Raw genomic sequence first — 57,371 nt, 5'->3', positions numbered from 1 at the left:
GTTTGAGTACGAGGGGGCTTATTTCGATGTGTCGCTTAGGAAGTTCGGATTCACGGTGACGACGCAGGTTGAGCATCCAGAGGGGTCGCCGTTGGTTAGAGAGGTTTTGGGAAAGATCGAGAAGTCGGTTCGGATTGTTGAGAAGTTTCTTGAGCCGTTCGTCCAGGAACAGGCGCGCGATGGCAGGGTGACAATTGCCAATAGGTTTCATCACTTCGAGCGGACATATCGATTCTTCCGCGAAAAAGCTGCTGAAATGTATGGACCGCCTGAACTGCTGCCGGCAGGCAATGGGCAAGGTGCTGAGAAAGGGGGGGCTATTGATTTTTTTGCTCCGTGGGCGAGGGCATCGGAGAGGGCAATGGAGGGAGGGCACTATGCGGAGGCTATGATGAATGCCTACTTCAGTAGAGCCGAGCATGTGTTGGTGCTTTCGTTGCCTTTCTTGGGCTTCGAACCAGGGAGCGGGCAGCTCATGGATTTTATTGCTGAGAAGTGGTCGAAGAAGGTTCGTCGCCTCTTTGAGTCTGGGGCGGATCCGGTTGCGAAGTCGCTCTACGAACGGATTAAGCACATTCGAGATGCCTTGCGAAACCCGTTGGCGCATGGAGGATTTGAGCCAGGTATTGGTTCTCTGTACTTTCATCTGCCAGGCGTGGGGGCTCTTCCTGCTCGGATGACTCGGCATGGTGATGGTTTTTCTTTTGTCTTTAATCCCATTGGGCATGCTTCGTTTTGGGAGATATGCGCGGCTCTTGATGAGTTTGATGAATATTTGCGCAAGAAGCTGGGTGGGGGCTGGCGTTGGGCCGAGGCGGGGCTCGATGTTGCTTATGACGAGCAAAGCCGTAGGGAGTATTTTGCTGCGGCGCAGTCCGTCGAGAAGCTTGAGCGTCTCATTGAACGGGCTTCGTTGAGGGGCGACTATCATAATAACTTTGAATATTGACGGACTGTTGAGGGTGGCATGGACAGCGTTCCGTCTTGTTTCGGAATAAGGCGCGCGCCAGACGCACGACATGAGTAAGGCACTCGAACAGTGGGTGCAGATGTCCAGTTGGAGGTCGCCGGGCGAGTGCGTGCGGAAGGAGTGCTCGCTGCGCGGGTGGTAGCCATAATCTAAGTGCCGCCAGCCGCATGAGGCTCTGTTCAGACGACAAGCTAGAAGTGCCAGGCGTCGGCTGCGGCGAAGCGGATGGCCACATGAAGCGCTCGGCGCAGTCGTTGCCTGCAGGGACTCCGGACGATGGACGGGGGAATGCGCCCCGGCGATGCCGCGATGCCGCACGAGTGGGAGGGACGCTGCCGAGTCTTGGGGCTCTCAGAGTCTCTCGGACAGGGCGCCGGCCGCCTTGCGAGGAAGGGCGAGTGCCCTCGCGAAGCGGTGGCAGAGCCGGCTGATCCGAGGCGGCTGAAGGCGCCTTCACTTCGAGTGTTTGTTTGGAGGGCCCTGCCAGCCTGGCGTTGCCCTCGCCGGGACCAGCAAAGCAGGTGAAAGACGCAACCAAAAACCAGAGAGAGACGCCCTCCCAGAAACCTCAGAGCGGAAAGAGCGGGTCTCCGGGGGAGTGTTGTTAACCACCGCCCCAAAAGTTAACAGCACCTGTTAACCACTCTCGGCCTCTCTCTCCCCAAAACGGGTGAAAGAGCGGTCCAGGGGGCCCACTCGGCGGCGGAGGAGAGGGGGCATCTCGCTCTGCGGGATAGAGCGCCGAGAGCGCCCTCTTCGTCACCGCGAGCCAGAATCCCTTGTGATTCAAGGGCTTAAGCACGAAGGCCCCGCGATATCATCGCGAGGCCCTTGTTAAACAAAAAGGGCCCTACCGGTTGGTAGGGCCCTTCAAGTAGCTCCCCGACGTGGACTCGAACCACGGACATGGTGATTAACAGTCACCCGCTCTACCAGCTGAGCTATCGGGGAATATGTCCCGTCGCGGCGGTGCGCTGCCGTGACGGACGCGATTTCTAGAGAACCGAGCCTGCCGTGTCAACTGTCCCGTTCAATCCGCTCTTCCGACTCTCCTCGCAGCCCTGGTCCGCCCTCGACGGTCTGGGCCCGGTCGCCGCAGAGGCGCTTGCCCGGATCCTCTCGGGGGAGCCCGCCGAGCGCGTCCTCGACCGGACTCTGCGCGCCCACCGGGAGCTGTCCCGCGAGGGTCGTCAGGCCCTGAAGGAGGCCGTCTTCAACGTGGGCCTCTGGCGCCGCCGCCTCGCGTTCCTCCTCGGCTCGGAGGAGGTGTCGCCTCGCGCGCTCCTGTTCGCGCTCCTTCATGGCCTGGGCGGTGTCCCCGCTGCGGACGCCGCGTCCTGGGCGGGTCTGGAGGCCCCGGTGCCGCTTCGCACCGGGGAGCCCCCATCGCTGGCGCTCCGGGCCTCGCTGCCGGACTGGCTCGCGGACCACCTCTCCCGGGAACTGGGGCCCGAGGCCGAGGACTTCTGCGCCCACCTCAACGTCCCGGGTCCCATCACCCTCCGGGTGAATCCCGCCCGCATGTCCCGTGAAGCCCTGGCCGCGCGCCTTGCCTCGGAGGGCGTCGCCACCCGTCCCGGCTCCTGGAGCCCCCTGGCGCTCCAGGTGGAGGGACCCCGGCCGAACCTCTACGGACTGGCCTCCCTGCGCGAGGGACTGTTCGAGGTCCAGGACGAGGGCAGCCAACTCCTGGGCCTCCTCGTGGAGGCCCGCCCTGGAGAGACGGTGCTGGACCTGTGCGCGGGGGCAGGGGGGAAGACGCTCCAACTGGGGGCGGCGATGGCAGATTCGGGCCGCCTGCTGGCCTATGACCCGGATCCGGAGCGGTTGGACCGGCTCCAGCAACGTGCATCCCGCGCCGGACTCACCCGTGTCCACGTGCTCCGGACGCCTCCCGCGCCTGGCCTGGGGGCGGACCGCGTCCTCGCGGACGTGCCCTGCTCCGAACTGGGGTCGCTCCGCAGGGGCCCGGACCTGCGCTTCCGGCTCACCCCGGACGTGCTCTCCCGGTTCATCCCCACCCAGCGCGACATCCTGGCCCAGGCCGCGGACGCCGTGCGCCCCGGCGGCCGGGTCGTCTACGCGACCTGTACCGTCAACCGCGCGGAGAACCAGGACGTCGTCGCGGACTTCCTCCGCGCCCGCCCGGACTTCCGCCTCGTCCCTCCTGGTTCCGGATGGCTGCCCGCGGCGTGCGTCCAGGACGGCTTCCTCTTCGTCACCCCACACCGGCACGGCACGGATGGCTTCTTCGCCGCCGTGCTCGAACGCGCGAATGCAGCGGGGTAGGGCGCCCGCTTCCGGATCCCAGGGGAGCAGCCGGCCGAGCGCTCCACGGGGTAGCGTTCCTCCATCCAGCGGTACTCAACGCTTCGGGCCGGTCCCTCCCTGAATCACCGTGTCGCCTCCGCCCCCGGTGCTATGAAGCGCAGCGTGCGTTGGCTCAAGCCTCTCCCACTCCGCCCCCGCGACACGGTTCATGTCGTCGCTCCCGCTGGCCCCTTCGAGCAGGCCCCTTTCGAGGCCGGCCTCCGGATCCTCTCCGAGCGCTACTCGCCGGTGCTTCGGCCCGACCTGGGCGCCTCGCACCGCTACCTCGCCGGTGACGACGCCCGCCGCCAGGAGGAGCTGTCCCACGCGTTCCTCGACCGAGCCTCCCGCGCCATCTTCTGCGCCCGGGGCGGCTACGGCAGCTCGCGGCTGCTCCCCGAACTGCCGCTCGACAAGGCCGGGTCCGTCGCCTTCACCGGCTTCTCCGACCTGACGTCCATCCACTGCGCGCTCCAGGCGCTGGGCCGCGTCTCCTTCCACGCGCCCGTCCTCACCCAGCTCGGGCGGCAGTCGTCCCAGGTCCACGATTACCTCTTCCGCCTCCTCGAATCCTCGGAGGCCCCGCCGCCCCTCCACGGCAATGCCACCTATGTCCCCGGCACCGCCGAGGGCGTCCTCGTGGGCGGCAACCTGTCCGTCTTCTCCCGGCTGCTGGGCACGCCGTACATGCCGCCGCTCGACGGCGCCGTGCTCCTGCTGGAGGACGTCACCGAGCGCCCCTACCGCATCGACCGCATGTGGACCCACCTGCGCCTCGCCGGCGTCTTCGCCCGCGTGCGCGGCATCGTCCTGGGCGACTTCACCGCCTGCGAGGAGAAGGACGGCGGGTACTCCAGCGCGGACGTGCTGCGCGAGCTGGCCCGGGACGCGAAGCTGCCCTGCGCCGCGGGCTTCCCCATCGGCCACGGGGCCATCAACTACCCCGTGGCGTTCGGCACGCGCGTGCGCCTGGAGGCCGACGCCGCCCGCCTCACCTTCCTCGAAGGCGCGGTGAGCCCCGGATGAACCCGCACCCCGTCGCCAACCTCCAGGCCGTGCTGGATGACGGCGTGGAGCTGGGCATCTTCCCCGCCGCCCAGGCGGTGGTGCTCCACAAGGGGATGCAGGTCTTCGGCGGCGTCGCGGGCAACGCGACCGGCGACACGCGCTTCGACCTGGCGTCCCTCACCAAGGTCCTCTCCACCACCGCGCTCTTCCTGCGCCTGTGGACCGAGGGCAAGGTGGGCCCCAACACGCTCGTGTCGCGCTACCACCCCGGCTCCCCGGCCGGCGACGCGGGCGTCACCGTCGCGGACCTGCTCTACCACCGCTCCGGCCTGCCCCCCTTCGTCCCGTTCTTCGCGGACGCCCTCAAGGCCCGGCCGGAGCTGCTCGACGCCGGCTGCTCCGCGAACGTGCGCACCCAGGCCCGCGAGGACGTGCTGCGCGCCGCCGCCGCCACGCCGCTGGAGGCCCCCGTGCGCACGCGCACCGCGTACAGTGACGTGGGCTTCATCCTCCTGGGCGACATCCTCTCCCGCGCCGCGGACGCCCCGCTGGACACGCTGTTCTCCCGCCACGTCGCGGAGCCCCTGGGCCTCAACGCCCGCTTCCACCGCCTCATCGACTTCCCCGTGGACGGCACCACCGCGCACACCGGCGCGATGCGCCCCCGCGAGCCCGCTCCCGGCCAGGAGTCGCTGTGGAAGGACGTGCCCTCGCGGCCTTCACGCCCCGGCGAGGTGGACGACGACAACGCCTGGGTGCTGGATGGCGTCGCGGGCCACGCGGGCCTCTTCGGCACCGCCGTGGACGTGGCGCGCTTCGGCCAGGCCGTGCTGGAGGGCTGCGCGGGCACCCATGCCGCGCTGGCACCCGCGCCCCTGTGGCACCGCCTGCTCGCCACGGATCCGCTCCTGGAGGGCAGCACCCGCTCCATGGGCTTCGACTCGCCTTCGCGCGGGCACTCCAGCGCGGGCCGCTTCATTGGCGACACGCCCCCGGGCGCCGTGGGCCACCTGGGCTTCACCGGCACCAGCCTCTGGGTGGACCTGCGGCGCTCGCTCGTCGTCGCCCTCATCACCAACCGCGTGGCCCAGGGTCGCCAGGACCTGCGCATCCGCGACTTCCGCCCCGCCTTCCACGAACTGGTCGTGGAGGCGCTCGACCTCACCGCACTCCCTTAAGGGACAGCATGGCTGACGACAACGGCAACGTCCTCGACACCCTCGACCCGAAGTCCGTGCGCCGCATCCACCTGGTGGGCGTGGCCGGCACCGGCATGGGCTCCTTCGCCGGCATGCTCAAGGCCGCCGGCTACGACGTCACCGGCAGCGACGAGAACGTCTACCCGCCCATGAGCGACATGCTCCAGGCGTGGGGCATCCCCGTGCGCACCCCGTACGCGCCCGCCAACCTGGACGCGGCGAACCCGGACCTGGTCATCATCGGCAACGTCATCCGCCGCGTGAACCCGGAAGCCACCGCCGTGCGCGAGCGCGGCCTCAAGCAGATGAGCTTCCCCGCCGCCCTGGGCACGCTCTTCCTGGACCGCTCGCACTCCGTCGTCGTCGCCGGCACCCACGGCAAGACGACGACGTCCTCGCTCATGGCCCACGTGCTGGTGGCCGCCGGCAAGGACCCGTCCTTCCTCGTGGGCGGCGTCACCCAGAACTACGCGGGCAACTACCGCGTAGGAAAGGGCCCGCACTTCGTCGTCGAAGGCGACGAGTACGACACCGCCTACTGGGACAAGGGCTCCAAGTTCCTCCACTACCGCCCGCGCACCGCCATCGTCACCAGCGTGGAGTTCGACCACGCGGACATCTTCCGCGACCTGCCCCACTACGAGGCCACGTTCGAGAAGTTCGTGCGCCTGGTCCCGAAGGACGGCCAGCTCGTCGTCTGCGCCGCGTACCCCAACGCCGTGCGCATCGCGCGGGACGGCGGCACCGCCCCCGTCATCACCTACGTGGCCAAGGAGGGCGCGGACGCGGACTTCACGCCGAAGGGCGTCTCCTTTGGCCCGGACGGCGCCCGCTTCGACGTGGTGGAGCGCGGCCAGGTGCTGGGCACCGTGACGCTGCCGATGTCCGGCGCGCACAACGTGGAGAACGCGCTGGCCGTCATCGCCGCCGCGCGCGGCCTGGGCCTCTCCTTCGCGGAAATCCAGCAGGGCCTGTCCACCTTCCAGGGCGTGAAGCGCCGGCAGGAGGTGCGCGGGGACGTGGGCGGCGTGCTGGTGGTGGACGACTTCGCGCACCACCCCACGGCCGTGCGGGAGACCATCGCCGCCATCCACCACCGCTACCCGGACCGGCACCTGTGGGCCATCTTCGAGCCGCGCTCCAACACCAGCCGCCGCAACATCCACCAGGAGGACTACGCGCACGCCTTCCCCGGCGCCACGCGCGCCAGCCTCAAGGTGCCCGAGCGCCACGACAAGGTGCCCGAGGGCGAGGAGCTCAACGTCCCGAAGCTCATCGAGGCGCTGAAGGCCCAGGGCATCGCCGCGGACGGCGCCACGGACGTGCCCACGCTGGTGGAGCGCGTGGCCTCCGAAGCGAAGCCCGGGGACGTGCTGCTCGTCATGAGCAACGGCGCCTTCGGTGGCTTCATCGACAAGCTGCTCGCCGCCCTGAAGGCCCGGGCCGGGAAGGGGACCTGAGCCCATGCGCCACCCGCTCATCGCCTCGCTGGGGCTGCTGACGCTCGTCGCCGGCTGCTCCGCCGCGCCCAGGCCGCTGCCGCCGCTCACCGACTCGCAGGGCGCGGGCGGCCCCCGCACCAGCGCGTCCGCCCTGGAGTCGGAGCGCGGTCCGAACACGCCGCTCGACTTCCAGGTGAAGCGCTACCCGGACAACAGCCCGTATGACTTGAAGAGCGACCGGGGCCAGGTCGTCCTCCTGGACGTGTGGGCCACGTGGTGCGAGCCCTGCAAGGACGCGCTGCCCATGTACGGCCAGCTCCAGCGCGAGTACGGCAAGCGGGGCTTCAAGGCCTACGCCCTCAACGTGGACGAGGACGTGCGGGCCATTCCGCCCTTCCTGGAGGAGTCGAAGGTGGAGGTGCCCATCCTCCTGGACGCCAATGCGCTGGTGTCCGAGCGCCTGCTGAAGGTCCGGCTGATGCCCACCACCTTCCTGATTGACCGGCGGGGCGTCGTGCGGCACGTGCACGAGGGCTTCGCGGAGGAGTTCCTCCAGATGTTCCAGACGGAAATCGAAGCGCTGCTCGCCGAGCCCGCGCCCTGATGGCCCGCGCGGCCGCTTGAGCCTCACCTCGAAGGGGAATGCACCCATGGCCCAGGACTCCGACACACCCGCCGCCCTGCGCCGCACCGCGGAGGAGGGCGCCCGGCTGGCCGGCCGCATCCTCCGGGAGCGCTTCCCCCTGCACCGCACCATCGAGTTCAAGGGCGGCATCGACCTGGTGACGGACGCGGACCGGGCCTCCGAGGCCGCGCTCCTGGACTTCCTCCGGGCGCGTCACCCGCACCACGCCATCCTCGCTGAGGAGAGCGGCGAGAGCGGCGCCTGGCAGGGGACGGACACCTTCCGCTGGCTGGTGGATCCGCTGGACGGCACCACCAACTACGCCCACCAGGTGCCGCACTTCTGCGTCAGCGTGGCGGTGGAGGGGCCGGACGGGGTGGTGGCCGGCGCCGTCTATGATCCGATGCTGGACGAGCTGTTCTCCGCCGCGAAGGGGGAGGGCGCCACCCTCAACGGCCACCCCCTGAAGGCCAGCCCCGCGGACCGCCTGGAGCGGGCGCTCCTGTGCACGGGCTTCCCCTACGACGTGCGCGAGCGCCCGGACCTGCCCGTGGGCCTCTTCACCCAGCTCATCCTCCTGGCGCAGGGCATGCGCCGCACCGGCAGCGCCGCGCTGGACCTGGCGTACGTCGCGGCGGGCCGCTTCGACGGCTACTTCGAGTTCGGGTTGAAGCCCTGGGACATCGCCGCGGGCAGCCTGCTGGTGTCGGAGGCGGGCGGCGTCATCGTGCACATCGACGGGGGGCCCTTCGACGTGCTCAAGGGCGACGTGCTCGCGAGCGGCGCCGCGCTGCACCCGCTGCTCCAGGCGCAGGCGAAGCGCTTCCTGGCGGAGCTGGGCTGGAAGTCGCGCGACTAGAAGAAGCTCTCCGGCACGAAGACGATGTCGCCGGCCTGGAGCAGGAAGTTGCGCTCGCGGCCCACGCCGATGTCCTCCACGGGCACGCGAATCTTGCGCTCCTGCCCGTCCACCACGCGCGTGACGAGCGTGTTGTTCTTCGCCGCCAGCTTGGTGAAGCCGCCCGCCAGGGTGATGGCCTGGATGATGGACACCTCGCCGTCCACCGGGAACGTGCCGGGCTTCTGCACCTCCCCGAAGACGAAGATCTTCTGCGAGTTGTACTCCCGCACCAGCACCGACACCTGCGGCCGGCGCAGGTAGCGCGTCAGGCAGTCGCTCAGCACGTCCGCCGCGGAGCTGGCGGTGCGCCCCGACAGCGGCACCTTGCCGCACAGCGGATAGTCGATGGTGCCCTCCGGCGACACGCGCCAGGTGCCGGAGTGCTCAGGCTCCTGGAAGACGCGCACCTCCACCACGTCACCAGGGCCCAGGCTCCCGCCGGACGTCTTCGCGCGCTCCGTGGCCGAGGCGGGCGTGGGAGGCGGCGGGGGCGGGCGCGTCTGCGCGTGGCACGCCACGAGGAGGGCCAGCAGGCCCGGGACCCGGAGGCGTGAGGCGGCAGGGGCGACGCGCCTGCGCGCGGCCTCAGTACGTGGCGGACAGCCGCGCATAGCCTTCGTTGCGGGTGAAGTTGAGGCCCCTGGCGTCCAGGGAGGAGGAGCGGGTGTTCAGCCGGTAGCCCACCGCGCCCAGCAGCCACGGGCGGATCTGGTACTCCGGGCCCAGGTCCAGCGTCACCAGCGTGTCGCTCCGGTCACCGGAGAACGAGAGGAAGTCCAGCGCGCCCGCCGCGTGGAGCGCCAGCCGCGTGCCCATCAGCGAGCGCGCCTCCGCGTAGAAGCGATCATCGCGGAAGGTGCCGTAGGCGGCCACGGGCTCGAAGGAGCGCATGTAGCCACCCTTCAAGGTGAGCGACGGGCCCCACAGGTACGTGCCCTCCGCCAGCGCCACCAGGGAGCCGCCGCCGCCCGAGGCCAGGTTCTGGCTCCAGCCCGCCTTCGCCGCCAGCGTGATGCGCGGCGACACGAGCCCCGCGACGCCCGCCATCGCGTGCAGCAGGGCCGCGCCAGGCGTCGTCGTGTCGTTGAAGTAGCCGCGGTACGTGAGCCCCGTGTCCGCCACCAGCGCCGTCTTCGGCAGGAAGCGCCAGCGGCCCTCCACGCCCAGCCGCAGGTTGCCGTAGTTGAACTGGCTGGCGGCGAGCGGATCACACTCCGCCTCCGTGCAGCCCACCGCGGGCAGGCCGCCCAGGGGCTCGAAGAACTCCATCGCGTACGCCAGCGCGGGCGTCAGCTCCAGCGCGCCGCCGCCGGGCTTCCACTGCGCCCGGATGCGCGCCTCGTTGTAGAGCGACAGGATGCCCGCGCCCAGCGCCACCGAGCGCGTGCGGTCCGAGCGCGTGAGCTGGTCGCCGACCTCCACGGACAGCGTGCCCTCCGGGTCGAAGCGCAGCGCCAGGTCCGCCATGCCGCCGAGGTAGGACGCCGCGCTGGAGTTCGGCGTCAGCAGCCCGGTGTAGGCGACGTATTCCAGGTTGCCGCGCAGCGAGAGCGCCACCTTGCGCGACGGCACGTCCAGCATCAGCCCGGGGCGCACGTGCAGGGCCAGCTCGCCGGACAGGTCCGGGGACAGCGGGCCCGTGCCCTGGTCGAGGAAGTAGCCGACGCCGCTGTCCAGCCGCGTCTCCAAATCCAGCGTCGGGTGCAGCCGCCCGCTGCCCACTTTGAAACCGTTGCCGCCCGGCGGACGTCCCCCCAGGACCTGGGCCGCCGCGCTCCACGGCAGCAGCGCCGTGAGCATCAGGGCCGTGAGGGCCAGACGGAATGTCCCAGGCTGCGTCATGGATTCAGGGGCGTTGCGCAAGAGGAGGCGGTCGGCATAGCACGCGATTTTCCCCGCCGGGAACAAACGCTCTTCGGCCGGGAAGCGGCGCGGGGGGAGGGGCCGGGCACTCAGTCGATGGGGCTGGCGGGCGGAGGCCGCACCACCAGGTCCGGCGGCGGCGCGGGGCGAGTGGGGTCGCCACCGGGGAGGTTGTCGGGCTCCTCCACTTCCACGAAGAGGTTCTCGTCGGTGCGGAAGGCGAGCTGTCCGATGCACTCCTCCGCCTCCGAGCGCAGCTGTCCCACCTTCTGCTGGGCGATCATCACCTTGGTGAATTCGTGCTCGCCGGGCGCCGCCTCCTGCTTGCTGACGGCCTCCTGGAGCGCCACGTCCGCCTGCTCGGAGATGCGCAAGAGGCCTTTAATCTGCGTGAGCTTCTCGTTGGCGCAGTTGAGCTTCACCACGTCCTTGGTGCCGCGCGCCTCCTCCACCTTCTCCAGCACCTGGCGCAGGGCTTCGCGCATGGTGCCCAGGGCCTGGGTGCTGCGCGCCACCTTCTCGCTGTCCGGCACGTCACCGGCCCTGTCCAGCACGGGGGACGGCGGGCGGGCCGGGGTGGGAGCGGGCGCGGGTGCTTGCGCGAACGCCATCCCGGTGGTCATCACCACGACGAGCATTCCAAGGGTGCGCATGCGCCTCACGAGTCCTTCCGGCCCCTAACGTTACGGGAATCGAGCGTAGGAGCGGGGGGGTGGGGTGTCAACGCAATGCCCCATCGTCCTGGCGTCCGTTGCCCCACGGCGCCTCACTCCGGCGGGGCCAGCCGGGCGTTGGCGTCCCGCAGCCGCGCGGAGAGGCTGCGCGCGATGTTCACGACGATGAAGGTGAACCCCTCCGCGTGAGCAAGTCGGAAGGTGCGCAAATCCTGTGCGGTGAGCTGGAGCAGCTCCACCTCGCCCAGGGCGCGCACGGTGGCGGAGCGGTGGTCCTTGTCGATGAGGCCCATCTCCCCGAAGAACTCCGGGGGCCCCAGCACGGTGAGCGGCTTCGTCCCGTTGCCCGGGCCGCGGCGCACCACCTCCACCTGGCCGCGCACGATGACGAAGAGGCTGTCGCCCAGGTCGCCTTCCTCGAACACGACCTCCCCGTCCGCGTACCGGTACAGCCGTGCCAGCTCCGCCAGCCGCGCCAGCTCCGGGGGCGCGAGCATCTCGAAGAGGGGGGATGTGGCGATGACGGCCAGCTTCTCCATGTGCTCCCCGCGGGTCCGGCGCATCCGGAGGGTCCGGACAGTCGAGCCTAATCTCCTGACGAGAAGATGAACGGGTACGAGACGGGGACGTCGTCACTCGGTCTGAAATGGGACGTCCAGCCGCGGATGGTGGTGATGATGCAACTGCTGACGCCCTCGGAGCGCAGGGTGCTCTGCTCCACCTCGATGTTCTCCATGCGACCGTTGGGCTTGAGGTTGAAGCGGACCATGACCCTGCCCTTGAGGGTGGGGTCCCGCTTGAGCTCCTTCTCGTAGCAGCGCTGGATTTGCGCCTTTCGGCCCTGGATGAAGCGCGCCATGTCCTTGGGGCTGACCTCCGAGCTGTCCACCTCCGCCGCCGCGTCCGCCACCTGGGGCGCCCGGACGGTCTGCCGTGTGCCGGTGTCCACCTTGCCCGCACCCGTGGTGCCCTGTACGCCGATGGCCGCCACCTTGCCGCCGGTGTCGCCCTGGGGGTTGGCGATGCCGTTGCCGCCGGAGCCCACCGCGAGCGCGCCGTCGCCGGACTTCGCGCCGGAGAGAGCGTCCGCCACGCTGGTGCCGCCCATGTCGGAGCCGAGCACGTTCTCCAGGGCTCCGCCTTCGCCCTTGCTGCCCAGGATCTTGAGCAGGCCCGTGCCGGCCACCCTCGACGCCAGCTGCTGACGCTGCTCCGCGGGGTTGCCCGCGGGCGCGGCGGTCGCGGTGGCGGTCTTCTTCGGCGGGGCCTTGGGTTCGTCCGTCTTCTTGTCCGGGCTGGTGCCGGTGTCCTTCGGCTGCTCCTTCACGGGGGCCTGGGGCGGGATGAAGGCGCGCACGAAGCGGTCTTCCAACTGCTCCAGTTCGACCTCCGCCTCCACCGCCGGGGGCCGGGTGACGATGAGCGCGATGCTGAGCACGTAGAGCACCAGCATCGCCGCGAGGATGACGAAGAAGAGCTGGTCCAACGTGCGCCAGGAGCTGGACTTCAGCTCCGGCGGGAGCACGGGCTTGGAGCCCTCCGGGGGCGCGGGGACGAAGTGGAAGAAGAGCGTGGCGTCGGCGAGCTCCACCTTGCCGCGCGCGCTCTCCTGGAGGGGCAGGTCGAAGGTGGCGTCCTCGCGGCGCGTGGCGAGGCCCTGCGAGCGCAGCGCGTCGAAGTCCACGTCGGACGAGCCCAGGTTGACGCGGCCCTGCATGTGCTCGTCGATGATGAGGTGGAACTGGTTGGAGCGGTTCTCCAGCACCTTGAAGCGCCCGGGGCGCTCCTGGGCCGCGGGCAGGACGATGGTGTTGCGGGCGTCATCGCCGATGGTGACGGAGTCGTGGAGGACGTGATGCTCCTCGACGATGCGGCCATCCTGGATGACGCCGACGCGCAGCAGCTTGTGGGCGGTTTGAAGGGCCATGGCGCTAGAAGGGATCCTGATCCACGCTCTGGACCACCTTGGGCACGAAGCTCTCGGTGCGGTTCAGGTCGTCGAAGCTCGGCTTGGAGCGGTCGAGAAAGTAGAAGGCTTCCGGTTTCTGGATGCGGCCCTCGACGGTGATGGCATCCAACTGGATGGCCTTGGGCGCCTTCTTCGTCGCGGCGGGGGTCGCGCTGGCCTCGGACTTCGGGGCGGGCGCGGGGTCCTCCGCCCGGGACGGACGGGCGGCGACGAGCAGGAGCAGGAGGAGGGCGGGGCGCATGGGCGTGGGCAGGGCTACCGGACTTCGGAGGGAACCTTAGCCGAGGCCGCGGGCCGGGCGGCAGGGGGCCCCGGGGAGGGGGCAGGGGTCGTGGCGGCCTCGGGGGCCTTGGCCGGGGACGCGGCGGGCTTCGGCTCCCCGGAAGGCGTCGAGGGCTCGGGGGTTTTCGCGGTGGCGCCCGCAGGCTTGACGGAGGCGTCAGGCGGAGGGGCGGGCTTCGCGGCGGCTTCGGTGGGCTTCGCGGCGGCTTCGGTGGGCTTCGCGGGGGCTTCGGCGGCCTTGCGCAGGCCTTCCTTGCGTTCGCGCTCGCGGCGGCGGGTCTCCCGGTCGATGCCCTTGTTCGCGTCCTTCACGTACTGGGCGGTGCGCTCGTCGTCGCCGCCCCGGGCCTGGTACTCGGCCAGGTAGGACACGGCCTTCTGGAGGCGCTCCAGCGTGTCCATGCCGGCGGGCTCCAGGTCCAGGTGGAGGATGGCCAGGTTGAAGTACGGGTCCTTGCCGTCGGGCTGGAGCTGGAGCACGCGCTCGTACTCCGCCAGGGCGCGGGCGAAGTCGCCTTCCCCGCGCAGGGCGTTGCCCAGGTTGAGGTGGGCGGAGGCGAAGTCCGGCGCGGCGCGCACGGCGGCCTCCAGCTCCACGCGGGCGGCGGCGTAGTCCTCGCCCTCGTTGAGCAGGGCGCCCAGGTTGTTGCGCGCCTCGGCGAAGTCCGGGCGCAGGGCGATGGCCTGACGGAAGCGCTCCAGCGCCAGCGGGCGCTCCTTGAGGCCCAGGTGCACGAGCCCCAGCGCGTTGAGCGTGGCCGCGTCTTGCGCGTCGATGGCGAGCGCGTTGCCCAGCACCATGGACGCCAGCTCGTACTTGCCCTCGCGGGCGTACACCTGCGCGAGCACCTGCATCGCGGGCACGTGCTGCTCGTGGGCCTGGAGCGCGCGGCGGGCCTCGGTGACGGCGGGCGCGTGCTTCTTCTGCAGGAGGAGCGCGAGCGCGAGCGCCGTGCGCCGCGCCACCGAGTCCTCCCTGGCCAGCGACTCGCGCAGCTCCGCTTCCAGCGAGGCCACGCGGCCGGTGCGCGCGGACAGCCGCACCAGGCAGTCCCAGGCGCTCTCCAGAGAGGAGTCCAGCACGAGCGCCTGCCGGTAGGAGCGCTCCGCGTCGGGCAGGCGGCCCTGGCGCTCCTGCACGATGCCCAGGTTCGTCCACGCGGGCGCGAGCTTCGGCGACCGCTCCAGCAGGGCCTTGAGCGCCGTCTCCGCGATGCTCAGCTCCCCGCGCCGGGCGATCTCCACCGCGCGGGTGAAGTCCTTCTCCTGGCCGGAGGTGGACCTGGGCGAAGGGGCTGCCTCCTTCGCCTCGGGGGCGGACTTGGCGGCCGTGCTCGGGCTCGCGATGGCGCCCGTCGTGGGGCCGGTGAGCGCCGGGTCCGTGCGCGTCGCGGGAGCGGAGGCGCAGGCGGACAGCCAGAGCGTCAGGCCCGTGAGCGCGAATCGCTGGAGGTGGCTCATCGCGCGCCTTCTTCCGTCAGCCGGGGCGCCGGGCCGGTTTCGATGCGCGCGGGGGCCACGTGCGGGGTGAGGCTGCCCACGAGGCCATCCGGGTACACGGTCTCCTGCGCGATGGCGCCCTTGGCCGCCTTGAGGACGGGGTACTCCTTGGGGCGGAAGCGGTTGAGCGCTTCGAGCGTGCGGTGCGTCCACGCGTTGGAGACGCGGTGCTTGCGCGCCTCCTTGAGCGTGTCGGCGTAGCTCTGCACGGCGCGCTCCTCCAGCTCGACGGTGCGCTGGGTGAGCATGTCCTGGTACGTCAGCACCGCGTCGTCACCCAGGCGCTTCACCTCGGGCGGCACGGGGGCCTCCAGCAGCGTGTTGCCGAAGCGCTCCAGCGCGTACCCGCGCCGGTAGAACGAGGCCAGCGACCACTCCAGCTGCTTGTACGGCAGCACCTTCCCGTACGCCTCGTTCACCGCCTTCAGCGCCTCCGTCTTCTTCGTGAAGCTCTTCTCCAGGGACTTGCCGGAGCCGGTGATCTTCAGCGCGTCGAAGCGCTGGAACACGGCCTCCGCCTGCTGGAAGCGGCTGTAGGCGGCGGCCTCGGCGGCGCGCAACTGCGTGTCGGGCTTCAGCCGGCGCCGGTCGAACTCGTCGGCCGCGGCGGCGTACGCGCGCTGGGCCTCCTTCGCGTTGCCCCGCTTCGCCCACGCGTCGCCCATGCGCCGCTTCGCGTCCACCACCAGCTCCGCCTGGTCCGCCTTGCTCGCGAACTTGCGGACGAACGCCTCCAGCGCCTTGATTTCGCCCTTCGTGTCGCCCTGCTTCTCCAGGATGCGGGCCGCGCGGTACTGGTTCTCCGGCGCGTTCTTGCCGTGGGGGAACAGCTCCACGCAGCGCTGGAAGGCGGCCGCGGCCTCCGCGTAGCGCTGCTGGCCTTCGAGCAGGCCGCCGCGTTGTAGAGCGCCGCCTCGCGCTCCTCCGCCGCAGGGTAGTCCTTCACCAGCTTCTGGTAGCTGGTGACGGCCTTGTCGAAGTCGTAGGACTTGTGCGCGTTGATGGCCACGCGGAACAGGGCGGTGTGCGCCCACTGCGACTTCGGATAGTCGCGGTACACGCGCTCGTAGAGCTTCATCGCCGAGTCGAACCGGCGCAGCTCCTCGTAGGACACCGCCGCGTTGTTGAGCGCCTTGTCGGCGAACTCGTGGCGCGGGGCCTCGTCCACCAGCTGGAGGTACTTCTTCGCCGCCTCGTCGTAGCGCTTCTGCGCCGCCAGCTGTTCGGCCAGGTTGAAGCGTCCGGCCAGCTTGAAGCGCATCAGCTCGCGGTGCTGCTCGCTGCCCGGGGCTACCACCTGCGTGTTGCTGGCCAGCCGCGCGCTGACCTCCTCCACGCTCTTCCAGTCCTGGTCGACGAGGAACGACTCGATGATGAGGTTGGTGGCGTAGCCCGCCACCGCGTGCCCCGGGTAGGCCTGCACCACGCGCTCGAAGCGCGGCCGGGCCTGGGCGAAGTCGTCGTGCGTGTAGAACAGCTCCGCGGCCTGGTAGGCGATGGCGGGCGCGGCCTCCTCCTTCGGGAGCATGGCGACGTAGGCGTCGGACGCCTTCACCAGCCGTGCCTCCGTCTCCGCCAGGGCCACGGGCGCGTGCGCGCTGTCCTTCGGGCGCTCGGTGGCGCGCAGCGGCTTGCGCTCCGGCACGCGGCCCTCCTTCACGTCCCGGTCGAGCTGGGCCTTCCACGCGAGCACCGCGTTGTGCGCGGACACGTGGCGGTAGGCGTCGTCCTGGTTGGAGTCACGCACCAGCTCGTAGGAGCGCGCCGCCGCGTCGAACTGGTCCGAATTGAAGAGGCTCTCCGCGTGGAAGAAGCGCATGGCGTACGCGCTCTTGCTGCGGGGGAAGCGCTCCAGGTAGGTGCCGTACGCGCGGGCGGCGGACGCGTAGGTGGTCCGGGCCTGGTCGCCCTTGCCCTCCTTCTGGAACACCTGCGCCTGCTGGTGCTGGTACGAGGCGGCGGAGAACAGGCTCTGTTCGGCGAGCGTCTGCGCGTTGGACAGCGCGTTCGGGTCGCCCTTGTTCTTCTCGTACCAGGCGCCGCCGGGCAGGTAGTCGTTGGAGAGCTTCTCGGACTCCAGCGCGTACAGGTCCATGCGCCGGTCGCGCTCGTAGGCCTGGACGATGCGCTGCTGGAGGCGCGGCGCGTCCGGGGCCAGCGGCTCCCTGGCCAGCACCTGCTGGTACGCGGCGATGGCGTCCGGGTAGCGCAGCTGCTCGAAGTAGACGTTGCCCAGGCGCCGGTAGACCTCCGCCTCGTAGGGGCGTCCGCCCCGCTTCGCGAAGACTTCACGGGCGCGGGCCATGCCGCCCCAGGACTCGTCGGCCAGCGACAGCGCGATGTACTGGAGCGCTTCGATGCGCAGGTCGCCCTCGTCCGCCTTGTCGCCGGACTGCTGGTGCGACTGGTAGTGGTCCAGCAGCAGCACGAAGCTGTCCACGGACTCCTCGAACCAGTCCATCCGGTAGTACGTCCAGGCGAGCTTGTAGCGGGCCTTGTCGTAGAACCGGTGGGACGTGTCGCGCGTGGCGGCGGTGTACGCGTCGGCGGCGTTGCGCAGCGCCGCGGGGTCCGTCTCGTCCTCGAACCAGTACTCGCCGATGCGCGTCCACGCGTCGGTGGCGAAGCGGCTCTTCGGGTAGCGCGTGGTGAGCTGCTGGTAGGTGGCGAGGCTCTCCTCGTCCTTGTGCTGTTCGGAGAGGCAGTAGGCCAGCAGGTACAGCGAGCCGTCGTTGAGCTTGTAGTCGGGGAACTGCGCGAGCAGCTTGCGGTACAGCGCGATGGACGGGGTGAAGTCCACCTCCGGCTCCGGCGGCAGGTCCGCCATGGCCTCGTCGGACAGCGTCCGCACGCGCTCCGTGTAGTCCTTGCGCGCGAGCTGGTTCTCGTCCGCCGAGCGCTCGTAGTACAGCTCCGCCAGCCGGAACATCACGTCCGGCGTGGCGCGAGGCTCGTTCGGGTAGCGGCGCAGGAAGTCCTCGAAGCGGGAGATGGCATCCAGCCGGTTCGTGCGCTCCTGCGACTCCAGCGCGGTGAGGGACTTCTCGTAGGAGCTGGAGAGCGCGGAGCGCTTCTGCGCGTAGCGGCGCTCCACCAGTTGCTTCACCTCGCGGTGGAAGGCGCGCGACTCCGCTTCGTACGCCTCCAGCGCGCGGCTGACCTCGCCCAGCAGCTTCTCCTGTTCGGGCGTGCGGCCCAGGCCGTCCAGGTAGCGGGAGGAGGGGGCGGCGACCGGCGCGGGGGCCGGGGCGCTCTTCGGCGCGATGGGGGGCGCGGCTTGCGGCGCGGCCTTGCGGGTGTTCTTGCCCCGGGCCTTCGCGGGCGCGGCATGGCCGGCCACGGGCGTGAGGACGAGGAGGAGCAGGGCGAGGACGGAGCGGCGCATGGCTTCTCAGTCCCCCCCTTCGGTCGTCAGGACGTCCCGGAACTCGGTGTCCAGCGCGCGCAGGGCGTCGCTCTTCTCCTTGGCGATCTTCTGGATGGTCGCCGCGTTGTCCTGCGTGCGGCTGAAGGCCACGTCCACCGTGCCGGTGTCGGCCTTGAGCACCAGCTCGTAGAACTGCTGCCGCACGCGGCGGAAGCTCTCGTAGGCGATGCGGCCCACCAGGTTGCGCGCGTCCCCGGAGGCCGTCGCCACCTCCTGCTCGTAGCCCTGGAGGAGCGCCTGTTCGGCCCGCACCTTGTCGCGGATGGACCGCAGGCGGTGCTCCAGCCGCGCGCGCAGCGCCACCCGGGCCACCGCCACCCGGCCCCGGAGCACGTCCGTGCGCGAGCGCACCGCGTGCATGCGCAGCAGCACGCGGGTGTCCTCGCCGGACAGCCGGCTTTCGCCCGCGTGCAGCATCGCGTGCTCCTGCTGGAGCGCGGCGCCGTACCGGGCGCGGATGGCGGCCTCGCCCTCCAGCGACGTGTCCGTGGACTGCCGCTCGCTCGCGAGCCGGGCGCGGGTGCGGTCCAGCTCCGACTGCAGATCCTGCAGCGCGGCGATCTCCGACTGCAGCTGCACCAGGAACTCCCGCTCCTCCGCGGGGTCCGCCTGCCGCTCGTCGCGGGTGTCCTCCACCCACTTGCGCACGGCGGCCGCGTTGGCGTGCAGGCTCTGCAGCTCGTACCCCAGCCGGAAGGCCTCGCGGTCCACCGCGTCCACGCGCGCCTGCATGCGCTGACGGCGCGCGTCCAGCTCCAGGCTGGTGGTGGGCAGCGACGTGAACCGCTGGCGCTGGGCCTCGCGCACCCCCTGGGCGACGAGCAGCTTCTCGCGCTCGGCGGGCGTCAGCTTCTCCGCCACCAGCGCGGTCTCCGCCTGCACCAGGGACTGCTCCACCAGCGTGAGCGCGGTGTCCACCGCCTCCGCGCGGGTGTAGCCCTCCTGCAGCTCCGGGAACGCCTCCAGCCCGCGCGCGTCCAGCGCCTCCAGGATGCGCTCCGCGATGGCCTTCGCCTCGCCCGCGCCCTGCCGGCCGCTGTCGAGGTCGCCCACCATCTTCACCGCGTCCGCGACCTCCTTCTGGGTGGACGCGTACTGGAGCGCCAGCGGCGGCAGCAGCGTGCTCACGTCCAGGGAGCGCTCGTTGCGCGCCAGGAGGTTGTCGAAGTACGCGACGGGGTCCTGGTTCACGCGCAGGAGCGCGTCCACCTTGTCGCGCGCCGGGGCGAACGCGCGCGCCACGCCGTCATAGGTCTCCAGCGCCTCTTCGTACTGGCGCAGCTTTTGGAGCAGGTGGCCCTGGAGGATCTGCGCCTCGGGGGCCAGTTGGGAGCGGGGCGCGACGAGCAGCAGGATGTCCGTGGCGTTCTTCGCCTGGGTGAAGTCCTGCTTGCGCACGTACGTCCACGCCACCTCCAGCAGCGACTCCGGGAAGCGCTCGCTCTCGCGCGGCACCTGGCTGTACTGGTCCAGGGCCTCCTCGTAGCGGCCCAGCTCGTAGAACAGCCGCCCCAGCGACAGCCGCGCCAGCTCCCGGAAGCGCTGGGCCTCCGGCTCCGGCAGGTGGGTGGACACCACCGCGTCCGGCCCGGGGGCGACGATGCGCTGGAACTGCGCGATGGCCGCGGGCAGGTCCCCGGACTGAACGCTCAGCACGCCCAGGTGGTAGACGGCCTGCACGCGGAAGCGGCCCGGCGTCTGCGTCAGCGGGGCGAACAGCGCGCGCGAGCGCTGCTGGTGCTCCTCCGGCGACAGGTCCATGCGCTTGAAGGTGCCGCGCGCGTGCACGTAGGCGATGTCCGGGGCCAGCACGCCGCCGGACAGCTGGCGGACCTTCTCCACGTACGCGTCGATGCCCTCGAACTGCTGGAGCCGTCCGGCCACCGCCAGGTAGCGGCTCACCGCTTCCTTGTAGCGCTGCGGCGTCAGGGGCAGCGCCAGCACGTCGCGCAGGTACACGCGCGCGCCAATGTCGTTCTTCTGCTGGTAGAGCGCGTCCGCCAGGTAGAAGACGGCCTCCGGGTAGCGCGGGTTGGACTTGAAGTCCGGGTCGCTCACCAGGTCATAGAAGAGGACGGACGCGGCGGGCCAGTCCCCCAGCAGCGAGTACAGCTCGCCTTCGGAGAAGCGCTTCTGCTGGGAGTCGGTGCTGCTGGGCTCGGGGCGCTCGGTGAACTGCGCCTCCACGAAGCGCAGGCCCTGCTCGGCGGCGCGCAGCTGGGCCTCCACCGCCTCCACGGACGCGGCGCGGGTGCTCAGCGACGCGGGCAGCGGCGGCAGCGCGGCCCCCGGCTTGGGCGCAGGGGAGGGCGCGGGCGCGGCCCCGAGGGACAGGGCGAGGGCCAGGGCGTGCAGCGTCGCGGTCACGGCGCCTGCTCCCTACTTCGTCTCGCTGGAGGTGGAGGCCGGCAGCACGCCCGGCGCGCTCTGCGTCCCGGAGGTGGCGGGCGGCTTGGGGGGCGGCGTGCGCGTGTCCTTGGCCACTTCGATGTCGTATCGCACCGCGGGCCGGTCCTTCAGGTCGGTGGTGAGGCCGCCCTTCTCCACGCCCACCACGTTCACCGTGGTGACCTTCCCGGACTCCGCGTTGAAGGTGTAACTGGATTGCACCTTGAACTTGTAGCCTTCCAGGTAGCTGAACACGCCGTAGCCGCTGCCCCGGTAGACCAGCCGCACCGCGAGCTGGTGCTGGCCCGGCACGATGCGGCCGTTGAAGACCTCCAGCGCCTGGTGCCGGTTCAGGTCCCCCTGCGTGTCCACCTGGGTGAAGATGGGCGCGCCGTCCAGCGCGTACACCACCGACTCCAGCTGGAACGCGTTGCCCATCTCGTTCTTGTGCACCAGCACCGCGCGGGCGCCGGTGGACAGGTCGCCGCCCATCACCGTCTCCTGCAGCAGCAGCAGGCGCGCCTTGGAGCGGAAGATCTTCTCCTTCAGGTCGACGACCTGCTCTTCCAGCGTCTTGACCCGGGAGGTGAAGGCCTCGTCCGCGGTCTGCTCACCGGCCGGAGCCTGGGGCGCGACGCCGGTGGGCGCGGCCGGCGCGGACGTGGCGGCGGCAGGAGGAGGAGGAGCGGCAGGGGAAGCCCCTTGCGCGAACACCGGCCCGCAAAGGCCAGCGCTCAGGAGCGCGAGGAGACGGAAGGTGGCGGATGCGACGCGCACGGTACGACCTCGGAAGGCGGCTCTGCCCGACGGCACGAGGTCATACCATCCTTTGACGGGGGCTGCCCGGAGGCAAGCCGCCCGCCGGGCAGGGAAGCAGGCGGCGATCAACCGCCCTTGCGCAGCTCGGTGAGCACGAGCTTCGCGACGGCCTTGAGCGTGTCGAAGACACCCACACCCGTCGGGGCCACGGCCTGGTACTCCGGCATGTTCCGGGGGTTGAGCGTCTTGTGCATCTCTTCGGTCGTGACGGCGTTGGGCAGGTCACGCTTGTTGTACTGCATGACGGCCGGGATCTTGTTCAGGTCGTAGCCCTGCTCGGCCAGGTTGATGCGCAGGTTCTCGAACGATTCCATGTTCGCCTCCATGCGTTCAATCTGACTGTCGGCCACGAACACCACGCCGTCCACGCCCTTGAGGATGAGCTTGCGGCTGGCGTCGTAGAACACCTGACCGGGCACCGTGTAGAGGTGGAAGCGCGTCTTGAAGCCGCGGATCTCACCCAGCGACAGGGGCAGGAAGTCGAAGAAGAGCGTGCGGTCCGTCTCCGTGGAGAGCGAGATGAGCTTGCCCTTCGTGTCGGCCGCCGTCTTGTTGTAGATGTACTGGAGGTTCGTGGTCTTCCCGCAGAGCCCCGGCCCGTAATAGACAATCTTGCAGTTGATTTCGCGGGATGAGTAATTGATGAAGGACATGGCTTCCCGGGTTACTCGCTGAAGAGGTTGTCGATATCGTCGTCGGAGATCTCGGCGAACGGCGAACCGGCTCCGGGGCTGTCGGTCTTCTTCACGAGGCTTTCGAAGATCTTCGTCAGCTCGTCGCTGGCCTTCTTGATGCGCAGGCGCACCAGACCCAGGCTCGTGCGGTTGTCGAAGATGACGACCAGCACCACCCGGCTGCCGACGATGGTCATGTAGAGGCTGTCCTTCGCCCCTTCATGGAACTGGTTGGGAAATTCGTTCTCCCCGATGAGCTTCGCCAGTCCGCCCATGGCGGCCACGTTGCCGGCCGTCAGCGACGCGAGCGACGTGGTGTCGATGTTCTGCGTCTGGCCCGCCGAGGAGATGAGCTGGCCGTTCTTGTCGACGAGGAAGACCACCTTCGCGTTCGCGTCCTTGGTGAGCCGGTCGCAAACGGCGTTGATCTTGGTGAACTCCTCTTCGTACATCACCAGTTGCGTGCCCATGGGCGTATGCGCTCCTCAGCGTTCGCTCGCCCCGCTCACGGCGGCGCTCCGATGTTTCTGGAGTGAATCCCGGAGGTTAGACGAGGCGCTACCGACCGCCGTCATGCTTAGCAAAGCAGTTCCACTCCAGCAAGAAGCCAGCCGTGATCCGCGCCGCTTCTTGAAGGAATGACGGCATCGCGGGTTGGGACACCTGCCCTCCTTCTCTATACTCCGCCGGGCCTTGCGCCGCCCGATCCCCCTCACCGCCCTGCTTCCGCGCCTGCTCGTCCTCCTCCTGGCGCTGCTCTGTCCCCGACCCGTGAGGGCCGAGCCCCCGGAGCCGGAGCGCGCCTCGCTGCGCCTCCGCTATGGCCTGTCCGTGCGCCAGGGGCAGCAGGTGGATGTAGGGCCCGGGCTCACCTACAAGGGTGTGACCCCCAACGATGGGGCGCTGACGTTGACGGGCTGGGCGGCGGGCCCGGTGGGGCACCACCTGGGCGGTCAGCTGGACCTCCAGCGCGAATCGTTCGACTTGAAGGACGCGTCCGTGCGGGTGACGGGAGGCAGCCTCGCGCGCGGTTCGGTGGGGCCGCGTGGGCGCCTGTTCCTGGGGCCGGTGCGGCTGGAGGTGGGCGCGGGCTACGGCTTCGCGCAGCTGCCGCTGTTCGGTGGGTTCTCTTCTTCACCGGTGTTGCAGCGGGGCGTGCGGCACGCGGCGCTGGTGTCGGGCCGGGTGGCGGTGTCGCTGCCGGCGGACTTCCAACTGGAGGCGCGGGGCGAGCTGCCGCTGACGCTCTCCGCGCACGCGGCCGGAGGGCTGGAGGCGACCTCCACGGGCTACGTCGTGGGGGCGGCGCTGCTGCACCCGGTGGTCCAGCGGGGCGCGTGGACCGGGACGCTGCTGCTGGACGTGCAGCAGGCGCACGACACGATGACCCTGGAGGCGACGGGCCTGCGCTCCGAGCAGCGGCTGCGCAGGATTGGCCTGGCGCTGGAGGTCTCATGGCGCGACGACGCCCGCGCCTCCCGTCCGGTGGAGGGGCCGACCCAGGGCTTCGTCCCGATGCGCGTGGTGGACGCGGAGACGGGCGCGCCGCTCGCGGGGGCCCGGGTGCGGGTGCCTTCCATGCGGACGCCCGGCGCGAGCGAGGAGCTGGTGACGGACGCGCAGGGCCAGGTGCGGGCCCTGCTGCCTTCGGGGGCGCAGTCCGCGCGGGTGAGCGTGGAGGGCTATGAGGAGGTGACGGAGCAGGCCACCGTCAGCGGCACCGGGGAGAACGCCCCGGTGCAGATCCGCCTGCGCAAGAAGGCGCCGCCCACCGGGTCCCTGAAGGTGAAGGTGGTGCAGGGCCGCGGCGGCGCGCCGCTTCCGGACGTGCGCATCACCGCGGGCGCCGTGGAGGCGCGCACGGACGTGAAGGGAGAGGCGCTGCTGGAGGGGCTTGCGCCCGGGCCGGTGGCGGTCTCCGCGACGGCGCAGGGCTTCCGCGCGGCGGAGGAGGCCGCGGTGGTGGTGGAGGGCCAGTCCTCGGAGCTGGTGGTGGTGCTGTCCCAGGAGCGCAAGGGCGAGCTGGCCACGCTGCTGGGCCAGGTGCGCAGCGCCCGGAGCGGCCAGCCGCTGGTGGCGACGGTGTCCATCCCCCAGGCGAAGGTGCGCTCGCGCACGGACAAGGCCGGGAGCTTCACGGCGCGCGTCCGGGGCGGGACGTACCGCATCACCCTGTCCGCGCCCGGCTACCGGCCGCAGACCAAGACCGTCACCGTGCGCGACGGCGAGCAGGCCATCTTCAACGTCGACTTGTTCCCGAGGGCCCGGTAGGTCGCGGGGCTCCCCGTCCCGCGCCGCCCGTCCGTCGCCGAGGTTCCAGTGAGTCCTGTCCGCATCCTGGCGCTGTCGCTGCTCGTCCTCGTCTCCGGCTGCGCGGGGTGTGAGCGCGAGGAGGCGCCGAAGCCCGCGCCGGTCGCGGACGTGGACGCGGGCGCCCCCGCGGCGCCGCTGGCCCAGTTGGAGGGGCTGTCCGGCGACGTGCGCCTGGAGCGCGCGGGCAAGGTGGGGCCGGCGGTGCCCGGGCCCCTGCTCGCGGGCGACGCGGTGGAGACGGGCGACCAGGGCTCCGCGGTGGTGCGCTTCCCGGGCGGACGCACGGTGGAGGTGGGCCGCGAGGGCCGGTTCGCGCTGGGCTCGGATTCGACGGGCGTGGTGATGAAGGTGGAGCGCGGCATCGTGCTGTCGCGCGTGCCGGCGGGCGGAGGCGGCGGCGCGGCCGGCCCGGGCTCCAAGGTGACGCTGAGCATCCTCACGCCCTTCGGCCTCACGCGGGTGGGCTCGGAGCCGTCCGAGGTGAAGGTCGCGGTGGCGGAGGACTCCGCGCGGGTGGAGGTGATGCTGGGCGCCATCGAGCTGGTCTCCAAGGACGGGCGCACGCTGAAGGCGGCGGAGGGTGACGCGGTGGACCTGACCTCCGAGCGCGCGGAGGTGGTGAAGGCGGCCCCGCGCGTCGTGGAGCTGGCGCCCATCGCGGTGACGGTGCGCGCGGCGTCGGGAGGCACCGCGGAGGTGAAGTCGAAGGCCACGGGCCGCTGGCGCAAGGCGCGGCGCGAGGGGGAGGTGCTCTCCTTTGGCGACGGCGTGCGCACGAAGGGCGGCGAGGCGGTGCTGTCGCTCAAGGACAGCGACTCGCTCTTGACGCTGTCCCCCGGCGCGGAGGCGGTGCTGGAGGGCGCGGGGCAGGAGGGCGTCACCGACGAGGCGCGCATCAACCTGCTTCAGGGCATGCTGGCCGTGCAGCTCGCCACGGGGCGCACCAGCCGCGTGGTGCTGCCGGAGCTGATGCTGGAGGGCGGCGGCGCGGCGAAGCTGGAGATCCGGCGCACCGGCTCCGGCTTCCTGGTGGCGGCGCACACGGGCGACGTGACGCTGCGGCGGGGCGACACGCGGCAGGCGCTGCGCGCGGGCGAGCGCGCCACGGTGGAGAAGGACGGCACGGCGAAGGTGGAGCCGCTGGAGGCGGCGGTGGTCGCGCTGGGGCCGGGCGAGGGCGCGGAGGTGTTCCACCGGGGCCTGTCCGAGGTGGCGCTCACCTGGGAAGGGGAGGGCGACACGGTGGTGGAGGCGGCGCTGGATGCGGGCTTCACGCGCCGGGTGCTGTGGGGCCGGGTGCACCGCGCGTCCGTCAACGTGTCGGCGCCGGCGCGGGGCACGCTCTACTGGCGGGTGAAGAAGGAGGACGGCACCCCGGTGTCGTCGGGCAGCGCCCGCTTCGCCCCGGAGTCACCCACGAACTCCCTGGCGCGGGTGCGCAACGTGGTGCCCGAGGGGCCGGAGAAGACGACCATCTTCTACCAGGACAAGCCCCCGGCGGTGACGTTCACCTACGGCGCGGAGCCGCGGGCCAGCACCTACCGCGTGGCGGTGTACAAGGCGGGCTCGCTGACGACGCCCGTGGCCCAGCGCACGGTGGCGGAGACGCGCGCGGCGCTGGAGGCCGGGGCCCTGGGCGAGGGCAGCTACCTGTGGTCCGTCACGCCGCTGTCGCAGGCGGGGGCGGCGCTCAAGGGCGGGCGCATGAACAAGCTGGAGCTGGTCTACGACAACTCCGTGGAGGGGCTCGTCGTGGACAGTCCGCGTCAGGGGACAGCGTCGGCGGAAAAGGTGCGTGCGGCGGGAGTCGCGCCCGTGAATGCTCGCCTGTCCATCAACGGACGGGCCGTGCCCCTGGACGCCAAGCACCGCTTCGATACATGGGTGGCCCCCATGGGAACGCCCCCCCTTCTGGTGTTTAAGATGACGCGTCCCGGTGCCCCGGACGTACTCACGGTGCGCACCCTGAAAACGCGAGGGCCTTGAGGCAATGGCACCCCCCCAGCCCACCGTTCCCATCCCGGATCCCGCCGGGGCTTCGTCCGTGCCGCTGCTGCAGCCCTACGGTCAGTACGTCCTCGTGCGCAAGCTGGCGGAGGGCGGCATGGCGGAGATCTTCCTCGCCAAGCTGCTGGGCGCGGACGGCTTCGAGCGCAACGTGGTGCTCAAGCGGATGCTGCCGGCGCTGTCGGCCATCCCCGACTTCGTGGAGATGTTCCGCGACGAGGCGCGGCTCGCGGCGAAGCTGTCGCACCCGCACATCATCCAGATCCACGAGCTGGGCTTCATCGAGGGCTGCTACTACATCTGCATGGAGTACCTCGCGGGCGAGGACTTCTCCACGACGCTGCGGCTGGCGGGGCGCCGACGCCAGTACGTGCCGGTGCCGGTGGTGCTGCGGGTGCTCATCGACGCGGCGCGGGGCCTGCACTACGCGCACACCTTCACCAACGAGCAGGGCCAGCCGCTGCACGTGGTGCACCGGGACGTGTCGCCCTCCAACCTGTACGTGACGTACCAGGGGCAGGTGAAGGTGCTGGACTTCGGCATCGCCAAGGCCGAGTCGCGGCTGGTGCAGACGCGCACCGGCGTGGTGAAGGGCAAGTACATCTACATGGCGCCGGAGCAGGCGCAGGGCAAGGAGGTGGACCCCCGCGCGGACGTGTTCTCGCTGGGCGTCAGCCTCTACGAGGCCGTGACGCACGTGCGGCCCTTCTCGCGAGAGAACGACCTGGCGGTGCTCAACGCGCTCCTGCAGTGCGAGTTCGAGAAGCCGCGCGCCCTGCGGCCGGACCTGCCGGAGGGCCTGGAGGCCATCATCCTGAAGGCGATGGCCTTCAAGCCGGAGGACCGGTACGCGACCGCGGACGACTTCGCGGACGCGCTGGAGGCCTTCGCGGCGGAGCTGCAAGGGGGCGTGGCCGGTGCGCCGGCGCTCGGGTCCTTCCTGCGCAGCCACTTTGGCGAGGAGCGCTACACGGAGAAGATGCGCATCCCGACGCTGGCCACGCTCACGGCCGCGCGTCCGACGGATCCCGAGTTCGCGGCGGTGGTGCCCCCCGTCCCGGGCACGGGTGCCTACGGTCCGCCCGCGCGCGCGAGCGGCACGGGCATGCGCCCCGTCACCGTGCACGGCAGGACGAGCGGCTCCGTTCCCGCCGTGGCCCCGTCCCCTGCGCCGGTGGAGGTGGCCCCGGTGGCCACCAGGACGGGCTCCCGTCGCTGGCTGGCGGGGCTCGTGGGCGGGGTGGGGTTGGTGCTCGCGGGCGCGGCCTTCGTCGTCGCGCGCCCGGCCTTCGTGCAGGCGCCAGCGGCCCCGGTGCAGGCCCAGCCTCCGGAGCCCGTGAAGGTGGCCGCTCCGGTTCCGGCCGCGACGCCCCCGGTGGTCGCGGCCCGGCAGGACCCGGCGCCGACGGGGGACGTGTCGCCCGTTCCCGGCGGGGACACCGTGGCCACGTCGGTGACGGACGTGCCCCGGACGGACGACGGGCCGGACGAGCCGTCCTCGCGCAAGACGGTCGCGCGCGTGCCCAAGGAGAAGGTGACGCTGGGCATCGAGGACATCCAGCGGGTGGTGTCGAACGGCCGCTCGCAGATCACCGGCTGCTTCGAGCGCTACAAGTCCAACCTGCCGGCGACGGCGGGCGAGGTGCAGGTGCAGCTCACCATCGTGTCGTCGGGCAAGGTGCGCGCGGGCACGCGGGGGCCGCTGGCGTCCACGGACGTGGGCCGCTGCCTGGAGACCCAGGCGCAGCGCCTGCGCTTCCCGGCGCACCGCGACCAGGAAGTCACCGTGCTGATGCCGTTCTCGTGGAAGGTGACGCAGTAGCCAGCGGCGGGGCCCGTCCCGCGTGGGCCACGCGGGACGGACAGGCCGTCACAGGTCGCGGCGGGCGGACAGCGCCTTGGCGAGCGTGGCCTGGTCGGCGAACTCCAGGTCTCCGCCCATGGGCAGGCCCTGGGCGAGGCGGGTGACGCGCAGCCCTATCGGCTTGAGGAGCCGGGTGAGGTAGAGCGCGGTCGCCTCGCCTTCGATGTCCGGGTTGGTGGCGAGGATGATCTCCTCCACCCGGCTGTCGTTGAGGCGCTCCAGGAGCTCCTTGATGCGCAGCTGCTCCGGGCCCACGCCTTCGAGCGGGGACAGCACGCCGTGCAGCACGTGGTAGCGGCCCTTGAACTCGCGGGTGCGCTCCAGCGCCATCAGGTCGGAGTACGTCTCCACGACGCACAGCGAGCGCTCATCGCGGCGCGAGTCGCGGCAGAAGCCGCAGAGCTCCGAGTCGGTGAGGCAGAAGCAGCGCACGCACAGGTGCACCTTCTCCTTCACCTCGCGGATGGCGAGGGAGAGGTCGACGGCGTACTCGCCCGGCGCTCGCAGGATGTGGAAGGCGAGGCGCTGGGCCGTTTTTTCGCCAATGCCCGGCAGCTTCGCGAGCTGGGCGACCAGGCGGTTCAGCGGATCGGGCGTCATCCGGTTTTAATTAATGCCGGGGATCTTGATGCCGCCGGAGATCTTCGCCAGCTCGCTGTTCATGTGCTGACGGCTGTTCGCCAGGGCAGCATTCACGGCGGCGGTGATGAGGTCCTCGAGCATCCCGGGGTCGTTGGGGTCGATGGCGCTCTTGTCGATCTTGATGCTGCGGACTTCCTGCACGCAATTGACGACGACCGTCACGAGTCCATCGCCGGACTTCGCCTCGACGGTTTCTTCCGCGAGCTGCTTCTTCCGCTCCTCGATCTTCTCGGTGAGCTTGTTCGCCTGCCGGATGAAGTAGTTCAGGTCGATGCCGGGCATGTGCTTCCTCGGTCCCCGGGCGTGGGAGCGCGGGCCGCCATGGCGCCGCTCGGGGCAGGGACGTTGTGGCGCACCCTAGCGGGGCCCGGGGGCGTTGTCAGTCCTCAGGAGCGGCGGGGATGTCCGTGAGGACGGCCGCTGGGCGCTCGGGCTCGTAGACCTGGATGTGCTCGATTTCGCCGCCCAGCATCTTGAGGATGGCCCGGACGGACGGGTGTCCGCGCACCTTGCCCTCGGTGGACTTCTCGTGGGTGGCGCGGCTGTGGGAGTCCTGCTCGGAGATGCTCATCCCCAGGCCGTGAGCTTCCTGGGCCTGGGCCACGTCCTGGATGGTGAGCTTCACGGGCCGGCCGAAGTGCGAGGCCAGGGCCGCGTCGACGGTGGCCTTGCCCGCGGCGGCCGTCACGGCGGCCTTGTGGAAGGCGGCGGAGGGCGGGAAGCCGAGGATGATTTCGCCCGCCTTCATGGACAGGAGGCGTCCGTTGGCGAGCGCGGTGCCATGGCGCACGGACGTGGACTTCACGCTGTCCACGGCGGCGCGCCAGCGCTCGGGAAGCGAGCGGTTGGGGTTGTCACGTCCGGAGGCGACGGGCGCCGCCGCCGGAGGTGGCTCGGGCTCCGGAGGTTCCGGTTCGAGCGCGGCGGGAGGTGGCGCGAAAGGGCGGGGGGGCGCGATGGCCGCCGGAGCTGGAGTGCGCGCGGCGGGGGATGGCGCTGGGGTGAAGGCGGCGGGGGGCGTGGACGCGGTGGAGACGGGTTGCGCGCCGGTGCTGGGCCCTGGAGGCGCGAACGCGGCGGGCGTCGGCGCGGCCACGGGCGATGAAGGGACGAATGCGGTGGAGGCCGGCGCGGTCGGTGCCGGAGTGAATGCGGTGGGCGCCTGCGGGGGCTCGTTCGATGAAGGGACGAAGGCCGCAGGCTCCGACGCGGACGCATGGCCGGTCGGAGTGAAGGCGCTAGAGGTCGAAGTCAGCGGCGCGGTCGGTTCCGGAGTGAACGCGGCGGGTTCCTCGGACGGGATGCACTCGCCAGAGGCACAGCCCTCCGCGGAGCCTTCCTCCGGGAAGAGACGCTCGTCGGCCTCGTCGTCGTAGGGCTGGGGTTCGGGCGGGCCCTCCGGTTCGGGCCGGCGCATGTTGGTGATGCGCACCGTGGGCCCAGGGGAGACGGGCGCGGCTTCGGTGGCGGAGGTGGAAGCGCCGGCACCGTGCGGAGCAGGCGCGAGCCCCGTGTCGTGAGCCAGCGGAGCGGTTTCGCGGCCCTCCAAGAGGGGCATGGGCGCAGGCGCCGATGAAGGCTGAGCGCCGCCGTTGCGCAGGAACGAAAGGGGGCGCGCCGCGGACGGGGGCAGGTCGTCCATCACCACGGGCGCGGGAGGCACGCTGGCGGGAGTCGGCACGGGCGCGCCCGCGGCGCCGCCGTTGCGCAGGAAGGAGAGGGGACGGGCCGCGGTGGGGGACAATCCCTCCATGAGCGCGGCCGGAGGCATCCGCGCCGCGACCGGGTGCTCCCCGAGAGGCGCTGGCCCCGCCTCAGGCCTGACGAAGGACGGGGGCGACACCGGTGCTCGCGCGGAGGGCGCGACACCTGGCGCAGCCCCTGCGCGAGCCACGCCGTTCGCGGGTGCGGAGGTTCCAGGAGACTCGAACGATCGTGGAGCCCCCTGGCCGTCGCCCGCACGCGGTGCCGTGCCCTGCGCATCGAACGGACGCGGCGTGGCGCCTGCGTAGGCCGAGGGACTCGGGGCCTCGAACGGACGCGAGGACACGCCCGCATGCACGGAGGCCGCGCCCTGTCCTTCGAACGGCCGCGCGGTGGCGCCCGCATAGGCGGCAGGGCCCTGCGCATCCACCGGGCGCGCGGGGGCCGTCACGGGCGCGGAAGCCGCGCGCACGTCGGACGAACGTGGCGGCGGGGGAGGCTCGGAGGGTGCCTCAGACGCGAAAGTTCGACGGACCGGAGCGACCTCCTGGCGCTCCGGAGGTGCTCTTCGCGGCGCCTTCCGCGCCAAGGCCCGCCGACAGCCGCTCCACGCGGGCCAGCAGGTCGGGAATCGAACCGGCGGGGGACAGCTGGATGGCCTTGAGCAGCGCCATCTCCAGCGCCAGCCGGGGCTGGGCCGCGCGGGACACGTCCCAGATGCAGCCGTGCACGATGTCGAACAGGCGCGACAGCTGCGCCGTGTCCGCTTCCTTCGCGAGCGCCAGCAGCGCCTTCTGCTCGGACTCCGCCAGCTCCTGGGGCGCCTCACCCAGCGACTTGGTGACGAACAGGTGCCGCAGCTGCAGCGCCAGCTCCTCCGCCAGCCGCTTCAGGTCCAGGCCCCGGTTGAACACCTCGTCCACCCGGCCCAGCACGCGCTTGGCATCCTTGCGGACCAGCGCCTCCGCGAAGTCCTGCACCACCGTGCGGTCGATGGCGCCCATCGCCTCCGCGACGGCCTCGTCCGTGGGGTTGGGACCGCACGACGCGAGAATCTGATCCAACAGGCTCAGCGCGTCGCGCATGCCGCCTTCGGACTGACGCACCACCAGGGACAGGGACTGCTCGGAGATGCCCGCCTTCTCCGCCTGGCTGATCTCCTTGAGCCGCTGGAGCATCCGCGCCGCGGTGATGCGGCGGAAGTTGTGGCGCTGGCAGCGCGACAGGATGGTGTCCGGGAGCTTGTGCGCCTCCGTCGTCGCGAAGATGAACTTCACGTGACCGGGCGGCTCCTCCAGCGTCTTCAGGAGCGCGTTGAACGCGGCCCCGGAGAGCATGTGCACCTCGTCGATGATGTAGATCTTGTGGCGGTCGCGCTGCGGCAGGTACTTCGCGTTCTCGCGAATCTCGCGCACGTTCTCCACGCCGTTGTTGGACGCGCCGTCGATCTCCGCCACGTCCACGCTGGTGCCGGAGGTGATCTCCGTGCACGCCCGGCAGGTGCCGCAGGGATTCGCCGTGGGCCCCTGCTCGCAGTTGAGGGCCTTGGCGAGCAGGCGGGCGGCCGTCGTCTTGCCCACCCCTCGAGGGCCACAGAACAGGTACGCGTGCGCGACCCGGTCCATCTTGATGGCATTCCCGATGGTCCGGACGACATGCTCCTGTCCGGTCATGTCATCGAACGTCTGCGGGCGCCATTTCCGGGCGAGGACGAGGTAGCTCATGGGGGATGTCATCTAAACACGGCGGGACGAATGATCCATGGAACGTCCATTCCTCCCGCCGTGAGACGCACTCCGCCTCAGCGTCCGAGCGCCTGTAGCACCACGTTGGCCGCGTTGTGGCCCGCCGCGCCGATGACGCTGCCCGCCGGGTGGCAGCCCGCGCCGCAGAAGTAGAGCCCCTGCACGGGCGTCTCATAGGGCAGCCGGTCGGTGAACCCCAGCTTGTTGTCCACGTGGTGGATGTGGCCGCGCGTGATGCCGAAGTGGGATTCAATCTTCGGGGGCGTGAGCGCGAAGTACTCCTGCACCAGGTCACTGGTGCCCGGAGCGAAGCGGTCGCAGATGGACAGCAGCTGCTTCACGTACCGGTCCTCCTCCTTCTCCCACGTCGTGCCCTCCAGCTTCTCCGGTACCCACTCCACGAAGAGGGCGGAGTTGTGGTGGCCTTCCGCGTCCTTCAGCGTCGGGTCCACGGTGGTGTGCACGTACCACTCGATGGAGGGGAACTCCGCGAGCCGTCCCGCCTTGGCCTCCTTGTACCCGTGCGCGAGCGCCCCCAGCACGTCGTCCTCCTGGGGCAGCAGGTGGATGGTGGGACCGAACTGGCCCCGGTCCTCCGGCAGGCAGGTGAAGGTGGGCAGCTTCTTGAGGCACAGGTTCACCTTCAGCGTGGTGCCCGGCGCGGACATGCCGTCCACCTTGCGGCGGTAGTCGGCGGGCACCGCGGCCGGGTCCACCCAGGTGAGCGTGCGGAAGGGGTCCGCGTTGGAGATGACCACCTTGGCGGAGAGCTCCTCGCCGTTCTCCAGCACCACGCCCTTCACCACGCCCGCGTCCACGCGCACGGAGGCCACCTTCGCGTTCGTGCGGATGTCCGCGCCGTGCTTGCGCGCCAGCTGCGCGATGCGCTGGGTGACGGTGCCCATGCCGCCTTCGACGATCATCCACGTGCCGCCGCTGCCCGGCAGCCGGCAGAGGTTGTGCACCAGCAGGTTCATGCCCGTGCCCGGCGTGTCGTAGCCGCCGTCCAGGCCGGAGAACGCGTCGGTGACGGCGTACATCGCCTTCACGAAGTCGGACTGGTAGCCGAAGCGCTCCAGGTACTCGCGCGCGGTGCCGCGACACAGCCGGATGAAGTGCTGGCGCAGGGCAGGGCGCACGTAGCGCTCCGCCGTCGCCTCCAGGGACAGGGGCGGCAGGAGCCACGCGGGGGCCAGGTCCTCGCGCAGCGCGGCCAGCTCCGTGTTCATCGCCACGTGGGCGTTCCAGTCCGCCTCGGAGAAGTACTCGCGGAACTGCCGCTCCAGCTCGCGCTCGTCCGAACCGAACAGCAGGTAGCGCTTGCCCGTCGTGGGCAGGAAGTAGTGCGGATCCCTGCGCTTGAGGGGCAGGTCCAACTGGAGCTCCTGGAGCAGCTCCGGCGGCATCAGCCCCAGCAGGTAGGCGCCGGTGGAGACCCCCAGCTTCGGCGCGGTGCGGAACGGGTACTCCGTCTTGCACGCGCCGCCCACCATGGCCTTCTCTTCCAGCACGGTGACCGACAGGCCCCGGCGCGCGAGCATCGCCGCCGTGACAAGTCCGTTGTGGCCCGCACCCACCACGATGACGTCTGGCATGGTCTTCCTCCTTGGGTAACGCTTGGGGAAAAGGTCGTTCCTACCCGAGCCGGGGGTTCCCCGCCAAACGCCGCGCGCCTTGCTTCGGCCGTCGGGTCCAGAAAGAGTCGCGCCCGTCCCGTGAACGCCTCCGCCCCCGACGAGCCCTCCTCCTCCGGCCCGCTCCAGGCGCCTCCGGAGCCCCTCCCTTCCGTTGACGCGCCCACCCGGGCGGGGCTGCCCGGGAGCCTGGAGCTGCTGGGCCTGCTCGCGGTGGCGCTGGTGCCCATCGTCGTGGCGGTGCGCGAGCTGGGCCGCATCCACCCGGACGAGGTCTTCCAGGCGCTGGAGCCCGCATGGTGGCGCGTGCACGGCTACGGCGTCCTGGCCTGGGAGTGGCGCGAGGGCCTGCGCAACTGGGCCTTTCCCGGAGTGCTGGCGGCCTTCCTGAAGCTGGCGGCGGTGCTCGGCATCACCGACCCCCGCGTCTACCGGGGCGTGGTGGCCATTCCCCAGTTCGCGTTGCACGCGTGGAGCCTGTGGGCGGTGTACCGCTTCGCCGCGCGCCGCGCCGGGCCTTCCGGAGGCGCGCTCGCCGTGCTGCTGCTGGGGCTGTGTGGGCCGGTGCTCCTCTTCGCCGGGCGCACGCTGTCGGAGTCCATCTCCGCGTCCTTCCTGCTCGTGGCCATGGAGGCCCTGGACCGGCCGGACACCGGGACGGCCGGAGGGACACGGCGCGCGGGGCTCCTGGGCGGCCTGGCGCTGGGGCTCGCGGTGGTGGCGCGCTACCCGGCCGCCCTCTTCGTGCTGGCCGCGCTGGGCTGGCTCCTCTTCGCGCGCCGGTGGCGCCTGCTCGCCTTCACCTGTGGGGGCGGGGCCGGGGTGGCGCTGGCGCTGGGTCTGCTCGACCAGGCCACCTGGGGCTCTCCCTTCCACTCGTTCCTGGCCTACGTGCGCTTCAACGTGCTGTCGGATGAGGCGGCCTCCGCGTTTGGCGCTTCGCCACCGGGGTTCTACGCAGAGCCCCTGCTCCGGGCCGTGCCCCTGTGGGCGTGGGCGGCCCTGCCGCTGTCGGTGGGGACGCTGCTGCGCTGGCGCACGGTGTCCCTGCCGCTCACGTGCGCGGCCGTCTACACCGCCGTCCTCCTGGCGACGCCCCACAAGGAGGAGCGCTTCCTCTACCCGGCGCTCGTGCTGGGGCTGCTCGCGGCCGCGTCCCAGGTGGCCGCCGCCCTCATGTGCCTCCAGCGGCCCGTGCTCAGGGGGAATCTCACCGTGCTCGCGCTGATCCTGGGCTTCGTGAATGCTCGGGGCTACCCGTCCCAGGACCTGCGCCGGGACCAGCTCCGCGCCATCGTCCAGGCCACCCGGGGGGACGCGACGGGGCTCCTCATCGTCAACGAGGGCCTCTGGGGCTCCGGGGGTTTCTTCTACATCGGCCGGAAGATCCCCTGGCGCACCTGCGACTGGCCCCACGACGCGGCGTTCCAGGCCTCCATGCGCGACCGAGCCTTCAACCGCGCCGTCACCTTCGAGGGCCGGGCCCTGCCGGAGCTCCAGGCCGCGGGCTTCCGCGTCATCCGTCAGGTGGAGCGCGAAACCATCCTCGTCCGCGACTGAGCGGAGGGGCGGGCAGGGGAGGGCCTGCCCGCAAAGCAGAAGCGCCGGTGTCCCTCGAAGGGACACCGGCGCTTCATGTCAAAACAGAACGGCCGGGACACACGCGGAAGTACGCTACCGTTGCTTCCTTCCGGACCTGGCGGGGTTCGCGCCCCCACGTTGTCCCGACCACAAACCTGGTACTTCGAAGCTAACAACGGAGAGGGTGGGATTCGAACCCACGATACCCTTTCAGATATGCACGCGTTCCAGGCGTGTGCCTTCAACCGCTCGGCCACCTCTCCAAGGACATTGGAGCGGAGAGCGTAGGATTCGAACCTACGGTACCGTTACCGGTACGCCTGATTTCGAGTCAGGTGCCTTCGACCACTCGGCCAGCTCTCCAAGTATTCAGTTTTCACGTCGCTTCGCGCGCAAGCGCTCGAAGAACGTCTTGAGAAGCTGGCGAGAGTCCTCCGCCAGGATACCGCTTGTGACCTGGAGCCGGTGGTTGTGTCGCGGCTCCTCTACGAGATTGTACAGCGAACCGACCGCGCCCGCCTTGGGGTCCATCGTACCAAAGACGAGCCGGGTGACACGAGACTGCACCAGCGCGCCGGCGCACATGGCGCACGGTTCCAGCGTCACATACAGGGTGACGCCAGAGAGGCGCCAGGCACCGCGTGCTTTCGCAGCGGCATCCAGCGCGAGCATCTCTGCGTGGGCGAAGGGGTTTCGGTCGCACTCGCGCCGGTTGAAGCCCGTGCCCACGACGTTTCCGTCCAGCACCGCTACCGCACCGACGGGTACTTCTCCGAGTGAAGCTGCTTCCCGCGCGAGCACAAGTGCCTGCTGCATGAAAGCGATGTCGTCACTCATGAGTCCTGCGCCACAAAAAAAGAAGATGGCGCTCCCTGGAGGATTCGAACCTCCGGCCTTCGGATTCGTAGTCCGACGCTCTATCCAGCTGAGCTAAGGGAGCAATGTCTTCCGGTGCTGCTTACGACAAGTGGCGGAGAGAGAGGGATTCGAACCCTCGATACCCTTGCGAGTATGCAGGTTTAGCAAACCTGTGCCTTCAGCCTCTCGGCCATCTCTCCAACTGTTCTCTGTCAAAGAACCGTGAAACTCAAGCCCAAAATCGGAGGCGGTAGGATTCGAACCTACGGAAGGCTTTCACCTTCTGCGGTTTTCAAGACCGCTGCCTTCAACCGCTCGGCCACGCCTCCACATCTTGTGCCGACGGTTCCCCGCTGGCCGACCGCGCCCGTGGGGCCGCCCTTCTACATCATTTCGGTTCGCGTGCAAGATGGTTGTTGGCCCCTTTTCCTGACGGGGCCCCATCTTTTCGCGCGCTACAGGGGGCGAAGCTCCTTCATGCCGCCCATGTACGGCACCAACGCCTCCGGGATGGCGACGCTTCCGTCCTCCCGCTGGTAGTTCTCCAGGATGGCGATGCTCGTGCGCCCCACGGCCAGCCCGCTGCCGTTGAGGGTGTGCACCATCTGGGGCTTGTCGCCCTTCTGGGCGCGGAAGCGGATCTTCGCGCGGCGGGCCTGGAAGTCGCCGCAGTCCGAACAGGACGAAATCTCCCGGTACGCGCCCTGGCCGGGCAGCCAGACCTCGATGTCGTACGTCTTGCGCGCGCCGAAGCCCATGTCCCCGGTGCACAGCAGCATCACCCGGTGGTGCAGCCCCAGCCGGCGCAGGATGTCGCACGCGTCGTCCGTCATGGCCTCCAGCTCCTCCAGGCTCTTCTCCGGAGGGGCGAACTTCACCAGCTCGACTTTATGGAACTGGTGCTGGCGGATGAGGCCGCGCGTGTCGCGCCCGGCGGCGCCGGCCTCCGCGCGGAAGCATGGGCTGAAGGCGCAGTAGCGGATGGGGAGCTGGTCGCCCTCCAGGATTTCGTCCGCGTGGTAGTTCGTGACGGGCACTTCCGCGGTGGGGATGAGGAAGCGCTCGGGGTCGCCGGACGTCTTGAACGCGTCGTCCTCGAACTTGGGCAGCTGGCCGGTGCCCATCATCGTCTCGCGCAGCACCAGGTAGGGCGGCAGCAGCTCCGTGTAGCCCTTCTGCGTGTGCACATCGATCATGAAGGTGACGAGCGCGCGCTCCAGCCGGGCCAGGGCCCCCTTGTAGAAGGCGAAGCGGCTGCCGGACACCTTGGTGGCGCGCTCGAAGTCGAGCATGCCCAGCGACTCGCCCAGCTCGAAGTGCTGCTTGGGCGTGAAGAGCAGGTTCGGCTTCTCGCCCCAGGCCTTCACCTGGACGTTCTCGTCCGCGCTGGTGCCCACGGGCACCGACTCATGGGGCACGTTGGGGATGACGAGCAGGATGCGGTTGAGCTCCTCCTCGACTTCCTTGAGGCGGGACTCCTTCTCCTTGATCTCCTGGGAGACGCCGCGCAGGTCGCCGCGCAGCCTCTCCATCGCGGACGGGTCCTCCTTCGCCTTGCGCTTCATCTCGTCGTTGGCGGCGTTGCGGCGCGCGGCCAGCGCTTCCATGGAGACGTAGAGGTCGCGGCGCTCCAGGAACAGCGCCTGGAAGGGCCCGAGGTCCAGGCTGCCGCCCCGCGTCTTCAGTCGGGCGACGACCGCATCGAAGTTCTGCGCAACGTTCCGGAGGTCCAGCATAGGGGGTCGCCTTGTAGTCATCCCGGGCGTGGGCCGGCAAGGCTCACCACGCCCGGCATGCTCACGGCCGGACGCCGCCCGTGGCTCCAGGCTGACCGCGCGCCCCCTCCAGGCGGACCCGGAGGCCCGCCCGAGGGGCCCGGGTCAGTGTTCGAGGTCGTAGATTTCGTCCTCGATGTCCTTCTTGTCCGCCGCGTCCGGCTTCTTCACCAGGTACTCCTTGAAGGCGGAGATGGCGTCCTTGCGCTTGTTGCGCTCCTTGTAGGCGAAGCCCAGGTAGTAGAACGGCTGCGGGTTCTGGGGCTCGGCGGCGGTGGCCTTGCGGTACCAGTCAATGGCCTTGGCGTGCTGGGCCTGCTCGGAGAAGGCGCGCGCGACCTTGTAGTAGACGTACGTGAGCTTCGGATCCGCCTTGATGGCCGCCTGGTAGCGGCGCACGGCGTCGTCCCAGCGGGCGGCGTTGAAGAGCGCGTCGCCAATGGCGCCCATCACCCGCGTGCGCTGCGGATCCGCCTTGAGCGCGGACTCGAAGGAGGCGATGGCGCCGTCGAAGTCGCCCCTCTCCATGTACGCGTGCCCCAGGGCCTCGTGCGCGTCCGCGTAGTTGGCGTCCAGCTCCACGGCGGCCTTCCACTGCCCCACGGCCTCCGGCAGCTTCTTCGCGTCGCGCAGGATGACGCCGTAGGCGTAGTGGTAGTCCGGGCGCTTGGGCGCGCGCTCCACCGCGCTCTTCATGCTGTCGATGGCCTGGGTGTACTCGGAGCGCTTCGCGCGCACGAGGCCCAGGTAGTAGAGCGCCTCGTGGTTGGAGGGCTCGTTGCGCAGCGCGAGGCCCAGGTTGCTCTCAGCGCCGGGCAGGTCGCCCTTCTCCAGGAGCACCGCGCCCAGGGTGATGGGGGTGGTGGTGGAGCGGGGGTCCTCCTGCTTGGCCTTCTCCAGCTCCGCCGCGGCCTCGTCCAGCCGGTGCAGCCGCCAGAGCACCAGCCCGCGCTGCAGCCGGCCGTCCTTCAAGAGGTGCGGGTCCAGCTCCAGGGCCCGGTTGGCCTCCGTCTCCGCGCGGGCTGCGTCGCCTCCCAGCAGGGCCACGCGCGACAGGCCCAGGTGGGCGTCCGCGAGGTTGGGGTCCAGCTGCACGGCGCGGTCGAACTCCTGCTGCGCCAGCAGGCTGTTGTTCTCCGCGAGCGCCAGCTCTCCCAGGCCCGCGTGCACGCCCGCGTGGTCCGGCGCCTGCTTGGCGGCGGCCTCCAGCAGGGCGCGGGCGTCCGCGTTGCGGTGCTGCCGCAGGTACAGGCGGCCCAGGTAGAGGCCCGCGTCCACGAGCTTCGGATCCGCGGCGTTGGCGCGCTTGAAGTGGCCCTCCGCGTCCAGGGGCTTGTCGAGCGCGTCCTCGATGCGGCCGTAGAGGTACGCGATGCGCGCCTCGTTGGGGAAGCCCTTGCTGGCGGCCTCCACGGCGGCGAGCGCGTCCTGCATCTTGCCCGTCATCACCAGCGAGGTGATGTGGCCGTCCACGTACTCCAGGTTGCCGCCGTCCTCCTTCGCAAGCGACTCGAAGAGGGGCCGCGCGCCGTCGTAGTCGCGCTGGGAGCGCAGCACCTGGGCGAGCTGCGCCTTGATGAAGGTGGAGTCCTCGTTGTCCTTGAGGGCCGCCTTCAGCTCGGCTTCGGCTTCCTTGGGCTTGAACTGCTGGAAGAGGGCCACGCCCTTGAGGCCGCGGGCGCGGGCGCGCTCGGCGGGCCCCAGCTCGTTCTGCAGCGTGAGGGCGCTCTCCACCGCCTGGACGCCCTGCGCGATGTCCGCCTTGCGCACCAGCAGCTCCACCGCGGCCAGCTCCACCGCGGACGCGGCGTGCTGCGGGTCGGCCTTGAGCGCGGCGGCGTAGGCCTGGGCGGCCTCGTCGGCCTTGCCCGCCGCCTGGTACAGGTTGCCCAGCGCGTGGTGGGCCTTGGCGGACTGCGCGTCCCGCTCCAGCACCTTCTTCAGCGTGGCGATGGCGTTGTCATTGTCCTTCTGCTGCGCGTACGTCTCCGCCAGGAGGAAGGCGAGCTCCAGGTCGCCCTGGTTGCCCTCACGGCTGTAGGCGTCCTTCAGGCGGGCCTGCACGTCCGCGCCCTTGCGCGTGTTGAGCGCGAGCCCGGCGGTCGTCTTGAGGACCTCCACGTTCTTGTCGCCCAGCAGCGCGATGTCCTCCAGGCGCTTGTCGCAGGTGTTGAGGTCGGCGCGCTCCGCGGCCGCGTAGCGGCGCTGCAGGTAGGCCACGGACTGGCACCAGAGGGCGCGGACCTCCGGGTACTCCTTGCCCTTCAGCACCTGCGCGCTCTTGCTCCGCGCTTCCTGGTAGCTGGCGTAGGTGTCCTTCAGCAGGCCCTGCTTCGCCTCCGCGACCAGCTTCGCCTGGGGCGAGCCGGCGGCGACGGTGGCGGGGAAGAACTTGTGGCGGCCGAAGGCGCCATAGCGGCTGGCCTCGAAGGCCGCGCCCGTGCCCAGCACGAGCACCGACACGCCCGCGGCCACCAGGAAGGGGATGCGCTTCTTCCACTTGAGGTCGGCGGCGCTGCGGTCCACGACGGACACCGCGGCCATGCGGCCTTCGTAGAGCTGGCGCAGCCGCTCCATGCTGGCCTGGCCGTTCGCGGGCTCCGCGCTGGCGGCGTCCGGGCCCGGCTGGGCGGAGGAGGCCGCGACGGGGATGGCCTTGGACGGGCCCTCCATCAGCCGCTGGATGGCGGAGGCGAAGATGGGCACCGTGCCGATGGCGGACCAGCTCTCCGAGTCGGCGGAGACGTCCTCGTTGCCCAGCAGCTGGCCGTCCTCGAGCATCTTGACGATGACGCCCTCTTCGAACGGGCCGAACATCTTCCCGGAGCGGCGGCGCACGTGGAAGCGCTTCACCTGCGAGCGTCCACCGGCCTCCTTGCCGGCGGCGTCGTCGATGAAGCTGAGCATCTCCAGGCCGTCCGTGGGGCCCGCGGCGGGCGGGGGCGGCAGCGGCGCGGAGAGGTCCGCCTCCAAATCATCCAGGGGGGCGGCGGTGGGGTCGAACTCCAGCGCGTCCGGCAGGCCCACCGGGGGGGACGTGGAGGGGGAGGGGTCCCCGAAGTCCACGTCACCGAAGTCCGTCGCCGGGTTGACGCGGGAGGGCGGCGGCGCGGCCGGGGCGGGGTCTCCGAAGTCGAGCTGGAAGTCCGTCGTGGGCGGCGCGCCCGCGGGCGGGGAGGAGAAGTCCACCGCGAACGGGTCCCCTTCGGGCATGGGCGTCTGGCCGTACGCGGGGGCCGGCGCTTCGGCGAAGTCGAAGGACACGGCCTGCGACGCGGCGGGCGAGGGCAGGTCGGAGAAGTCCATCGCCTGGGAGGACGCGGGCGAGGGCAGGTCGGAGAAGTCCATGCCGGGCGAGGGCGGCAGGGCGAACGGGTCGTCTCCGGCGGCGGGCAGGCCCCCCATGTCGTAGGACGACGGGCCGGACGCTGGCGGCGGGGGCAGGGCGAACGGGTCGGCTTCGGGGACGGACGCCTGGGCGTAGTCGGACGGCGGGGGCAGGCCGAAGGGATCCGCTTCGGGCTCGTAGCTGGGGGGCGGCGCCATCGCGAAGGCGTCCGCCTGGGGCTCGGAGCCGTAGCCGTACGTCTGGGGCTGGGGCCGCGAGGCCGCGGGGCCGTGGGCGTTGGACGGGTCGTTGATGTCGAAGGTGAACGCGTCCTCCGGGGAGGGCGCGGGGACGGGGAGGTTGTCGCCTTCCGCGAAGTCGAAGTCGGGCGTGCTGCCGAAGTCGGACTCGGGTTCGGGGGCGCCGACGGGGGCTTCGGAGAAGTCGAAGTCGCGCGCGGTGCCGGCCGGCTCGTGGGTGCCGTAGGCGGCGGGCTCGCGGTAGGCGGCGTTGGGGACGGGGATGGTGACGACGCGGGTCACGTCCTCGCGCTCGGTGAAGCCCTGGGGGTCGGCTTCGAGCGAGGAGAACTCGCCGCTGCCCACCTCGGAGAAGTCGTCTTCCGCGGCCATGGGCGCGGCCTGCGGCGGCGCGGCGTCCATGTCGAAGCTGAAGGAGTCGTCGGGCAGGGCCACCGGCGCGGACGGGCCCGCGTCGAGCGAGATGGCCCGGGGCGCGGCCACGCCCGGCGAGGCGTAGGACGGGACCTCATCGTCGAAGGAGAACGGATCCTCCGACGGGACGGGCGGCAGCGCGATGGCGGCGGGCGGGGCGGCACCGCCGGGCAGCGGAATGGCCGCGGACGAGGGCCCCGCGCCCATCGGGATGGCGGCCTGGGGGGCGGCGCTTCCGGGCAGGGGGATGGCGGCGGCACGAGGCGCGGCGCTGCCGGGCAGCGGAATCGCGGCGGGGCCGGTACCCATGGCGATGGGCGCGGACTTCGGGGCGGCGCTGCCGGGCAGGGGGATGGCGGCGGGACCGGCGCCCATCGGAATCGCGGCGGCCTGCGGTGCGGCGCTGCCGGGCAGCGGAATGGCGGCGGGACCGGCGCCCATCGGGATGGCGGCGGCCTGAGGGGCGGCGCTGCCGGGCAGCGGAATGGCGGCGGCCTGCGGTGCCGCGCTGCCCGGGAGAGGGATGGCGGCGGCGCGGGGGCCGGCGCTGCCGGGCAGGGGGGACGGTCCGGCGCCCATCGGGATGGCGGCGGCCTGGGGCACGGTGCTGCCGGGCAGGGGGATGGCGGCGGCGCGTGGGGCCGCGGTGCCCGGGAGGGGGATGGCGGCGGCCTGGGGCGCGGCACTGCCGGGCAGGGGAATCGCGGCGGCCTGGGGCGCGGCACTTCCCGGGAGAGGAATCGCGGCGGCGCGGGGGGCGGCACTTCCCGGGAGGGGAATCGCGGCGGCCTGGGGGGCGGCGCTGCCCGGGAGGGGGATGGCGGCGGCCTGGGGTGCGGCGCTACCGGGCAGGGGAATCGCGGCGGCCTGGGGCGCGGCACTTCCCGGGAGGGGGATGGCGGCGGCCTTGGGCGCGGTGGGCGGCGCGGCCTCCGGAGCGTCTGCGCTCACGCCCTCGGCCTTGATGGGGAACGTGGTCTGGCACCGGGCACACTTGAGCTTCGCGCCCCCGGGCGGGATCCGCCTGTCATCGATGTTGTAGTTCGTCTGGCACGACGGGCAGGAGACTTTCATTGTTTTCCTTCGACGAGACCGGCTGGCGCGCGCACGCGCAGCAATGAATTGGTGCGGTGCGATGGTCCGCGCGGCGCGTGCAGGCTAGCAGAGCCGTTTCAAGCCCGGAAAGAACGCGCCCCCGGGCGCAGAGTCGTCACCCGGCCGGGCAGGAGGGCGGGCGCCCGCCCCTACCGGCAGTGTGCCTTCCTTTTCCTGCGTCCCGGCCGAGGTGGTAGACCCGACGGCGCATGGATCCCATCGTCATCCTCGGGGCGGGCCTGGCGGGCCTGTCCACCGCGCATTTCCTCAAGCGCCCCTGGCGCCTCATCGAGAAGTCGGACCGGGTTGGCGGCCTCATCAAGACCGAGGTCATCGACGGGTGTTACTTCGACCCCACCGGTCACTGGCTCCACCTGCGGGACCCTGAGATCCAGGAGCTGGTCAACACCCTCTGGATGCCGGACCAGATGGTGCGCATCCAGCGCCGCGCCGCGGTGTTCTCGCGCGGCACCTTCACGCGCTTCCCCTACCAGGTGAACACCCACGGGCTGCCGCCGGAGGTCGTGGCGGAGAACCTGGTCGGCTACGTGGAGGCCATCTACGGCGAGAAGGGCCGGGCCCTGCGCGAGCGCGAGCCGGTCAACTTCGAGGAGTTCATCCTCCGCTACATGGGTGAAGGCTTCGCGAAGAACTTCATGCTGCCCTACAACCAGAAGCTGTGGACCGTGCACCCGCGCGAGATGTCCGCCAACTGGGTGGGCCGCTTCGTGCCGCGTCCCACCCTCAAGGAGGTCGTCGACGGGGCGCTCGGGGCCGGCAGCGACCAGCTGGGCTACAACGCGTCGTTCCTCTACCCGCGCGAGGGCGGCATCGAGAGCCTGGCGCGGGCGATGAAACAGCACCTGCGCGGCGGCGAATTGAGCGTGCACACCGAGCCCGTCTCCATCGACTGGAAGGCGAAGCAGGTCGTGCTGTCGGACGGGCGCACGCAAGGCTACTCGGGGCTCGTGTCCTCCATCGCGCTGCCCACGCTGGTGCAGTTGATCGCACGCGGTGCCTCCGGGGTCCCGGAGGAGGTGCAGGCCGCGGCGAAGCGCCTGCGCGCCTTCACCGTCACGTACGTGTGCGTGGGCGCGAAGGGCGCGAACCGTCAGCCCTGGCATTGGATCTACCTGCCGGAGCCGGAGTTCCATGCGTACCGCATCGGCTCGCCCTCGGCGGTGTACGCGCCCCTGGCCCCTGCCGACACGGCCAGCTTCTCCGTGGAGTTCAGCCACCACGGCGAGCTGTCGCTGGAGGACGCGGAGCGCAAGGCGGTGGAGGACCTGCTGCGCTCGCAGATGATCCACTCGAAGGACGACGTCCTCTTCGCCAAGGCGAGGGAGATCCCCAACGCGTACGTGCTCTACGACGACGCCTACGGGCCCGCGAAGGCGGAGGTCGCCCGCTTCCTGGAGCACGCGGGCATCCTCACCGCGGGGCGCTACGGCCAGTGGGAGTACTCGTCCATGGAGGACGCCATCCTGGGCGGGCGGGCCTGCGCCCGGACGCTGAACGGCTGACGCGAGGGGTCATCTCCTTGTCGACGGTGGGTTGGGGCCGTGCTAGGCCCCAGACCTACCTTTCGCTTCTTCTGGAACCATGGCCCTGCACCTCTCCGTCGTCATCCCCGTCTACAACGAGGAGTCCATCATCGCCCAGGCAGCCGAGGAGCTGCGTCAGGGGCTGGATGCGCGCGGGCTCGACTACGAAATCATCTTCGCGGAGAACGGGTCGCGCGACTCGACGCCGGCGCTCCTGGAAGAGCTGTGCGCCAAGAACCCGCGCCTGCGCTGGTTCCACTCGGAGACGCCCAACTACGGCGTGGCGCTGAAGGCCGGCATCCTCAAGGCCCGGGGCACCTACGTGGTGTGTGATGAGATCGACCTGTGCGACCTGACCTTCTACGACGCGGCGCTGCCCCGTCTGGAGCGCGGTGAGGCGGACATGGTCGTGGGCTCCAAGGCGGCCAAGGGCGCCAGCGACCAGCGCCCCCTCATCCGCCGCGCGGCCACGCGGGTGCACAACAAGCTGCTGCGCGTGGCGCTGGGCTTCCAGGGCACCGACACGCACGGCCTGAAGGCGTTCCGGCGTGAGGCGCTGCTGCCCGTCATCCAGAAGTGCGTGGTGGACATGGACGTGTTCGCCAGCGAGTTCGTCATCCGCGCGTGGCGCGAGGGGCTCAACGTGATGGAGATCCCCATCCAGCTCCACGAGAAGCGCCAGCCGTCCATCCACCTGTTCCGGCGCGTGCCCAACGTGCTCAAGAACGTGGGCAAGCTGTTCTACGTCATCCGCGTTCGCGGGACCTGAAGAGGAGCCCTCCATGCCGGCGGCGCGACTGGCGTCCATCTCCGTCGACCTGGATTCGCTGCCGCACTACTGCCGGATCCACGGGCTGCCCGAGTCGCTGCTGGATGCGCGGGCCCGCACGCTGATCCACCGCGTGGCGGTGCCCCGCTTCCGCGACCTGCTGACCTCCGTCGGCGCGCCCGGGACGTTCTTCGCCATCGGGGAGGACCTGGAGGCGGACCCCGGCGCGGCGGACGGCATGCGGCAGGCCCACACGGCGGGCATCGAGGTCGCGAGCCACAGCCACGCCCATGACTACGCGCTCACGCGGCGTGGACCGGACGCCATCGCCGAGGACCTGGCGCGCGCGGACGCGGCCATCCTGAAGGCCACCGGCGTGCGGCCCTCCGGCTTCCGGGCCCCCGGCTACACGCTGAACGCGGACCTGTACGCGGCCACCGTGGCGCAGGGATACCTGTACGGCTCCTCCACGTTTCCGGCGGCGCCGTACTACGCGGCGAAGGCGGCGGTGATGGGGGCGCTCGCGGCGCTGGGGCGGCCCTCGCGCTCCGTGCTGGACACGCCCCGCGTGCTGCTCGCGCCGCGCGTGCCGTACCGGCCGGACCCCACCCAGCCCTACCGCCGGGGCGCGGGCGCGGTGGTGGAGCTGCCCATGACGGTGACGCCGGTGGTGCGCTTCCCGTTCATCGGCACCTTCGCGACCACGCTGCCTCGCGGCACCATGCGCGCCGCCTACCGGGCGTGCCGGGCGGATGCCTTCTTCAACTTCGAGCTGCACGGCGTGGACGTGCTGGACGCGGCGGACGGCATCCCGCCGGAGCTCGTGCGCCAGCAGCGCGACCTGCGGGTGAGCGCCGCGAAGAAGCAGGAGCGGCTGCGCAGCATCTTCCAGTGGCTGAAGGACGACTTCGACGTCGTCACCCTGCGCGACGCGGCGGGGCGGCTCTCCGCGACGCTGTGAGGGCCTCACCGTGGGCGGCCCCGGGGGCGCCACTTCGTGCCCCGCCTCAGCCCCTTCGAGAGACACGGGGACTCCGCCTCGCGGATCAGCGCGCCGCCTTCAGGGCCTTCCAGTCCGCTTCGGCTTGGTCCGCATAGGCCCGCGCGAAGGCGGTGAGCCGCTTCGTGGCCTCCTGCGTGTCGCCGCCCAGCCATGACTCCAGCCGCGTGGCCTGCTCCCGCGTGTGGCCGTGCGCCCGCGCCAGCACCACGCCCGCCTGTTCGACGGTGGAGTGCAGCGCCTTCTTCTTGGAGAGCGCGCCGTCGTCCAGCTTGCCCTTCTCCGGCTCCACCTCGCGCACGAGGAAGGCCCGGCCGCCCATGCTCACCGCGCCCGTGAGCGGGTTCACGTCACCGGCCAGCTCCCGCTGTGCCTCCACGACGTCCGCGCCGTTGGCGGGGCTCGGGGGCGAACCCACGCTGGGGGCCAGCAGCTCCTTCAACTCCAGCAGCACGGGGGGAGCGTTCGGCTCCTTCGCGCCCACGAGCACGCAGTCGCGCTCCAGGCCGTAGCTGCTGCCCCCCGCGTCCAGACGCTCCGCGAGGTCCAGGACGTTCAGGGGGACGGCCACGCCCTCGGTGCCCTTCAGGGACGTCGCGTACTGCGCCAGCGCCGCTTGCACCGCGGCCTTCCGCGTCGCCTCCAGGGGCCTGAGCGTGTCCGTGGTGAGGAAGCGGGGCCCCTTGGACCCGTCGAACTTCACGTACTTCGCCAGCAGGTCCTTCGCCGACGTGTCGCGCGAGTCACTGATGAGGTCCTTCACGGGTCCGGACGACTCCTTTCGGGTCAGGAACGCGCCCGGGTTCGCATCCCCGTCCGCCAGCAGCTCCAGCGTCTCGACGTAGGCCTCCGCCAACGTCCGCACCGCCTCCGCCTGCTCCGTGGCCGACAGGCCCGCCCCGCGCGCGGTGAGCACGGCGCTGGTGGCCAGCCGCGCGAGGTCCGCCTCCGGTGACGCGGTGCCCGCCTGGTCGAAGTCGTTGAGCCCCCACACCGCCTTGCCCTCCGGTCCCCGGAACGTGCCCAGGTTGCCCAGGTGGGCATCGCCCATCACCAGGATGTCGGGGGCCGGCCGGTCCACCAGCTTCGCCGCCTGCGCGTACGGGCCCCGGAGGTCGGAGTGGAAGAGGGCGGGCATCGCCCGGAACATGGCCGACGGGCTCTCGCGCATCATCGCGAGCTTCTCCTTCAGGCGCGCCGGTGGCAGGCCCAGCTTCGCGTTGAAGTCGCGCACGAAGGCCACCCCCTGGGCGGGCTCCCGCGCGAGTCCGGTCGGGAGCCGCCCCGGGGCGTTCGCGGCCACGGCCCCGTGGGGGCGCGCGGAAGGGGGCAGGGGCGCCTGGGGCTGGAGGGCGCTCGCGGAGGCCAGCGTCAGCACCGTCACCACGAGGGTGGCGCCAGCGGAGGGCATCCGGGGGGCTGGCGGGGGCTTGGGCGGGATGCGCATGGACGACCTTCCGACAGGTTATCGTCATAAGCGCGGCGCGGGTTGCCGGCCCACTCCCGGCGTGCGTGCCGGGGTGCTAAGGAGCCAGCCCATGCTGGAGCGTTTCAGCGACAAGGTGAAGAAGGGCCTGCGCGGCTGGACCGAGCGCATGGCGGGCGAAGCACAATCCGGCGAACTCCAGGGCCTGGCCCGGACGGAGAACGAGTACGGGGTGGATCCGTTCGGGTTCAACCTGGACTACAGCCTGGCGGCCATCGCCCCGTTCCTGTGGCTCTACCGCCACTACTTCCGCGTGGAGGCCTACGGCGCGGACCGCATCCCCGCCGGGCGCGTGCTGCTGGTATCCAACCACTCCGGCCAGCTGCCCATGGACGGCGCGATGATTGGCATCGCCCTGATGGTGGAGGGCTCTCCGCCGCGCGCCATCCGCAGCATGGTGGAGAAGTGGGTGCCGTCGCTGCCCTACGTCTCCACCTTCATGGCGCGCGTGGGCCAGATTGTCGGCACGCCGGAGAACTGCCGCCGCCTGCTGGAGGCGGAAGAGGCCATCCTCGTGTTCCCCGAGGGCACGCGCGGCCTCAACAAGCTGTGGCCCCAGCGCTACCAGCTCCAGGAGTTCGGCCTGGGCTTCATGCGGCTGGCCCTGGAGACGAACACGCCCATCGTCCCCATCGCCGTGGTGGGCGCGGAGGAGCAGGCCCCCGCGCTGATGAACTTGAAGCCCCTGGCGAAGCTCCTGGGCATGCCGTCCTTCCCCATCACGCCCACGGGCGCGGCCTTCCCGCTGCCCACGAAGTACCGGATCTACTTCGGAGACGCGCTGCACTTCACCGGCCGCGCGGACGACGAGGACAGTGAACTCGACAAGAAGGTGCGCACCGTGAAGGCCTCCATCCAGGGGATGCTCCAGCAGGGGCTCAAGGAACGCCGGAGCGTGTTCTGGTGAGCGCCCCGCACGAGGAGGAGAAGGAGGGCGGGGATGCGAAGAAGCCCGCCGTCGTCGTCACCGGCATCAGCGGCAACCTGGGCCGCACCCTGGCGAAGATGCTGCACAAGCGCGAGCGCATCATCGGCATCGATCGGCGCCCCTTCCTGGGCAAGCCGAAGGACGTCGAGATGCACCAGATGGACCTGCGCAAGAAGAAGGCGGAGGACGTCTTTCGCAAGAACGAGATCCGCGCCGTCATCCACATGGGCATCATGCACGACCCGCGCATGAGCGAGGAGGAGCACCACTCCTTCAACGTCGTGGGCACCACGCGCCTGCTGGAGTACTGCGCGAAGTACGGCGTGAAGAAGGTGGTCGTCCTGTCCTCGGCCAATGTCTACGGCCCCAGCCCGGACAACTCCAACTTCCTCACGGAGGACGCGCCGCTGATGGCCGCCAGCCGCTTCTCCGGGGTGCGCGACCTCATCGAAGTGGACATGCTGGCGCACAGCTTCTTCTGGAAGCATCCGCACATCGAGACGGTCATCCTGCGGCCCGTCCACATCGTCGGGCCCACCATCAAGAACGCGCCGTCCAACTACCTGCGGCTGCGCTACCCGTGGACGCTCGCGGGCTTCGACCCGATGGTGCAGCTCATCCACGTGGAGGACGTGGCGCGCGCGATGGTGGAGGCCCTGCGCCCGGAGCCCAAGGGCGTCTACAACGTCGTCGGTCCCGGCCAGGTGCCCCTGTCCGCGGTGCTGGGAGAGCTGGGCCACACCGCCATCCCCGTGCCGCACCCGGTGGCCCGCCCGCTCCTGGGCCTGATGTTCCGCTACCGCCTGGCCAACTTCCCGCCCCCGGAGCTGGACCACATCCAGTTCCTCTGCGCCGTGGACGGCAACCGGTGGGTCCAGGACGTCGGCTGGAAGTCCCGGTACTCCATGCGCGACACCATCCGCTCCGTGGTCGGCGAGTAGCGGATTTCCCATGGGCCGCCCCCGTATCCCCTGACACGGATGTCATTGGGAGGGTGGTGGGGTGGCAGGGGGCCCCTGACAGGACTGTCAGGAGGGGCCCGGTGGCGGTGGGGGGCTCGGGCACGCAAGTGTTTGATTTCCCAGGGAGGCTGAGGGCAGGGCAGGGGGGCGCGAAGGTTGGCACCGCCCTTGCTCATGTCCCTGGCAACACGGCGAGGTCGCAGCGGGCCTGAGCAACACCGCGCGGCACCGTCACCCTGGTAGGGGGTTCCATTGGGGAACCCTCGACGCCCACCGTCTCGGCCGGCCCCGAGGCGGTGGGCGACTTTTTTTCTACTCCAGCTCGCCCGCGAACGGGCCCGCCTGCTGCTTCTCCAGCAGCCAGACGCCGTCCCGGAAGACGAACTCCGAGGTGACGGCCTCGGTCTGTTCGGAGGCGGAGGGCAGGCGCATCCACTGGATGCGGCTGTGGACGGTGGCGCGCTTGCCGTCCTCGGAGAGCTTCACGGATTCGATTTCGTAGTCCGTGACGGTGAGGTCGCGGTCGTCGTGCAGCTCGCGGCGCTGGCGCTCGAAGTCCTGGCGCTCCTCGGGGACGAGGAAGGTGGACAGGGCGCGGTAGTTGCGCCAGCGCAGGTTCTTGTGGAAGCCCTCCACGACGGGGCGGAGCGCGTCCAGGTCCGAGGACGGCGGCGTGTGGGCGCACGCCCCACCGAGGAGCAGGGCGAACATCAGGGCAGGCAGGCGGTTCACCTGCACGACGCTACCACCCGCCGCGTGCGTGGGACGAGGGCGGTGCTATGGTCCGCACTTCCCGCCCGAGCACCGGAGTCGCGACTCAACATGGCCAAGTCGATGGTGGAGCGCTACGAGCAGCTCCTCCGGCAGGACCCGACCTCTTCCGTCTTCGTGGAGTTGGCGAAGGCGTTGTTGGAGAAGGGAGACGCGGCGCGCACGATTGAAGTGTGCACCCAAGGCATCACCCACCACCCCACGTCCACCGTGGGACGGGTGCTGTGGGGCAAGGCCCTCATCCAACTGGGCCGTCCCGCGGAGGCGATGGAGCAGTTCGACCAGGCCATCGCCATCGAGAAGGACAACCCCTACGCCTACAACCTCATTGGCGAGGTGTTGTTGCAGCGCGGGCTGTTCCGCTCGGCGCTGCCCATCCTTCGCAAGGCCGTGGCGCTCCAGCCCAACAACGGGCGCGTGAAGCAGTGGCTGGACCAGGCCCAGCAGGCGCTGTCGGGTGGGCCCGCGCCCATCTTCGCGGACCTGGGCACGCTGGCCGTTCCTGCGGCGGCCCCGGACGACGACGAAGCGCCGGCGCCGGCGACCGAAGCGCAGCCCTCCGCGTTCGGTGCGCGAGCTGCCGCGGCCGCGGGGCTGGAGCCGCGTCGGGCCCGGGCGGAGACGCCAGCAGGAGGCCTGGAGCACGCCGCGTCCGGCACCGCGCCGACGAGCGGAGAGGCCCCGACGGCGGCGGATTCCGGCACCCCGGCGGAGGCACGCGCTTCGGCAGGGCATGCGTCCCCGGACGGGGCGGAGGGCTCCACCGGCCCGGGCGCCGAGCGCACGGCGCAGGGACGCGACACGGCTCCTGGCACCGGGAGCACGGCCCAGGGGAACGACGCGGATCCGCACTCCGAGCGCACGGCGCAGGGAAGTGACGCGGATCCGGGTTCCGAGCACACGGCGCAGGGAAGTGACGCGGATCCGGCTTCCGAGCGCTCGGCGCAGGGAAGTGACGCGGATCCGGCTTCCGAGCTGATGGGGCAGGACGGGGCCAGGGCTTCTTCCAGGCGCTCGACGCGGGACGGGGCCACGACCTCCGGAGAGCCGGAGCAGGGCCCCCCCACGGAGCCTGGTTCCGAGGGTACGGCGCAGGGCGGTGCCCCGGAGCAGGATGGAGCCTCCGCGCAGGGGACCGGGACCCAGGGTGGCCCTCCGGCGCCGGGGAGCGGCCGGGGACGCTCGTCCGGAATGCTCGCGGACCTCCCGGAGCTCCCGGCCGACGAGCCCGCCTCGTCGCAGGGGAGTGGACTGCTCGGGAACCTTCCAGGCCCCGAGGCGGTCCGGCCCCGGGCCGCCGCGCCGGTGGCGCCCGTGGCGGCGACGTCGGGTGGCAAGCGCTCACTGCTGGATGACATCCCGGACGCCTCGGACCTGGCGGCGGCCGCGGCTCGCAACAAGGCGGCGGCGAACGCGAAGGACACGGAGGCGCTCGCCGCGAAGTACGAGCGCGAGATGCACGAGAAGATCGCCAAGGAGCGGGCGAAGCAGTCCCTCCTGGAGCGCTACGGCACGAAGACCGTGGCCCTCTTCGTCGCGGTCATCTTCCTCATCGCGAGCGCGGGCTTCTTCGTCCTCTACCGCTCCCGCAGCGGCGGCCAGACACTGTCGGAGACGCTGGAGCTGGCCCGGCGCGCGGTGGCGCAGGACACGGGCGCGTCGCTGGACGAAGCGCTCCGGCAGCTTGAACGCGCGCGCGACATGGACGAGTCCAGCGCGCAGGCCTGGGCGCTGACGGCCTACGCGCACGCGCTGCGCTACCAGGACCACGGCGGTGCTTCCGAGGACCGGCGTCAGGCGCTGGAGGCGCTGGAGAGGCCGGGCGTGAAGGACGGCTTCGGGGGCCTGGCGCTGGCCACCAACGAGCTGGTGGCGGACGAGCGGGGCCGCGAATCGACGCGCCGCGCGCTGCTCGCCTCGCAGGACGAGGTGACGGAGGTGCACGCGCTGGCGGGCAACCTGCTGCTGGCGGCGAAGGACGAGAAGCAGGCCCTGGACCGCTTCGACCGGGCGCTCAAGGCGTCGCCGGGCAACGTCCGCGCGCTGGTGTCCCTGGGCGGCTACTACCTAGCCTCCGAGGACTTCGCGCAGGCGCTGGAGATGTTCAAGCGCGCGCGAGACGTCTCCAAGGAGCACCCGGCCGCCCGCATCGGCATGGCCGAAAGCCGGCTCGCGCTGGAGCAGGATCTGGACGCCGCCCTGGCGGAGGTGGCGCCGTTGGCGAAGGATCCGCGGCTGCCTCCCGCGCTCAAGCCCCGTCAGCAGCTCGTGCACGGTGAGCTGCTGTCCGCGCTGGGCCGGTACGAGGAGGCGCGCCCGCTGCTCTCCCAGGGCACGCAGGGGCCGCTGGCCATGGACTTCCAGCTCGCGCTCGGCGCCGCGGGCCGGGCCGCCGGCAAGCTGGAGGCCGCGCAGCAGGCCTACGAGGCCGCCTTGAAGCTCCAGCCCAAGAGCGAGACCGCGAAGGAAGGCCTGGGCCGCACGCTGCTGGACCGCGACCGCGAGCGCGAGGCGCTCCAGCGGCTGGAGGTGGATGGTGGCCGCAAGGTGGCGCTGGTGCGAGGCGCGGCGTACGCGCGGCTCGGGGACTGGAAGAAGGCCCGCGTGGAGCTGGCCCGCACGCGCGTGAACGACCGCTACCCGCCGGAGGCCGTCGCCTGGCTGGCGCTGGCGGACGCGAACGAAGGCAACGGCGCCCAGGCGCGCGACGTGCTGGAGAAGGCGCTGGCCAAGCGGCCGCGCACCGACCTGCGCGTGGCGCTGGGGCAGGTGTACTGGCGTGAGCGCGCGCTGGACAAGGCACAGGCCCAGTTCGACGAGGCGCTGAAGGACCCGCGCGACTACGAAGGCGCGTGTTCGCTGGGGCGGCTGCTGCTGGCGCGCGGCCTGCCGGACATGGCCCTCAAGCCGCTGACGCAGGCGGTGGAGCGCAACGGCGCGCACGGCGAAGCCCGCGATGCGCTGGGCCGGGCGCTGCTGGCCCTGGGCCGCACGCCGGAGGCGCTGAAGCAGTTCGAGGCGTGGCAGCTGGACAACCCGGGCAACGCGGCGGCGCACAAGGGCTTCGCGCTGGCGCTGTACCAGTCCGGCCGCCGCAAGGAGGCGGAAGGGGCGTCCGGCCGCGCGGTGAAGCTCGCGCCGGATGACGCGGAGGGGCAGCGGCTGCGCGCGGCGCTCCTGTTCAGCAACGGCGACGCGAAGGGCGGCTTCTCGGCGCTGGAGCGCGCCAACAAGCTGGACTCCAAGGACCCCGACACCTTCTGTGAAATCGCCCAGGCCTTCCTGCGCCAGGGCCAGGTGGAGAGCGCGGACGCGGCCTTCGCGGCGGCGCGGCGCGAGGGGCCGGACGCGACGTGCGGCCGCGTGGGAGAGCTGTACGCGCAGCTGCCCGGCGGAGGCCGTGGGGCGTCGCGCACGCTGAAGGACCTGGCCGACAAGGCGCCCACCGTCTGGGACAAGGCCTTCGCCCAGACGACGCTCGCGAGGGTGCTGCTGGGCGCCGGTCTGGTGAAGGAGGCGCGGGTGGCGGCCGACGAGGCCGTGAAGCTGGCCCCCTTCAGCGGCCGGGCGCACCTGGCGCTGGGGCTGGTGGCCTTCAAGCAGCGGCAGGAGGCGCCCGCGCGCGAGGCGCTGGCCAAGGCGGTGGAGCTGGAGCCCACGGACGGCATGGCGCACCTGGCGCTGGCGGACGTCCTGGCACGCGAGACGGCGGAGCTGCCCCGGGCGGTGGAGTCCTACGAGGCCTTCCTCAAGCTCGCCGGGGGCGCGCCGGAAGCCACCCGCGTGAAGAAGGCCCTTCCGCTCCTCAAGCGTCGGGCGTCGAGATAGCGTGACCGACGTGCGCGAGCGGCCCCCGTCTTCACCCCTGCTGCAGGTCATGTGGGGCAACGCCTTCCTGCTGTCGGTGCTCTACCTGCTGGTGGGCATCGTGGTGGAGCTGCTCCGGCGACGGTTCCGCTCGCCGCTGGTCGAGCGCCTGTCCATGGCGCTCGACTCCCTGCCGGCGCGGGCGCTGGAGGTGGTGCACGGCCTGGAGCCGCTGCGCGCGGCCTACTTCGACGGCCGCATCTCCGACCTGGGAGTGCGCGTCCTCTTCGGCGTCGTCACCGTGGTGGTCATCTTCCTGCTCGCGCTGGTGGTGGGCGCCATCATGGGCGTGCTGCGGTGGGCCATCCTTCGCGCCGCCAGCCGCAAGGGCGGCCCGCCCCCGGCCTGACGGCCTGGACTCACGTGGGGCGGCGCAGCTTCGACTTGCGCACGCGCGGCGGCACCGGCGTGGCCTGCGGCTCATGGCCCGCGGCGCGCGCCATCATGCAGATCTCCACCACCTTGGGGCCGAAGCGCTCCCAGCGGCTCTCCCCGGTGCCCTTCACCGCGAGGAAGGACTCCCGGTCCACCGGCAGCGCGGAGGCGATGCCCAGCAGCGTCGCGTCGTTGAAGATGATGAAGGGCGCGATGCCCAGGTCCTTCGCCAGGTCCTTGCGCCAGCGGCGCAGCTCCGTGGACGCAAGCTCGCTGTAGACCATCACGGGCGCGCCGGCCCCCGCGGATGAGGAGCGCGAGGAGGACCCGGACGGCTTGGGCATCATGCTGCCCGCGCACCGGTCGCACGTCCCGCATACGGCCGCCGCGTCCGCCTGCCCGAAGTAGCCGAGGATGAACGCGCGCCGGCACTTCGGCGTGTACGCGTAGTCCGTCATCCGCTTGAGCATCAGCAGGTTGTGCCGCTCCTGCGTGCGAACGCGGCTCAAGTCCACGCTCAGGTCGCGGAACGGCACGCGCTCCAGCGCGCGGATGGAGCGCCCCGCGAAGGGCTTGCGCACCCGCACCACGCCCGCCTTCTCCAGGAGGCCCAGCGCGTGCCGGACCTCGTCCTCCGACAGCGCCGTGCGCCGGGCGAGGATGGGCAGCTCCGTGGTGGCCTGTCGCCCCACGGGGAACGTCTCCAGCAGTGAGCGCAAAAGCCGCTGGGTCTCTGGCGCGTGCGGCTGGGCGGAGGCCGCCTTGTCCGTCAACGTCAGGCCGTACTCGCCCTCGCCGCGCCCGCCGCGCTCCAGCTTGCCCTCGCGCTCGAAGATGCGCAGCGCGGCGGAGACCTCGAACTCGCTGGCCCCCACCATGCCCGCCAGCGCGTGCACGCCCCGGTCGAACTCCTCCACGCCCTGGAGCGCGGTCCACACGTCGGACAGCACGGCCTCGGACGGGTGGCTGCTCTCGATGAGGCGCTCCTGCGTGTACACGTCCGCGTGGTTGAACAGCAGCACCGCCGTGGCGGGGTTGCCGTCCCGGCCCGCGCGGCCAATCTCCTGGTAGTACGCCTCCACCGCCCGGGGGATGTTGGCGTGCGCGACGAAGCGGATGTCCGGCTTGTCGATGCCCATCCCGAAGGCGTTGGTGGCCACCGCCACCGCGTCCTTCGCGGACATGAAGTCCTCCTGAGCGCGGCGGCGGGCGTCGTCCTCCATGCCCGCGTGGTAGAGCACCGCGCGCACCTTGCGCGTCACGAGCGCGGAGTGCATCCCTTCCGCGGCCTTGCGCGTGGAGCAGTAGATGATGCCGCTGCCCCCCTTCGCCGCCAGCTGCGTGCAGGCCTCCCGGCGCTCCTCGTCCCCGTTGACGTTCACCACGTCGAGGAAGAGGTTCGGCCGATCAAAGCCCTGGGCGAACACCCGGGGCTCCTTCATCAGCAGCACGCGGACGATGTCGTCGCGCACCTCCGGCGTCGCCGTGGCGGTGAGCGCCACCGTGCGCGGGGGGCGCAGCCGCTTGCGCACCTGGCCCAGCAGCGCGTAGTCCGGCCGGAAGTCGTGGCCCCACTGGGAGATGCAGTGCGCCTCGTCCACGGCGAACAGCTCCACGCCCAGCTCCGCGACCAGCTCCATGAAGCTCCCGCTGCGGAAGCGCTCCGGCGCGACGTAGAGCAGCTTGTACTCGCGGGCGCGCAGCTTGCGCAGGCGCTCCGCCCGCTCCAGGTCCGACAGCGACGAGTTGATGAAGGTGGCCGGGATGCCCTTCGCGGTGAGCTGCTCCACCTGGTCCTTCATCAGCGCGATGAGCGGCGACACCACCAGCGTGATGCCCGGCAGCAGCAGCGCCGGGAGCTGGTAGCACAGGCTCTTGCCCGCGCCCGTGGGCATCACCACCACGGTGTTGCGGCCGCTGAGCACCGAGTTGATGACGGAGGCCTGGCCGGGACGAAACTCCGACAGGCCGAAGTACCGCACCAGTCCCCGCTGGGCATCTTCGAGGAAGGGCAGGGACTCCAGCATCGCGCGCATGTTCATCATCCTGGGTCGGCCGTCAACGCCTATCCCTGTCCGTGGGCACCGGCGCCCCACCTCACAAGTCGAGCCCCGGAGGAAGTGGAACCGCCAGCGCGGCCCGTTTCCGCGCCACCTCGCGCCGCAGGTGCTCCGTCCGCTCCGGGTCCAGGCGACCGTCCACGAGGACGTCCCCTTCGCGTGTGCCCGGTGGCAGCCTCCAGCGCTCCACGGTGCACGCCTGCCCGCTCCCGGTCGTGATCACCCGAGCCCGCGTGCCTTCCAGCAGCTCCACCCGCACGGGGCTCGTGCCCACCCCCAGCAGCACCCCCGCCGCCATCACCAACCTCCACCCGGCGTGCCACACTTGCGTCGCCCCT

The 57,371-nt window shown here is 71.1% G+C and carries 44 protein-coding genes, 6 tRNA genes and 1 other RNA gene (2 of these 51 only partly in view); 18 read left to right on the top strand and 33 right to left on the bottom strand.

The genetic code is table 11. The features are described 5' to 3' along the window. On the top strand, positions 1–949 hold the 3' portion of the coding sequence (locus OV207_RS17265) for a hypothetical protein (RefSeq protein WP_158617582.1). It extends 170 nt beyond the left edge of the window; only the last 949 of its 1,119 coding nucleotides appear in the window; its start codon lies off the left edge, out of view; its stop codon occupies positions 947–949. 899 nt (positions 950–1,848) lie between these two features. Here the strand turns inward: OV207_RS17265 and OV207_RS17260 are convergent. Further along, positions 1,849–1,921, bottom strand: a tRNA-Asn gene (locus tag OV207_RS17260). 63 nt (positions 1,922–1,984) lie between these two features. On the opposite strand from OV207_RS17260, the gene OV207_RS17255 reads away from it, so the two are divergent. From OV207_RS17255 to OV207_RS17230, 6 genes are all read left to right on the top strand, one after another. Beyond that, positions 1,985–3,259, top strand: a complete 1,275-nt coding sequence (locus tag OV207_RS17255) for an RsmB/NOP family class I SAM-dependent RNA methyltransferase (protein WP_267556272.1) — start codon at positions 1,985–1,987, stop codon at positions 3,257–3,259. A 132-nt stretch (positions 3,260–3,391) separates the two neighbouring features. Continuing rightward, on the top strand, positions 3,392–4,306 hold the full coding sequence (locus OV207_RS17250; RefSeq protein ID WP_267556271.1) for a S66 peptidase family protein: 915 nt from the start codon (positions 3,392–3,394) through the stop codon (positions 4,304–4,306). After that, positions 4,303–5,466 carry a serine hydrolase domain-containing protein gene (locus OV207_RS17245; protein WP_267556270.1) on the top strand — a complete coding sequence of 388 codons (1,164 nt, stop codon included), beginning with the start codon at positions 4,303–4,305 and terminating at the stop codon, positions 5,464–5,466. Before OV207_RS17250 ends, OV207_RS17245 begins: the two co-directional genes overlap by 4 nt. An 8-nt stretch (positions 5,467–5,474) precedes the next feature. Further along, positions 5,475–6,947: a UDP-N-acetylmuramate:L-alanyl-gamma-D-glutamyl-meso-diaminopimelate ligase gene (gene mpl, locus OV207_RS17240; RefSeq protein ID WP_267556269.1), complete on the top strand. Its 1,473-nt coding sequence runs from the start codon at positions 5,475–5,477 to the stop codon at positions 6,945–6,947. A gap of 4 nt (positions 6,948–6,951) precedes the next feature. Next, entirely contained in the window at positions 6,952–7,533 is a 582-nt protein-coding gene (locus OV207_RS17235; RefSeq protein ID WP_267556268.1) for a TlpA family protein disulfide reductase, read from the top strand. A gap of 46 nt (positions 7,534–7,579) precedes the next feature. Next, positions 7,580–8,413: an inositol monophosphatase family protein gene (locus OV207_RS17230; protein WP_193347682.1), complete on the top strand. Its 834-nt coding sequence runs from the start codon at positions 7,580–7,582 to the stop codon at positions 8,411–8,413. Here the strand turns inward: OV207_RS17230 and OV207_RS17225 are convergent. The 13 genes from OV207_RS17225 to mglB form a co-directional block, all read right to left on the bottom strand. Beyond that, positions 8,410–8,973 (bottom strand): polysaccharide biosynthesis/export family protein, encoded by a 564-nt coding sequence (locus tag OV207_RS17225; RefSeq protein WP_267556267.1) that lies wholly within the window; start codon positions 8,971–8,973, stop codon positions 8,410–8,412. The genes OV207_RS17230 and OV207_RS17225 overlap by 4 nt on opposite strands. A 67-nt stretch (positions 8,974–9,040) precedes the next feature. Next, positions 9,041–10,297, bottom strand: a complete 1,257-nt coding sequence (locus OV207_RS17220) for a hypothetical protein (RefSeq protein WP_267556266.1) — start codon at positions 10,295–10,297, stop codon at positions 9,041–9,043. Positions 10,298–10,407: 110 nt separating this feature from the next. Further along, complete coding sequence (locus OV207_RS17215; protein ID WP_267556265.1) at positions 10,408–10,971, bottom strand: hypothetical protein; 564 nt, start codon at positions 10,969–10,971, stop codon at positions 10,408–10,410. Between the two features lie 113 nt (positions 10,972–11,084). Then, positions 11,085–11,555, bottom strand: coding sequence for a cyclic nucleotide-binding domain-containing protein (locus OV207_RS17210; RefSeq protein WP_227026995.1), 471 nt, complete (start codon positions 11,553–11,555; stop codon positions 11,085–11,087). A gap of 23 nt (positions 11,556–11,578) precedes the next feature. After that, positions 11,579–12,919 carry an AgmX/PglI C-terminal domain-containing protein gene (locus OV207_RS17205; RefSeq protein WP_267556264.1) on the bottom strand — a complete coding sequence of 447 codons (1,341 nt, stop codon included), beginning with the start codon at positions 12,917–12,919 and terminating at the stop codon, positions 11,579–11,581. A gap of 4 nt (positions 12,920–12,923) precedes the next feature. After that, positions 12,924–13,202, bottom strand: a complete 279-nt coding sequence (locus OV207_RS17200; RefSeq protein WP_193347687.1) for a hypothetical protein — start codon at positions 13,200–13,202, stop codon at positions 12,924–12,926. Positions 13,203–13,216: 14 nt separating this feature from the next. Beyond that, positions 13,217–14,704 carry a tetratricopeptide repeat protein gene (locus tag OV207_RS17195; RefSeq protein ID WP_267556263.1) on the bottom strand — a complete coding sequence of 496 codons (1,488 nt, stop codon included), beginning with the start codon at positions 14,702–14,704 and terminating at the stop codon, positions 13,217–13,219. After that, complete coding sequence (locus tag OV207_RS17190) at positions 14,701–15,408, bottom strand: hypothetical protein (RefSeq protein WP_267556262.1); 708 nt, start codon at positions 15,406–15,408, stop codon at positions 14,701–14,703. Before OV207_RS17190 ends, OV207_RS17195 begins: the two co-directional genes overlap by 4 nt. Then, complete coding sequence (locus tag OV207_RS17185) at positions 15,318–18,128, bottom strand: tetratricopeptide repeat protein (protein WP_267556261.1); 2,811 nt, start codon at positions 18,126–18,128, stop codon at positions 15,318–15,320. The genes OV207_RS17190 and OV207_RS17185 overlap by 91 nt, the downstream gene beginning before the upstream one ends. 6 nt (positions 18,129–18,134) lie before the next feature. Further along, entirely contained in the window at positions 18,135–20,537 is a 2,403-nt protein-coding gene (locus OV207_RS17180; protein WP_267556260.1) for a tetratricopeptide repeat protein, read from the bottom strand. 12 nt (positions 20,538–20,549) lie between these two features. Further along, positions 20,550–21,335, bottom strand: coding sequence for a dihydrolipoamide acetyltransferase (locus tag OV207_RS17175; RefSeq protein WP_267556259.1), 786 nt, complete (start codon positions 21,333–21,335; stop codon positions 20,550–20,552). Positions 21,336–21,442: 107 nt separating this feature from the next. Beyond that, entirely contained in the window at positions 21,443–22,030 is a 588-nt protein-coding gene (gene mglA / locus OV207_RS17170; protein ID WP_120615485.1) for a gliding-motility regulator Ras-like GTPase MglA, read from the bottom strand. 11 nt (positions 22,031–22,041) lie between these two features. After that, a complete protein-coding gene (gene mglB, locus OV207_RS17165) occupies positions 22,042–22,521 on the bottom strand; it encodes a gliding-motility regulator GTPase-activating protein MglB (protein ID WP_002637270.1) in 480 nt (159 codons plus the stop codon). Positions 22,522–22,744: 223 nt separating this feature from the next. On the opposite strand from mglB, the gene OV207_RS17160 reads away from it, so the two are divergent. From OV207_RS17160 to OV207_RS17150, 3 genes are read left to right on the top strand one after another with little or no spacing between them, the layout of a single operon-like run. Continuing rightward, positions 22,745–24,322, top strand: a complete 1,578-nt coding sequence (locus tag OV207_RS17160; RefSeq protein ID WP_267556244.1) for an MSCRAMM family protein — start codon at positions 22,745–22,747, stop codon at positions 24,320–24,322. Positions 24,323–24,370: 48 nt separating this feature from the next. Beyond that, entirely contained in the window at positions 24,371–26,350 is a 1,980-nt protein-coding gene (locus OV207_RS17155; RefSeq protein ID WP_267556243.1) for a hypothetical protein, read from the top strand. Between the two features lie 4 nt (positions 26,351–26,354). Then, positions 26,355–28,193, top strand: a complete 1,839-nt coding sequence (locus OV207_RS17150; RefSeq protein ID WP_267556242.1) for a protein kinase domain-containing protein — start codon at positions 26,355–26,357, stop codon at positions 28,191–28,193. Positions 28,194–28,241: 48 nt separating this feature from the next. On the opposite strand, the gene recR is transcribed toward OV207_RS17150, so the two are convergent. From recR to OV207_RS17125, 5 genes are all read right to left on the bottom strand, one after another. Next, positions 28,242–28,835, bottom strand: coding sequence for a recombination mediator RecR (recR, locus tag OV207_RS17145; protein ID WP_120538409.1), 594 nt, complete (start codon positions 28,833–28,835; stop codon positions 28,242–28,244). A gap of 6 nt (positions 28,836–28,841) precedes the next feature. Continuing rightward, positions 28,842–29,159 (bottom strand): YbaB/EbfC family nucleoid-associated protein, encoded by a 318-nt coding sequence (locus tag OV207_RS17140; RefSeq protein WP_193347694.1) that lies wholly within the window; start codon positions 29,157–29,159, stop codon positions 28,842–28,844. A 97-nt stretch (positions 29,160–29,256) separates the two neighbouring features. Next, complete coding sequence (locus OV207_RS17135) at positions 29,257–30,621, bottom strand: DNA polymerase III subunit gamma/tau (RefSeq protein WP_267556238.1); 1,365 nt, start codon at positions 30,619–30,621, stop codon at positions 29,257–29,259. Between the two features lie 472 nt (positions 30,622–31,093). Further along, entirely contained in the window at positions 31,094–32,305 is a 1,212-nt protein-coding gene (gene dnaX, locus OV207_RS17130; RefSeq protein WP_267556236.1) for a DNA polymerase III subunit gamma/tau, read from the bottom strand. Between the two features lie 77 nt (positions 32,306–32,382). Continuing rightward, a complete protein-coding gene (locus OV207_RS17125) occupies positions 32,383–33,921 on the bottom strand; it encodes a phytoene desaturase family protein (protein WP_193347696.1) in 1,539 nt (512 codons plus the stop codon). A 120-nt stretch (positions 33,922–34,041) separates the two neighbouring features. Between OV207_RS17125 and OV207_RS17120 the strand changes: the two genes are divergently transcribed. Further along, complete coding sequence (locus OV207_RS17120) at positions 34,042–35,520, top strand: glycosyltransferase family 39 protein (RefSeq protein ID WP_267556235.1); 1,479 nt, start codon at positions 34,042–34,044, stop codon at positions 35,518–35,520. A gap of 82 nt (positions 35,521–35,602) precedes the next feature. Here OV207_RS17120 and ffs read toward each other — a convergent pair. The 9 genes from ffs to OV207_RS17075 all read right to left on the bottom strand — a co-directional run bounded on the left by ffs (position 35,603) and on the right by OV207_RS17075 (position 43,250). Further along, an RNA gene (gene ffs / locus OV207_RS17115) (signal recognition particle sRNA small type) lies at positions 35,603–35,695 on the bottom strand. Between the two features lie 22 nt (positions 35,696–35,717). After that, positions 35,718–35,804 (bottom strand) — tRNA-Ser (locus tag OV207_RS17110). 13 nt (positions 35,805–35,817) lie between these two features. Then, positions 35,818–35,904 (bottom strand) — tRNA-Ser (locus OV207_RS17105). A gap of 6 nt (positions 35,905–35,910) precedes the next feature. Continuing rightward, positions 35,911–36,378, bottom strand: coding sequence for a tRNA adenosine(34) deaminase TadA (gene tadA, locus OV207_RS17100; RefSeq protein ID WP_120537858.1), 468 nt, complete (start codon positions 36,376–36,378; stop codon positions 35,911–35,913). Between the two features lie 26 nt (positions 36,379–36,404). Continuing rightward, positions 36,405–36,481, bottom strand: a tRNA-Arg gene (locus OV207_RS17095). Positions 36,482–36,509: 28 nt separating this feature from the next. Further along, positions 36,510–36,599, bottom strand: a tRNA-Ser gene (locus tag OV207_RS17090). 42 nt (positions 36,600–36,641) lie between these two features. Beyond that, positions 36,642–36,728, bottom strand: a tRNA-Ser gene (locus tag OV207_RS17085). A gap of 126 nt (positions 36,729–36,854) precedes the next feature. Then, positions 36,855–38,135 carry a serine--tRNA ligase gene (gene serS / locus OV207_RS17080; RefSeq protein ID WP_267556232.1) on the bottom strand — a complete coding sequence of 427 codons (1,281 nt, stop codon included), beginning with the start codon at positions 38,133–38,135 and terminating at the stop codon, positions 36,855–36,857. 144 nt (positions 38,136–38,279) lie between these two features. Next, positions 38,280–43,250 (bottom strand): tetratricopeptide repeat protein, encoded by a 4,971-nt coding sequence (locus tag OV207_RS17075; RefSeq protein ID WP_267556231.1) that lies wholly within the window; start codon positions 43,248–43,250, stop codon positions 38,280–38,282. A gap of 230 nt (positions 43,251–43,480) precedes the next feature. Between OV207_RS17075 and OV207_RS17070 the strand changes: the two genes are divergently transcribed. From OV207_RS17070 to OV207_RS17060, 3 genes are all read left to right on the top strand, one after another. Further along, a complete protein-coding gene (locus OV207_RS17070) occupies positions 43,481–44,794 on the top strand; it encodes a protoporphyrinogen/coproporphyrinogen oxidase (RefSeq protein ID WP_267556230.1) in 1,314 nt (437 codons plus the stop codon). Positions 44,795–44,873: 79 nt separating this feature from the next. Then, positions 44,874–45,584, top strand: coding sequence for a glycosyltransferase family 2 protein (locus tag OV207_RS17065; protein WP_267556228.1), 711 nt, complete (start codon positions 44,874–44,876; stop codon positions 45,582–45,584). Between the two features lie 13 nt (positions 45,585–45,597). Then, complete coding sequence (locus OV207_RS17060; RefSeq protein ID WP_267556227.1) at positions 45,598–46,545, top strand: polysaccharide deacetylase family protein; 948 nt, start codon at positions 45,598–45,600, stop codon at positions 46,543–46,545. Between the two features lie 85 nt (positions 46,546–46,630). Here the strand turns inward: OV207_RS17060 and OV207_RS17055 are convergent, their stop codons facing one another. Then, complete coding sequence (locus OV207_RS17055; protein WP_267556226.1) at positions 46,631–48,031, bottom strand: DUF2252 family protein; 1,401 nt, start codon at positions 48,029–48,031, stop codon at positions 46,631–46,633. Positions 48,032–48,122: 91 nt separating this feature from the next. On the opposite strand from OV207_RS17055, the gene OV207_RS17050 reads away from it, so the two are divergent. After that, the gene (locus OV207_RS17050; protein WP_193347703.1) at positions 48,123–48,977 is read left to right on the top strand and encodes a lysophospholipid acyltransferase family protein; all 855 of its coding nucleotides are present in this window, start codon (positions 48,123–48,125) and stop codon (positions 48,975–48,977) included. Further along, positions 48,974–49,939: an SDR family oxidoreductase gene (locus OV207_RS17045; RefSeq protein WP_193347704.1), complete on the top strand. Its 966-nt coding sequence runs from the start codon at positions 48,974–48,976 to the stop codon at positions 49,937–49,939. The genes OV207_RS17050 and OV207_RS17045 overlap by 4 nt, the downstream gene beginning before the upstream one ends. Before the next feature lie 333 nt (positions 49,940–50,272). On the opposite strand, the gene OV207_RS17040 is transcribed toward OV207_RS17045, so the two are convergent. After that, the gene (locus OV207_RS17040) at positions 50,273–50,692 is read right to left on the bottom strand and encodes a hypothetical protein (protein ID WP_193347705.1); all 420 of its coding nucleotides are present in this window, start codon (positions 50,690–50,692) and stop codon (positions 50,273–50,275) included. A 90-nt stretch (positions 50,693–50,782) separates the two neighbouring features. On the opposite strand from OV207_RS17040, the gene OV207_RS17035 reads away from it, so the two are divergent. Together OV207_RS17035 and OV207_RS17030 are read left to right on the top strand one after the other, a co-directional pair. Further along, positions 50,783–54,559 (top strand): tetratricopeptide repeat protein, encoded by a 3,777-nt coding sequence (locus tag OV207_RS17035; RefSeq protein ID WP_267556225.1) that lies wholly within the window; start codon positions 50,783–50,785, stop codon positions 54,557–54,559. 1 nt (position 54,560) lies between these two features. After that, positions 54,561–54,947: a hypothetical protein gene (locus OV207_RS17030; RefSeq protein ID WP_420715229.1), complete on the top strand. Its 387-nt coding sequence runs from the start codon at positions 54,561–54,563 to the stop codon at positions 54,945–54,947. Between the two features lie 10 nt (positions 54,948–54,957). On the opposite strand, the gene OV207_RS17025 is transcribed toward OV207_RS17030, so the two are convergent. From OV207_RS17025 to radC, 3 genes are all read right to left on the bottom strand, one after another. Next, on the bottom strand, positions 54,958–57,009 hold the full coding sequence (locus OV207_RS17025; RefSeq protein ID WP_420715228.1) for a RecQ family ATP-dependent DNA helicase: 2,052 nt from the start codon (positions 57,007–57,009) through the stop codon (positions 54,958–54,960). A gap of 61 nt (positions 57,010–57,070) precedes the next feature. Further along, the gene (locus OV207_RS17020; protein WP_193347708.1) at positions 57,071–57,331 is read right to left on the bottom strand and encodes a DUF3006 domain-containing protein; all 261 of its coding nucleotides are present in this window, start codon (positions 57,329–57,331) and stop codon (positions 57,071–57,073) included. Next, on the bottom strand, positions 57,331–57,371 hold the final stretch of the coding sequence (radC, locus tag OV207_RS17015) for a RadC family protein (RefSeq protein ID WP_267556222.1). 733 nt of this gene lie beyond the right edge of the window; 41 of the gene's 774 nt are visible here — the last part of the coding sequence; its start codon lies off the right edge, out of view — the gene reads right to left on this strand; its stop codon occupies positions 57,331–57,333. Before radC ends, OV207_RS17020 begins: the two co-directional genes overlap by 1 nt.

The organism is Corallococcus sp. BB11-1, assembly GCF_026626625.1.
GTDB lineage: Bacteria > Myxococcota > Myxococcia > Myxococcales > Myxococcaceae > Corallococcus > Corallococcus soli.
This window is presented reverse-complemented; position numbering and strand designations above follow the sequence as displayed.

Coding starts and splice junctions, on each gene's coding strand:
- OV207_RS17250 (WP_267556271.1), top strand. CDS start 3,392: ATGAAGCGCAGCGTGCGTTGGCTCAAGCCTCTCCCACTCCGCCCCCGC.
- OV207_RS17245 (WP_267556270.1), top strand. CDS start 4,303: ATGAACCCGCACCCCGTCGCCAACCTCCAGGCCGTGCTGGATGACGGC.
- mpl (WP_267556269.1), top strand. CDS start 5,475: ATGGCTGACGACAACGGCAACGTCCTCGACACCCTCGACCCGAAGTCC.
- OV207_RS17235 (WP_267556268.1), top strand. CDS start 6,952: ATGCGCCACCCGCTCATCGCCTCGCTGGGGCTGCTGACGCTCGTCGCC.
- OV207_RS17230 (WP_193347682.1), top strand. CDS start 7,580: ATGGCCCAGGACTCCGACACACCCGCCGCCCTGCGCCGCACCGCGGAG.
- OV207_RS17220 (WP_267556266.1), bottom strand. CDS start 10,297: ATGACGCAGCCTGGGACATTCCGTCTGGCCCTCACGGCCCTGATGCTC.
- OV207_RS17215 (WP_267556265.1), bottom strand. CDS start 10,971: ATGCGCACCCTTGGAATGCTCGTCGTGGTGATGACCACCGGGATGGCG.
- OV207_RS17210 (WP_227026995.1), bottom strand. CDS start 11,555: ATGCGCCGGACCCGCGGGGAGCACATGGAGAAGCTGGCCGTCATCGCC.
- OV207_RS17205 (WP_267556264.1), bottom strand. CDS start 12,919: ATGGCCCTTCAAACCGCCCACAAGCTGCTGCGCGTCGGCGTCATCCAG.
- OV207_RS17200 (WP_193347687.1), bottom strand. CDS start 13,202: ATGCGCCCCGCCCTCCTCCTGCTCCTGCTCGTCGCCGCCCGTCCGTCC.
- OV207_RS17195 (WP_267556263.1), bottom strand. CDS start 14,704: ATGAGCCACCTCCAGCGATTCGCGCTCACGGGCCTGACGCTCTGGCTG.
- OV207_RS17190 (WP_267556262.1), bottom strand. CDS start 15,408: ATGGGCGACGCGTGGGCGAAGCGGGGCAACGCGAAGGAGGCCCAGCGC.
- OV207_RS17185 (WP_267556261.1), bottom strand. CDS start 18,128: ATGCGCCGCTCCGTCCTCGCCCTGCTCCTCCTCGTCCTCACGCCCGTG.
- mglA (WP_120615485.1), bottom strand. CDS start 22,030: ATGTCCTTCATCAATTACTCATCCCGCGAAATCAACTGCAAGATTGTC.
- mglB (WP_002637270.1), bottom strand. CDS start 22,521: ATGGGCACGCAACTGGTGATGTACGAAGAGGAGTTCACCAAGATCAAC.
- OV207_RS17150 (WP_267556242.1), top strand. CDS start 26,355: ATGGCACCCCCCCAGCCCACCGTTCCCATCCCGGATCCCGCCGGGGCT.
- recR (WP_120538409.1), bottom strand. CDS start 28,835: ATGACGCCCGATCCGCTGAACCGCCTGGTCGCCCAGCTCGCGAAGCTG.
- OV207_RS17140 (WP_193347694.1), bottom strand. CDS start 29,159: ATGCCCGGCATCGACCTGAACTACTTCATCCGGCAGGCGAACAAGCTC.
- dnaX (WP_267556236.1), bottom strand. CDS start 32,305: ATGAGCTACCTCGTCCTCGCCCGGAAATGGCGCCCGCAGACGTTCGAT.
- OV207_RS17125 (WP_193347696.1), bottom strand. CDS start 33,921: ATGCCAGACGTCATCGTGGTGGGTGCGGGCCACAACGGACTTGTCACG.
- tadA (WP_120537858.1), bottom strand. CDS start 36,378: ATGAGTGACGACATCGCTTTCATGCAGCAGGCACTTGTGCTCGCGCGG.
- serS (WP_267556232.1), bottom strand. CDS start 38,135: ATGCTGGACCTCCGGAACGTTGCGCAGAACTTCGATGCGGTCGTCGCC.
- OV207_RS17075 (WP_267556231.1), bottom strand. CDS start 43,250: ATGAAAGTCTCCTGCCCGTCGTGCCAGACGAACTACAACATCGATGAC.
- OV207_RS17070 (WP_267556230.1), top strand. CDS start 43,481: ATGGATCCCATCGTCATCCTCGGGGCGGGCCTGGCGGGCCTGTCCACC.
- OV207_RS17065 (WP_267556228.1), top strand. CDS start 44,874: ATGGCCCTGCACCTCTCCGTCGTCATCCCCGTCTACAACGAGGAGTCC.
- OV207_RS17060 (WP_267556227.1), top strand. CDS start 45,598: ATGCCGGCGGCGCGACTGGCGTCCATCTCCGTCGACCTGGATTCGCTG.
- OV207_RS17055 (WP_267556226.1), bottom strand. CDS start 48,031: ATGCGCATCCCGCCCAAGCCCCCGCCAGCCCCCCGGATGCCCTCCGCT.
- OV207_RS17050 (WP_193347703.1), top strand. CDS start 48,123: ATGCTGGAGCGTTTCAGCGACAAGGTGAAGAAGGGCCTGCGCGGCTGG.
- OV207_RS17035 (WP_267556225.1), top strand. CDS start 50,783: ATGGCCAAGTCGATGGTGGAGCGCTACGAGCAGCTCCTCCGGCAGGAC.
- OV207_RS17025 (WP_420715228.1), bottom strand. CDS start 57,009: ATGCGCGCGATGCTGGAGTCCCTGCCCTTCCTCGAAGATGCCCAGCGG.
- OV207_RS17020 (WP_193347708.1), bottom strand. CDS start 57,331: ATGGCGGCGGGGGTGCTGCTGGGGGTGGGCACGAGCCCCGTGCGGGTG.